Source organism: Stenotrophomonas sp. GD04054 (assembly GCF_029836955.1).
Classification (GTDB): domain Bacteria; phylum Pseudomonadota; class Gammaproteobacteria; order Xanthomonadales; family Xanthomonadaceae; genus Stenotrophomonas; species Stenotrophomonas maltophilia_A.
In genome coordinates this window covers 1-56505 of the sequence record NZ_JAOECR010000026.1, presented here as the reverse complement: position 1 = coordinate 56505, position 56505 = coordinate 1, and the positions used below count along the sequence as shown (strand labels likewise).

The 56505-nt window shown below is 67.4% G+C and carries 54 protein-coding genes (1 of these 54 only partly in view); 16 read left to right on the top strand and 38 right to left on the bottom strand.

Features of this window, described 5'->3' with window-relative positions:
- A protein-coding gene (locus N7573_RS13460) for a M28 family peptidase (RefSeq protein ID WP_279943188.1) crosses the window boundary here: on the top strand, nt 1–835 show its 3' portion. It extends 587 nt beyond the left edge of the window; only the last 835 of its 1422 coding nucleotides appear in the window; the start codon falls outside the window, past its left edge; the stop codon is at nt 833–835.
- A 146-nt stretch (nt 836–981) separates the two neighbouring features.
- Here N7573_RS13460 and N7573_RS13455 read toward each other — a convergent pair whose 3' ends face one another.
- The 8 genes from N7573_RS13455 to dinB form a co-directional block, all read right to left on the bottom strand.
- Nucleotides 982–1755, bottom strand: a complete 774-nt coding sequence (locus N7573_RS13455; protein WP_279943191.1) for a TrmH family RNA methyltransferase — start codon at nt 1753–1755, stop codon at nt 982–984.
- Between the two features lie 52 nt (nt 1756–1807).
- Nucleotides 1808–3328, bottom strand: coding sequence for an alanine/glycine:cation symporter family protein (locus N7573_RS13450; RefSeq protein ID WP_279913211.1), 1521 nt, complete (start codon nt 3326–3328; stop codon nt 1808–1810).
- 178 nt (nt 3329–3506) lie between these two features.
- Nucleotides 3507–4046: a GNAT family protein gene (locus N7573_RS13445; RefSeq protein WP_279913212.1), complete on the bottom strand. Its 540-nt coding sequence runs from the start codon at nt 4044–4046 to the stop codon at nt 3507–3509.
- Nucleotides 4039–7164, bottom strand: coding sequence for an efflux RND transporter permease subunit (locus tag N7573_RS13440; protein ID WP_279913213.1), 3126 nt, complete (start codon nt 7162–7164; stop codon nt 4039–4041). The genes N7573_RS13445 and N7573_RS13440 overlap by 8 nt, the downstream gene beginning before the upstream one ends.
- Nucleotides 7161–8267 (bottom strand): efflux RND transporter periplasmic adaptor subunit, encoded by a 1107-nt coding sequence (locus N7573_RS13435; RefSeq protein WP_071228524.1) that lies wholly within the window; start codon nt 8265–8267, stop codon nt 7161–7163. The genes N7573_RS13440 and N7573_RS13435 overlap by 4 nt, the downstream gene beginning before the upstream one ends.
- A gap of 275 nt (nt 8268–8542) precedes the next feature.
- Entirely contained in the window at nt 8543–10606 is a 2064-nt protein-coding gene (locus N7573_RS13430; protein ID WP_279913214.1) for a TonB-dependent copper receptor, read from the bottom strand.
- A 72-nt stretch (nt 10607–10678) separates the two neighbouring features.
- Nucleotides 10679–11110 carry a DUF2946 domain-containing protein gene (locus N7573_RS13425; RefSeq protein ID WP_032130216.1) on the bottom strand — a complete coding sequence of 144 codons (432 nt, stop codon included), beginning with the start codon at nt 11108–11110 and terminating at the stop codon, nt 10679–10681.
- Between the two features lie 327 nt (nt 11111–11437).
- Nucleotides 11438–12508, bottom strand: a complete 1071-nt coding sequence (dinB, locus tag N7573_RS13420; protein ID WP_279943187.1) for a DNA polymerase IV — start codon at nt 12506–12508, stop codon at nt 11438–11440.
- A gap of 191 nt (nt 12509–12699) precedes the next feature.
- On the opposite strand from dinB, the gene fabA reads away from it, so the two are divergent.
- Together fabA and fabB are read left to right on the top strand one after the other, a co-directional pair.
- Complete coding sequence (gene fabA / locus N7573_RS13415) at nt 12700–13215, top strand: 3-hydroxyacyl-[acyl-carrier-protein] dehydratase FabA (RefSeq protein ID WP_005407930.1); 516 nt, start codon at nt 12700–12702, stop codon at nt 13213–13215.
- Nucleotides 13215–14423, top strand: a complete 1209-nt coding sequence (gene fabB, locus N7573_RS13410) for a beta-ketoacyl-ACP synthase I (protein WP_014645811.1) — start codon at nt 13215–13217, stop codon at nt 14421–14423. Before fabA ends, fabB begins: the two co-directional genes overlap by 1 nt.
- Before the next feature lie 205 nt (nt 14424–14628).
- Here fabB and N7573_RS13405 read toward each other — a convergent pair whose 3' ends face one another.
- From N7573_RS13405 to N7573_RS13395, 3 genes are read right to left on the bottom strand one after another with little or no spacing between them, the layout of a single operon-like run.
- On the bottom strand, nt 14629–15312 hold the full coding sequence (locus tag N7573_RS13405) for an HAD family phosphatase (protein WP_279913796.1): 684 nt from the start codon (nt 15310–15312) through the stop codon (nt 14629–14631).
- Entirely contained in the window at nt 15309–16010 is a 702-nt protein-coding gene (locus N7573_RS13400; protein ID WP_279913795.1) for a pseudouridine synthase, read from the bottom strand. The genes N7573_RS13405 and N7573_RS13400 overlap by 4 nt, the downstream gene beginning before the upstream one ends.
- The gene (locus N7573_RS13395) at nt 16007–17071 is read right to left on the bottom strand and encodes a class I SAM-dependent methyltransferase (protein WP_279913794.1); all 1065 of its coding nucleotides are present in this window, start codon (nt 17069–17071) and stop codon (nt 16007–16009) included. The genes N7573_RS13400 and N7573_RS13395 overlap by 4 nt, the downstream gene beginning before the upstream one ends.
- 156 nt (nt 17072–17227) lie before the next feature.
- Between N7573_RS13395 and N7573_RS13390 the strand changes: the two genes are divergently transcribed.
- Entirely contained in the window at nt 17228–17491 is a 264-nt protein-coding gene (locus N7573_RS13390; RefSeq protein WP_005407925.1) for a hypothetical protein, read from the top strand.
- A 160-nt stretch (nt 17492–17651) separates the two neighbouring features.
- Here the strand turns inward: N7573_RS13390 and N7573_RS13385 are convergent, their stop codons facing one another.
- Complete coding sequence (locus N7573_RS13385; protein WP_032128738.1) at nt 17652–17942, bottom strand: DUF3247 family protein; 291 nt, start codon at nt 17940–17942, stop codon at nt 17652–17654.
- Between the two features lie 43 nt (nt 17943–17985).
- Nucleotides 17986–19974: an ATP-binding protein gene (locus N7573_RS13380; RefSeq protein ID WP_100437791.1), complete on the bottom strand. Its 1989-nt coding sequence runs from the start codon at nt 19972–19974 to the stop codon at nt 17986–17988.
- A 244-nt stretch (nt 19975–20218) separates the two neighbouring features.
- Between N7573_RS13380 and N7573_RS13375 the strand changes: the two genes are divergently transcribed.
- The gene (locus tag N7573_RS13375; RefSeq protein WP_010484117.1) at nt 20219–20782 is read left to right on the top strand and encodes a DUF3016 domain-containing protein; all 564 of its coding nucleotides are present in this window, start codon (nt 20219–20221) and stop codon (nt 20780–20782) included.
- 105 nt (nt 20783–20887) lie between these two features.
- Here the strand turns inward: N7573_RS13375 and alr are convergent, their stop codons facing one another.
- Nucleotides 20888–21958, bottom strand: a complete 1071-nt coding sequence (gene alr, locus N7573_RS13370) for an alanine racemase (protein ID WP_279913635.1) — start codon at nt 21956–21958, stop codon at nt 20888–20890.
- The gene (locus N7573_RS13365) at nt 21937–23241 is read right to left on the bottom strand and encodes a D-amino acid dehydrogenase (RefSeq protein ID WP_032128742.1); all 1305 of its coding nucleotides are present in this window, start codon (nt 23239–23241) and stop codon (nt 21937–21939) included. Before N7573_RS13365 ends, alr begins: the two co-directional genes overlap by 22 nt.
- Before the next feature lie 148 nt (nt 23242–23389).
- On the opposite strand from N7573_RS13365, the gene N7573_RS13360 reads away from it, so the two are divergent.
- Nucleotides 23390–23869 carry a winged helix-turn-helix transcriptional regulator gene (locus tag N7573_RS13360; RefSeq protein WP_005407919.1) on the top strand — a complete coding sequence of 160 codons (480 nt, stop codon included), beginning with the start codon at nt 23390–23392 and terminating at the stop codon, nt 23867–23869.
- 56 nt (nt 23870–23925) lie between these two features.
- Here N7573_RS13360 and N7573_RS13355 read toward each other — a convergent pair whose 3' ends face one another.
- Both N7573_RS13355 and N7573_RS13350 read right to left on the bottom strand, forming a co-directional pair.
- Nucleotides 23926–24111, bottom strand: a complete 186-nt coding sequence (locus tag N7573_RS13355) for a hypothetical protein (protein WP_049424811.1) — start codon at nt 24109–24111, stop codon at nt 23926–23928.
- A 144-nt stretch (nt 24112–24255) separates the two neighbouring features.
- Nucleotides 24256–24633, bottom strand: a complete 378-nt coding sequence (locus N7573_RS13350; protein ID WP_279913634.1) for a classical arabinogalactan protein 4 — start codon at nt 24631–24633, stop codon at nt 24256–24258.
- Between the two features lie 140 nt (nt 24634–24773).
- Here N7573_RS13350 and msrB point away from each other — a divergent pair, with 140 nt between their 5' ends.
- From msrB to N7573_RS13325, 5 genes are all read left to right on the top strand, one after another.
- The gene (gene msrB / locus N7573_RS13345) at nt 24774–25241 is read left to right on the top strand and encodes a peptide-methionine (R)-S-oxide reductase MsrB (RefSeq protein ID WP_005415117.1); all 468 of its coding nucleotides are present in this window, start codon (nt 24774–24776) and stop codon (nt 25239–25241) included.
- A gap of 91 nt (nt 25242–25332) precedes the next feature.
- Nucleotides 25333–26187 carry a flagellar motor stator protein MotA gene (gene motA / locus N7573_RS13340; RefSeq protein WP_032128746.1) on the top strand — a complete coding sequence of 285 codons (855 nt, stop codon included), beginning with the start codon at nt 25333–25335 and terminating at the stop codon, nt 26185–26187.
- A gap of 3 nt (nt 26188–26190) precedes the next feature.
- Nucleotides 26191–27129, top strand: coding sequence for a flagellar motor protein MotB (motB, locus tag N7573_RS13335; protein WP_279943186.1), 939 nt, complete (start codon nt 26191–26193; stop codon nt 27127–27129).
- 128 nt (nt 27130–27257) lie between these two features.
- Nucleotides 27258–27746 (top strand): hypothetical protein, encoded by a 489-nt coding sequence (locus N7573_RS13330; protein WP_279943185.1) that lies wholly within the window; start codon nt 27258–27260, stop codon nt 27744–27746.
- 13 nt (nt 27747–27759) lie between these two features.
- Nucleotides 27760–28035 carry a DUF4031 domain-containing protein gene (locus tag N7573_RS13325; protein ID WP_032128749.1) on the top strand — a complete coding sequence of 92 codons (276 nt, stop codon included), beginning with the start codon at nt 27760–27762 and terminating at the stop codon, nt 28033–28035.
- Between the two features lie 39 nt (nt 28036–28074).
- On the opposite strand, the gene N7573_RS13320 is transcribed toward N7573_RS13325, so the two are convergent.
- Complete coding sequence (locus N7573_RS13320) at nt 28075–28617, bottom strand: hypothetical protein (RefSeq protein WP_049398337.1); 543 nt, start codon at nt 28615–28617, stop codon at nt 28075–28077.
- Nucleotides 28618–28707: 90 nt separating this feature from the next.
- Between N7573_RS13320 and N7573_RS13315 the strand changes: the two genes are divergently transcribed.
- On the top strand, nt 28708–28956 hold the full coding sequence (locus N7573_RS13315; protein ID WP_032128750.1) for a DUF3297 family protein: 249 nt from the start codon (nt 28708–28710) through the stop codon (nt 28954–28956).
- A 90-nt stretch (nt 28957–29046) separates the two neighbouring features.
- On the opposite strand, the gene N7573_RS13310 is transcribed toward N7573_RS13315, so the two are convergent.
- The 3 genes from N7573_RS13310 to N7573_RS13300 all read right to left on the bottom strand — a co-directional run bounded on the left by N7573_RS13310 (nt 29047) and on the right by N7573_RS13300 (nt 32044).
- On the bottom strand, nt 29047–30696 hold the full coding sequence (locus tag N7573_RS13310; protein WP_032128751.1) for a Na+/H+ antiporter: 1650 nt from the start codon (nt 30694–30696) through the stop codon (nt 29047–29049).
- 117 nt (nt 30697–30813) lie between these two features.
- Entirely contained in the window at nt 30814–31602 is a 789-nt protein-coding gene (locus tag N7573_RS13305) for a class III extradiol ring-cleavage dioxygenase (protein WP_049424806.1), read from the bottom strand.
- A gap of 31 nt (nt 31603–31633) precedes the next feature.
- Entirely contained in the window at nt 31634–32044 is a 411-nt protein-coding gene (locus N7573_RS13300; RefSeq protein ID WP_279913839.1) for a DoxX family protein, read from the bottom strand.
- Nucleotides 32045–32140: 96 nt separating this feature from the next.
- Here N7573_RS13300 and N7573_RS13295 point away from each other — a divergent pair, with 96 nt between their 5' ends.
- On the top strand, nt 32141–33022 hold the full coding sequence (locus tag N7573_RS13295) for a LysR family transcriptional regulator (RefSeq protein WP_279913838.1): 882 nt from the start codon (nt 32141–32143) through the stop codon (nt 33020–33022).
- 95 nt (nt 33023–33117) lie between these two features.
- Here N7573_RS13295 and N7573_RS13290 read toward each other — a convergent pair whose 3' ends face one another.
- The gene (locus N7573_RS13290; RefSeq protein WP_279943190.1) at nt 33118–36180 is read right to left on the bottom strand and encodes an EAL domain-containing protein; all 3063 of its coding nucleotides are present in this window, start codon (nt 36178–36180) and stop codon (nt 33118–33120) included.
- Nucleotides 36181–36356: 176 nt separating this feature from the next.
- Here N7573_RS13290 and N7573_RS13285 point away from each other — a divergent pair, with 176 nt between their 5' ends.
- Complete coding sequence (locus N7573_RS13285) at nt 36357–38468, top strand: M13 family metallopeptidase (protein ID WP_279943184.1); 2112 nt, start codon at nt 36357–36359, stop codon at nt 38466–38468.
- 132 nt (nt 38469–38600) lie between these two features.
- On the opposite strand, the gene N7573_RS13280 is transcribed toward N7573_RS13285, so the two are convergent.
- Both N7573_RS13280 and N7573_RS13275 read right to left on the bottom strand, forming a co-directional pair.
- Nucleotides 38601–39773: an MFS transporter gene (locus N7573_RS13280; RefSeq protein WP_279913728.1), complete on the bottom strand. Its 1173-nt coding sequence runs from the start codon at nt 39771–39773 to the stop codon at nt 38601–38603.
- Nucleotides 39770–40984, bottom strand: a complete 1215-nt coding sequence (locus N7573_RS13275; protein ID WP_279913727.1) for an MFS transporter — start codon at nt 40982–40984, stop codon at nt 39770–39772. The genes N7573_RS13280 and N7573_RS13275 overlap by 4 nt, the downstream gene beginning before the upstream one ends.
- A 133-nt stretch (nt 40985–41117) precedes the next feature.
- Between N7573_RS13275 and N7573_RS13270 the strand changes: the two genes are divergently transcribed.
- On the top strand, nt 41118–41705 hold the full coding sequence (locus N7573_RS13270) for a TetR family transcriptional regulator (protein WP_279913726.1): 588 nt from the start codon (nt 41118–41120) through the stop codon (nt 41703–41705).
- Nucleotides 41706–41899: 194 nt separating this feature from the next.
- Here the strand turns inward: N7573_RS13270 and N7573_RS13265 are convergent, their stop codons facing one another.
- Nucleotides 41900–42829 (bottom strand): oxygenase MpaB family protein, encoded by a 930-nt coding sequence (locus tag N7573_RS13265; protein ID WP_279913725.1) that lies wholly within the window; start codon nt 42827–42829, stop codon nt 41900–41902.
- Nucleotides 42830–43138: 309 nt separating this feature from the next.
- Between N7573_RS13265 and N7573_RS13260 the strand changes: the two genes are divergently transcribed.
- Entirely contained in the window at nt 43139–43753 is a 615-nt protein-coding gene (locus N7573_RS13260; protein WP_032128761.1) for a hypothetical protein, read from the top strand.
- Nucleotides 43754–43792: 39 nt separating this feature from the next.
- Here N7573_RS13260 and N7573_RS13255 read toward each other — a convergent pair whose 3' ends face one another.
- From N7573_RS13255 to N7573_RS13195, 13 genes are all read right to left on the bottom strand, one after another.
- Nucleotides 43793–44137 (bottom strand): hypothetical protein, encoded by a 345-nt coding sequence (locus N7573_RS13255; RefSeq protein WP_032128762.1) that lies wholly within the window; start codon nt 44135–44137, stop codon nt 43793–43795.
- Between the two features lie 18 nt (nt 44138–44155).
- Nucleotides 44156–44926, bottom strand: coding sequence for a LytTR family DNA-binding domain-containing protein (locus N7573_RS13250; RefSeq protein WP_032128763.1), 771 nt, complete (start codon nt 44924–44926; stop codon nt 44156–44158).
- The gene (locus N7573_RS13245) at nt 44916–46175 is read right to left on the bottom strand and encodes a histidine kinase (RefSeq protein WP_049398329.1); all 1260 of its coding nucleotides are present in this window, start codon (nt 46173–46175) and stop codon (nt 44916–44918) included. The genes N7573_RS13250 and N7573_RS13245 overlap by 11 nt, the downstream gene beginning before the upstream one ends.
- Before the next feature lie 212 nt (nt 46176–46387).
- Nucleotides 46388–48037, bottom strand: a complete 1650-nt coding sequence (locus tag N7573_RS13240) for a M28 family metallopeptidase (protein WP_279943183.1) — start codon at nt 48035–48037, stop codon at nt 46388–46390.
- 359 nt (nt 48038–48396) lie between these two features.
- Nucleotides 48397–50043 carry a CsgG/HfaB family protein gene (locus N7573_RS13235; RefSeq protein WP_279913622.1) on the bottom strand — a complete coding sequence of 549 codons (1647 nt, stop codon included), beginning with the start codon at nt 50041–50043 and terminating at the stop codon, nt 48397–48399.
- Between the two features lie 16 nt (nt 50044–50059).
- Nucleotides 50060–50737, bottom strand: coding sequence for a hypothetical protein (locus N7573_RS13230; protein WP_049398327.1), 678 nt, complete (start codon nt 50735–50737; stop codon nt 50060–50062).
- 100 nt (nt 50738–50837) lie between these two features.
- Nucleotides 50838–51938, bottom strand: a complete 1101-nt coding sequence (locus tag N7573_RS13225) for a hypothetical protein (RefSeq protein ID WP_049398326.1) — start codon at nt 51936–51938, stop codon at nt 50838–50840.
- Nucleotides 51929–53125, bottom strand: coding sequence for a hypothetical protein (locus tag N7573_RS13220; protein WP_100437774.1), 1197 nt, complete (start codon nt 53123–53125; stop codon nt 51929–51931). The genes N7573_RS13225 and N7573_RS13220 overlap by 10 nt, the downstream gene beginning before the upstream one ends.
- A 107-nt stretch (nt 53126–53232) precedes the next feature.
- A complete protein-coding gene (locus N7573_RS13215; protein ID WP_279913623.1) occupies nt 53233–54495 on the bottom strand; it encodes a sigma-70 family RNA polymerase sigma factor in 1263 nt (420 codons plus the stop codon).
- A 45-nt stretch (nt 54496–54540) separates the two neighbouring features.
- The gene (locus N7573_RS13210; RefSeq protein WP_032128771.1) at nt 54541–54897 is read right to left on the bottom strand and encodes a DUF1428 domain-containing protein; all 357 of its coding nucleotides are present in this window, start codon (nt 54895–54897) and stop codon (nt 54541–54543) included.
- Between the two features lie 23 nt (nt 54898–54920).
- The gene (locus tag N7573_RS13205; protein ID WP_279913624.1) at nt 54921–55331 is read right to left on the bottom strand and encodes a VOC family protein; all 411 of its coding nucleotides are present in this window, start codon (nt 55329–55331) and stop codon (nt 54921–54923) included.
- Between the two features lie 34 nt (nt 55332–55365).
- A complete protein-coding gene (locus N7573_RS13200) occupies nt 55366–55788 on the bottom strand; it encodes a VOC family protein (RefSeq protein WP_012509913.1) in 423 nt (140 codons plus the stop codon).
- A 68-nt stretch (nt 55789–55856) separates the two neighbouring features.
- Entirely contained in the window at nt 55857–56270 is a 414-nt protein-coding gene (locus tag N7573_RS13195) for a YciI family protein (protein WP_279943182.1), read from the bottom strand.
- Nucleotides 56271–56505 lie beyond the last annotated feature (235 nt).

The window sequence follows — 56505 nt, the reverse complement described above, 5'->3', positions numbered from 1 at the left end:
GGCCGGTACCGATTCGCACCGCGTGCCGCACACCGGCATCACCCGTTTCGATGAAGGCCTGACCCCGGTGCCGTCGGCGGCGCTGTCGGTGCCCGACGCCGATCAGCTGGCCCGCCTGCTGGCACGTGGCAGCACCACGGTGAAGGTGGCGCTGGACTGCGGTTGGGATGGCACCGCCACCTCGTACAACGTGATCGGTGAGATCACCGGCCGCAGCCTGCCGAAGGAAGTGGTGGTGATCGGCGGTCACCTGGATTCCTGGGACCTGGGCACCGGCGCGGTGGATGACGGCGCGGGCGTGGGCATCACCATGGCTGCGGGTCATCTGATCGGCCAGCTCAAGCAGGCGCCGAAGCGCACCATCCGCGTGATCGCCTTCGCCAACGAAGAACAGGGCCTGTATGGCGGCAAGGCCTACGCCGAGGCGCATGGCAAGGACGTGGCCCTGCACCAGCTGGCGGCCGAGAGTGACTTCGGTGCCGGCCGCATCTATGCCTTCAATACCGGTTCGCCGAACCCGGAAGGCTCGCGCGAAGCGACGAAGCAGATTGCCGAAGTGATGAAGCCGCTGGGCATCGAGTACCAGGCCGACAAGGGTGGCCCGGGCCCGGACGTCGGCCCGTTGGCCGCCAAGGGTGGCGCGTGGGCATGGCTGGCGCAGGACGGCTCGGACTACTTCCACCTGCACCACACCGCTGACGACACGCTGGACAAGATCGACCCGAAGGCGCTGGCGCAGAACGTGGCCGCGTACACCGTGTTCGCGTACCTGGCAGCGGAAGCCGATGGCAGCTTCGGCAGCGAGGCCAAGGCGACCACGCCGCCGAACGAATGATGCGGTAGCGCCGGGCCATGCCCGGCGAACGCAGCGGGAAGGGCGGTGCGAACCAAGGTTCGCACCCACCACTGCAGATCCTGCACCGGGAACCGGACGCGGTCAGATCCCTCGCCTTGGCAAGGGATCTGACCGCGCGCAGAGGTTCAATCGCGGCGGCTCGCCCACTGTGCCAGCAGCACGGCCGTTGCCGAGGCCACGTTCAGGCTTTCCACCGCGCCGCTGCCGGGAATCGACAGCTGCTGGTCACACTGACTGGCCAGGCCGCGGTCCATGCCCTCGCCTTCGGCGCCCATCACGTACACCAACCGTTCCGGCAGCGACGCACGGAACACGTCGTCGCCACCATCAACGAGGGTCGCAGCCAGCCCGAAGCCGGCCGCACGCAGCTGCGCCATCGCCTGGGCGGTCTCCGGCAACTGCACCAGCGGCACCGACTCCGCACCACCTTCGGCCACGCGCGCAGCGGCACCGGACAGCGCAAGCGTGCTGCCCGCCGGCAGCAGCAGCGCCTTGACGCCAAAGTGCGCGGCCGAGCGCAGGATCGCACCGAAGTTGTGCGGATTGCCGACACCGTCCAGCCACAGCGCCAACGCCGGGCCTTCGCCCAGATCCTCCAGCCACTGCGCCAGCGGTACGACAGGCGCGCGCAGCACGTCGGCCACCAGGCCTTCGTGGTGCGTGGTAGCGGCCAGTTTGTTGAGGTCGCCCTCCTCCACCACGCGGTAGCCCACACGGTTGGCCACGCACCACTTCAACACCGGCTGCATGCGCGGAATCAGCGCGTCCACCAGGTACAGCTTGCGCAGCGCCTGCGGGCGCTTGGCGAACAGGGCCTGCACGGCGTTCCAGCCATACAGGCGCAGTTCGTCATTGCCACGCCCCGGCGGTGGCGGGGTGCCGCCCTCACGCGGTGGCAGCGGGGTGGCCCGCGGCGGTCGCGACGACGGGCGGCGGGCGTTCTTCCAGGGATCATTCACTACGGGACAACTCCAGCTTGCGTTGACGCCAGAAATCGGCGTTCTTGATGCCCAGGGCATCGGGGTCGAAAATCGGATCCAGGCCCAGCTTCTTCTGCCGCTCGTAATCGCGCAGGGCCAGCATGGCCGGCTTCTGGATGATGAGGATGGCGATGATGTTCAGCCAGGCCATCAGGCCCACGCCGATGTCACCCAGCGCCCAGGCCAGGGTTGCATTATGGAACGCGCCGAACACCACCATGCCGATGATGCCCAGGCGCAGCACCAGCACGGTCAGCGGACGCTTCTTGTTGTGGTTCACATAGCTGAGATTGGTCTCGGCCATGTAGTAGTACGCCATGATGGTGGTGAAGGCGAAGAAGAAGATGGCGATGGACACGAACGCCGAGCCCCAGCCCGGCAGCACGGCTTCCACACCCGCCTGGGCGTAGCCCGCGCCTTCCGGAATGCCGGCCAGGCCCTGGAAGATCGGCGGGGCACCGGCACCTGCCGCCGAGTACACGTTGTAGGTGCCGCTGGCCAGGATCAGGAACGCGGTGGCGGTGCACACCATCATGGTGTCGAAGTAGATGGCGAAGGCCTGCACGTAGCCCTGCTTGGCCGGGTGCGAGACTTCCGAGGCGGCTGCCGCGTGCGGGCCCGAGCCCTGGCCGGCTTCGTTCGCGTAGATGCCGCGCTTGATGCCCCACTCCACCGCCAGGCCCATCATCGCGCCGAACGCGGCGTGGGTACCGAAGGCGCTGCTGAAGATGATGTTGAACATCTCCGGCACACGGTCGTAGTTGATGATCATGATGACAATGGCCATCAGGATGAAGCCGGCTGCCATGAACGGCACCACCACTTCGGCGAAGTTGGCGATGCGCTTGACGCCGCCGAAGATCACCACGCCCAGCAGCAGCGCCACCACGATGCCGATGCCCAGCTTCAGCGCCTGCACCGACTCCATGCCCATCGTCTGGCCATCCAGCGGACCACACAGCGCGGTGCCACGGCAGGCGTTGATGATGCTGTCGGCGATGGCATTGGCCTGCACGCCGGGCATCAGGAAGCCGGCGGCAATGATCGTGGCGATGGCGAAGGCCAGCGCGTACCACTTCAGGCCCATGGCCTTTTCGATGTAGTACGCCGGGCCACCACGGTAACGGCCTTCGGCGTCCTTGGTCTTGTAGATCTGTGCCAGCGTACATTCCACGTACGAGGTGGATGCGCCGAGGAAGCCCATCACCCACATCCAGAAGATCGCACCGGGGCCGCCGAAGGCGATGGCGGTAGCCACGCCGGCGATGTTGCCGATACCCATGCGCCCGGCCATCGACATGGCCAGGGCCTGGAAGGACGACACACCGGCATCGGATTTCTCACCCTTGACGGTGAGGCGGCACATCTCGAGGAAGCCGCGGATCTGCATGAAGCGCGTGCGCAGGCTGAAGAACAGGCCGGCGCCCAGGCACACGAAGATCAGTGCCTTGCTCCAGATGATGCTGTTGATGAAATGTACGGTAGCTTCCACGCGCGCTCTCTCCAGTCGGCGGGTTGTAAGGACGTCCCGTCGGCTGGAGGGGACCGGTCGATTCTCCCTGATCGAAGGCCGCTGCGGTAGCGCTGTGTTGTAGAGCCGAGCCCATGCTCGGCGTGGTGATGACGGCGGCCGAGCACGGCCTCGGCTCTACCGCGGCCGGCCCGCGTGTTCAGGGCAGCTGCGTGCGCACCCGGGCAAAGCGGCGCAGGTCGTGCAGCACGCCGCGCTTGTAGACCGCGCAGCGGTCCACGCCTTCTTCCTGGAAACCGTTCTTTTCCAGCACCCGGGCCGAGCCGAGGTTGAAGTCGACCACCCCGGCCTGCAGCCTGAACAGGCCAAGTTCGTCCATCACCCAGGGGGCGAACAGGCCGACCACCCGGGTCATCACTCCTTGGCCCCAGTAGGCCTGGCCCAACCAGTAGCCCAGCTCGGCCATGTGCCCGCGCTCGGCACTGCCCTGCTGGGCCCCGACGCTGCCGCAGGCCTGGCCGTCGATCTCGATGGCCAGGTTCAGGGTACCGGGGGCCAGCACGCGGCCGGCGAGGAAGGCCTCGCCATCCTCGCGCGTGTACGGGTAAGGGAAACGATCACGCAGGCCCCGCGATACCTCGGCGTCGTTGGCATGGCGCAGCAGCGATTCCAGATCATCCGGGCGCCAGGGGCGCAGTTGGAAGCCGTCGCCTCGCAGCACGGTGGTCGGATCAGGCATGACCACCCACCGAGGGCGACTCCGCCTCCTGCTTCTCCAACTCACGCTTCACCGCTTCCGGCGAGCGGGTGTAGGGCGCCAGCCGCGCGTAGAACGCCGGCACCACGAACAGCGACAGGAACGTCGAGAGGGTCACACCGAAGATGATCACGATGCCGATGGTGCCACGGCTGGCCGAACCGGGGCCACCGGCCACCACCAACGGAATCGCACCGACCACGGTGGCGATCGAGGTCATCAGGATCGGGCGCAGGCGCACCATCGCCGATTCGATGATCGCCTCGCGCACGGTTCTTCCGTCGTCACGCAGCTGGTTCGCGAATTCGACGATGAGGATGCCGTTCTTCGCGGCCAGGCCGACCAGCATGACGATGCCGATCTGGCTGAACAGGTTCACCGTGCCACCGCTCACCCACAGACCGACCAGCGCGCCGAGCACGCCCAGCGGCACGGTCAGCATGATGGTGAGCGGGTGGATGAAGCTCTCGAACTGCGCGGCCAGCACCAGGTAGACCACCAGCAGGGCCATGGCGAAGGTCAGCAGCACCGCGCCACCGGCACTCTGGTATTCGCGCGATTCGCCCTTCCAGTTCACCTGTGCGTACTGCGGCAGCTCCTCGCGCGTGACCTGCTGCGCCCAGGCAATGGCTTCACCCAGCGGATAGCCCGGCGCCAGGCCCGCGTTGATGGTGATCGAGCGCAGGCGGTTGAAGCGGTTCAGGGTGCCGGCCTCGGCCACCTCACTCAGCGTGACCAGGTTGGACAGCGGCACCAGTTCGCCGGACGTCGCGCGCACGCGGATGGCGGCCAGGTCGGCCGGGCTGGCACGGCCATCGCGACCGGCCTGCACCAGCACGTCGTACTCTTCGCCGTTGTCGACGAAGGTGGTGACGCGGCGCGAGCCCATCATGGTTTCCAGTGCCGAACCGATCGCGGTGACCGGCACGCCGAGGTCGGCCGCACGCTGGCGGTCGATGTTGACCCGCATCTGCGGCCGCGTTTCCTTGTAATCCGAGTCCGGGCCGACCAGGCCGGGGTTGTCGGCCATGCGCAGCAGGATACGGTCGCGCCACTGCGCGATCTCGGCATATTCCGGGCCGCCCAGCACGATCTGGAACGGCTGCCCGCCGCTGCGCACCAGGCCACCGCCCACCTGCGTACGCACGCGCACGCCGCGGATGGTGTCCAGTTCCTTCTGCAGTTCGTTGGCCACTTCCGGCGTGCCTTCGCTGCGCTGGCGCCACGGCTGCAGGAAGATGCTGACGCGGCCGGTGTGCATTTCCTCGCTGGCACCCCAACCACCGGGCACGCGTGGATTGGCGCGCACGATCGGTTTGTCCGGGCCAACATGCGGTGCCAGCATCGATTCCACCTGCTGCACCTGCTGCACGGTGTAGTCGTAGCCGGCACCTTCCGGGCCATCGATCATGATCTGGAACGAACCGCGGTCTTCGGCCGGCGCCAGTTCCGACGGCAGCAGCTTGAGCAGGCCCCAGCTGGCGGCCAGTGCGACCACCATCACCATCAGGTAGATCCAGGTGCGGTCCACGTGGTGGTCGAGCACCCGCCCATAGGCCCCGGCCAGGCGTTCCAGGTTGCGGTTGATGAAGCCATGCAGGCCACGCGGCGCCTGCCCGGTATGCGGCTTGAGCAATTTGGAGGCCATCATCGGCGTCAGCGTCAGCGCCACAAAGGCGGACAACGCCACCGCCGCCGCCAGCGCCACCGCCAGTTCGCGGAACAGGCGCCCGGTATTGCCTTCCAGGAACCCGACCGGCAGGAACACCGCCACCAGCACCGCGGTGGTGGCGATCACCGCAAAGGCGACCTGCGTGGTACCGCGTTTGGAGGCGACCAGCGGCGGTTCGCCCAGGTCGATGCGGCGCTGCACGTTCTCCACCACCACGATCGCATCGTCCACCACCAGGCCGATGCACAGCACCAGGGCAAGCAGGGTCAGCAGGTTGATCGAGAAGTCGAACGCATACAGCGCGATGAATGCCGCGACCAGGCAGACCGGCACCGTCACCGCCGGAATCAGCGCAGCGCGGAAGCTGCCGAGGAACAGCCAGATCACTGCCAGCACCAGGATCATCGCCTCCACCAGCGTGGCGTAGACGCGGTCCACCGCGGCTTCGATGAAGGTGGTGTTGTCGAAGGCAACGAAGATCTGCGTGCCCTTGGGCAGGGTCAGCGCGACCCGCTCGGCTTCAGCGCGCGCAGTACGCGCCACGTCCAGCGAGTTGGCGGTGGAGGTCTTGACGATGCCCAGGCCGATGCCCGGCTCGCCGTTGCTGCGGTAGTACGCGCGGCGCTCGGCCGAGGCCAGCTCGATCTTCGCCACATCGCCCATGCGCACCACGTAACCATCGCGACCCTTGCCCAGCGGGATGGTCGCGAAGTCTTCCGGCTTGATGTAGTTGCGCTCCACGCGCAGGGTGAAATCGCGGTCGGTCGACTCGATGCGGCCGGCCGGCAGTTCCACGTTCTCGTTGCGCAGCGCGGTTTCCACGTCGCCGGTGGTCAGTCCGCGCGCCGCCAGCTGGTCGCGGTCCAGCCAGATCCGCATCGCATAGCGCTGGCGGCCGCCGATGCGGACCTGGGCCACGCCATCGAGACTGGAGAAACGATCGACCACGTAGCGGTCGGCGTAGTCGCTCAGCTCCAGCGTGTCCATGGTCGAGGAGACCATGTTGAACCAGATGATCGGGTCGGCATCGCTCTCGACCTTGGCGATCTCCGGCGGACGCGCCTCTTCCGGCATGCGGTCGGCGACGCGGCTGACCGCATCGCGCACATCGTTGGCCGCCGCTTCGATATCGCGGTTGGAGGTGAATTCGATGCTGACCTGCGAGCGGCCGTTGGTGCTGCGCGCGTTGATCGTATCGATGCCTTCGATGCCGGCCAGCGCATCTTCCAGCACCTGGGTAATGCGGCTTTCGATGACCGCGGCCGAAGCGCCGGTGTAATCCACCGATACCGAAACGATCGGCGGATCGATGGCGGGCAGTTCGCGCAGGGTCAGGCGGGTGAAGGACATCACGCCCAGCACCAGCAGCAACAGGCTCATCACCACGGCGAACACCGGCCGCTGGATGGAGATGTCGGACAGCTTCATCCGCCGTGGCCCTCGGCCGCGACCGGCGCCGGTGCATCAGCCGGCTTGGCACCCGTGGCCGGTGCGGCGTCCTTGGCCGCGACCTTCAGGCCCGGGCGCAGCTTGCCGGTGCCATCGACCACGATGCGCTGGCCCGCTTCCAGCCCCTGCCTGATCTCGACCACGCCGGCACGGCGCGCACCGGTGACCACATCCACGCGCTCGACGCTGTCGTCGGCGGTGATGCGGTACACGAAGGTATCGCGACCGACCTGCACCACGGCGATTTCCGGAATCACCAGCGCCGGGCGCTCGGGGTGGAACAGGCGCACGTCCAGCAGCATGCCCGGGCGCAGGGCATGGTCGCCGTTGGCGAAGTCGGCACGTACGGTCACCGCACGGGTAGCCGGATCGATGCGTGCGTCGACGGTGCTGACCACGCCCTCGAAGGTACGGCCCGGCCACGCCACGCTGGTGGCACTAACCTTGTCACCGACGCCGAGCGCGGCCAGTTCCACTTCCGGCACCTGGAAATCGATGTGCATGTGTTCGATGTCGTCGAGCGTGGCGATCACCGTGGTCGGCGTCAGCAACGTGCCCGGGCTGACCTGGCGGATGCCGAGCACACCGGCGAACGGTGCACGCACGCGGCGGTCACCGATGTCCGACTGCATCTGCGCCACACGCGCCTCGGCGGCATCGCGGATCGACTTCTGCGTATCCAGCGTGGCGCTGGACACCAGCCGCTGCGTGGCCAGCTCGCGCTGGCGCCTGTACAGCTGGTCGGCCTCATGGAAGGTGGCCTGCGCCTGCACCAGCGCGGCCTCCTGGGCCTGCCCGCGCAGGGTCACGATCGGCGCACCAGCGGCAACATGCTGGCCGCTTTCGAAGTGCACCTTCTCGACGATCTCGCTGACCTTGGCCGTGACGCTGATCGATTCGCGCGCCTTGGCCGTACCCAGTGCCTGCAGCGTGTCATTCCACTGCGTGGACTGCACGACCTGCGCGGTGACCGGCACCGCTTCTCCCTGCCGACGGGCGGCGGCCTCCTGTTTGCCCGCGCACCCGGCCAGCACGGCCAGGCTGAGGCCAAGGGCCAGGGTCGAAGCGATGCGAGCCAACATGAACGGTCCTGAGTGATCCACGGCCGCCGAGTGTAGGCAAGCGCCCACAGAAGCGATATGTGCCAAGCGTTTACTGGCGTGGAACCGGCGTCGCGATAGCGCCGTGAACCCGTTCCGTGCAAGGCTGACCGCAGCGGTGTCGGCATGTGTCGAGGTGTATCCAGCCGTGCACCGCAGGCGTTGCCATCGTAGAGTCGAAGCTGCCCGGCAGAGGGCGTCGGGCGGGGGCGGATCCTGGCGGGGATCCGGCCCCGGTTTTTTTTACACCCGGCGGATCAGTACCGGTAGTTCACCTTCATCCACAGGCTGCGGCCCGGCTCGTTGATGCGCACCGGGTCAGCCGGAAAACCGAAGTCGGCGCTGCCGGCCAGATTCAGGTGCTCGCTGTAGGCACGGTCGAACAGGTTGTCGACGCCCGCGCTGAGCTGCAGCTGCGAACTGAAGCGGTAAGCAGCGTTGAGCGCGAAGGTGGCGAAGCCGGCACTCGGCCCCAGGTCCTGCGCGACCACATTGCCTTGGCCATTTGCGACACGATGCTGGTGGGTCACCGCGCGCAGCAGCGCACCGGCACTCCAGCGCTGGCCTTCCCAGTTCGCGCTCAGGCGTGCTTCCAGTGGTGGCATCTGCGGCAACGGGCGATGCTGGTCGCGGTTCTCGCCCCAGGCATAGGCCAGCGTGCCGCCCAGCTTCCACTGCTCGGCCACGCTCACTTCCAGGCCCGCCTCGGCACCAGCGATACGTGCATCAACGTTGCGGGCCTGGCTCATGCCCATCATGCCGCTGCCGTGGTAGGTGAACAGAATGTAGTCCTGGATCTGCCCGGCGTACGCCGAGACCCAGGCCTGCACACGGGGCCCCTTGTATTGCATGCCCACATCAAGCTGGGTGGTGCGCTCGGGCTGCACGCCGGTGAACGCGTTCACCGCACCGGCCGGGCCGTGGTTGGGCGAGAACAGCTCCCAGTAGTCGGGCATGCGTTCACTGTGGCCGAGGCCGGCGTACCAGGTCAGGCCATCGGCCAGGTCCTGCTCGTAGCGCAGGAAGCCGCTGCCAAGCCATTCCTTGCGCTGCAGGCCAGCGGTCGGATTCGGCCGGTTGCCCATCATCCCGCGCACCGACTGCCGCTCATCGCGGACGCTGGCGCGGTCGATGCGCAGGCCGCTGATCCAGCGCTGGTCGGTGTCGGCGCCGAGGGTCAACTCGGTGAACACGCCATAGCGGCGGAAGTTGGCATCGGTTTCCCAGGCGGCCTGGCGGTAGGTGTCGCGGCCCATGCCCATGCGGCCACGATGGCGGCTGTCTTCGCCATCCATACCCGCCACCAGCTGCACATCCTGCCAGCGCCACTCGGAACTGACCCGGCCGCCCTGGGTACGGCGATCCACGTTCGACGCCATCGGCATCGGCATCATGCTGTTCGGGTTCGGCGTGCGCAGCGTGTAGTTGTCCATCACATGGTCGGCGTTGTTGTAGTACACGTTGGCCTGCAACGTGTCCCATGCCCCCGGCAGGTTGCGCTTCTCGAAACGCGCCGCGTAGCTCGTGCGTTCGAACGCGGCACCGTCCATGCCACGGCCCGCGTAACGCGCGATCGCATCACCGGCACCGGCGGAAATTTCCAGCAGCGTGTCGGCATCCGGCGTCCAGCCGATGGCTACGTCACCGTTCCACTTGCGCCACTTCGACGGCACCACGTCACCGTGGCCGTCCTTGTAGTCATCGGCTTCGGAACGGTTGCCGCTGGCGCGTACGTAGCCTGTCGGGTTACCCAGGGTCAGGTCCAGCACCTGGTCGTTGCGGTTGCGCGAACCGACCAGCGCACTGGCATCGGCACGCAGGCCCGGCTCCTCGAAGCGCGGCGTATCGCGCTCGAAACGCACGGTGCCGGCCGACGCGCCCGCCCCCCAGCGCACGCTCTGCGGGCCCTTGATGATGGTCAGCCGGTCGAAGCTTTCCGGCGCGATGTAGGACAGCGGATTGTCCATGCGCGACGGGCAGGCACCGATCAGGTTGCCATCGTTGCTGAGGATGTTCAGGCGCGAACCGAACATGCCGCGCAGCACCGGGTCGCCGTTGGTGCCGCCGTTGCGGATGGCGGAGAAGCCGGGGACGGTCTTCAGGTAATCGGCACCGTCGCTGGCCGGCACCGGCTGCCGCGGCAGGCGCGGGTCGGTCACCCAGTGCAGCGGGGACGACGGTGCGGCGGCGGTGACCACCATCGTGTCGAGGGTACGTGCCTCTTCGGCAGGCGCAGCATGGGCCAGTGACGCGGCCACGGCCAGGCCAAGGGCAACCGGCAGGCGCGCGCAGGCGCCCGCGGGGCGGGAAGTCATTTTCATCGGAACAGCTCCAAAGTACGCACGCGCGCACGGCGCCCGGTCAGGCGTCGTGCGGCAGATTCGATAGGGATATCAGCGGACGAAGGAGAGGCGCGGCGGCCCGCGCGCGGCATGCGCCGGCCAACGCAGCGCCGGCAGCACCTGTTGCGACCACGGGAACACCAGGCGCGGCCGCCACAGCAGCGGCAACAGCAGCACCAGCACCGCCAGCCACGGCAGCAGGCGCATTGCCAGCACGCAGTATTCGCAGGCTTCGCCGTGCATGGCGTGGGGGTCGGGCGGGCGGCTGGGCGCGGCCGGCGCGGCGCCGTGCTGATCGTGCCCGGCCATGGCCATGTCGTGCATGTCATGGCCCATGGCGGCGTGGTCCATGCCTGCCATCGCGGCATGCTCCATCGGCTGCGCCTGCAGCGCGCGGCTGACCAGTGGCGCAAGCACCATCAACAGCGTCGCCAGAACGGCGAGCTGGAGCAGGAGGCGCTGCGGGCGGGACAGGCGGGTCACCCCGCTAGTGTAGAGCCGGGTCCAGGGTTGCCCGTGCGACGAACCGTCGCAGGAGGGGTTTTTCGGCAGGGCTGCGCCCTGCACCCGCAGAGGCCACGTCCACGGCAAGAGCCGAAGCAACATCAAAAGCTGGCTTCCTGTGGGTAGGCGGGGTTGGTCCGGTTGCGGGGGACGCTGCAAGTACGTCCATGTAAGCTCGGTCGCGCCATCCATGGCGCTCACGCCCCCGCAACCGGACCCACCCCGCCTTCGACAGTTCTCTGCGATCTGCCTGGATGGCACAGCCTGCTTTTGGTGGGTGCCGACCGTTGGTCGGCACGGCAATGATCAGTGCTCGAACAATTCGCCCTGCACCATCGGTTCCTTTTCGCGGAAGCCGCTCAGCCCGACGCCGACCAGGCGGTAACGCGTCTCCGCCGGCAGGTCGACGCGGGCGCGCAGGGCCAGGGCGATGTCGCGCAGTTCTTCCATCGATTCCGGCGGGCGCTCCGGGGTGAAGCTGCGGGTGAGGATGCGGAACTGCGCGGTCTTCAGTTTCAGCACCACGGTGTGGCCGACGCGTTCGGTCTTGCGCGTGGCATTCCAGGTCTTCTCTGCCAACTGCACGATTGCCTCCCCCAGGTCTTCCAGCGGCAGATCCTCGGCGAAGGTGTCTTCGGAGGAGATCGACTGCACCTGCTGGTCCGGCTCCACCGGCCGCTCGTCGATGCCGCGTGCGCGGTTGTACAGGCTGCGGCCGAAGCTGCCAAACGCCTCTTCCAGATCGATCAGTGCCCACTGCCGCAGGTCACCGCAGGTGACGATGCCGCGAGCGGCCAGCTTGCCTTCCATCACCTTGCCGACGCCGGGCACGCGGTTCACCGGCAGCGGCAGCAGGAACGCGTCCACCCGCTGCGGCGGAATCACGAACTGGCCATCGGGCTTGCGCCAGTCCGAAGCGATCTTGGCCAGGAACTTGTTCGGCGCGATCCCGGCTGAAGCGGTCAGGTTTGTCTCCTCGCGGATCTGCGCACGGATGGTACGGGCGATATCGGTGGCCAGTTCGATGCCGCTCTTCGGCTCGGTCACGTCCAGATAGGCCTCGTCCAGCGACAGCGGCTCGACCAGGTCGGTATGGCGCAGGAAGATCGCGCGTACCTGTTGTGACACCGCCTTGTAACGCGCGAAGTCCGGCGGCACGAAGATCGCGTCCGGGCACAGGCGCTCGGCACGCACGGCAGGCATCGCCGAACGCACGCCGAACACGCGTGCCTCGTACGAGGCCGCGCACACCACCGAGCGCGCGCCGCGCCATGCCACAACCACCGGTTTGCCGCGCAGTGACGGATCGTCGCGCTGCTCCACCGACGCGTAGAACGCGTCCATGTCGACGTGGATGATCTTGCGCAGTCGGGTCATGTCAGGCGAAAAGGGCGGGGGCGTGCCGAACGGGCCACACGCCGAAGTATGGTCGTTGCACATCAACAGGATGCGCGTATTCCATTGAAAACACTACGGTTGCGTACGGTTGAAATGTTTGATCGGCGCAGTTTCCACGGGCATCCTCGAGCGCTTGTTTCCCTGTTTCCCCGCTTCCAGGATTGTGCTTCATGACCCGTCTCCACGCGTTCAACCGCGAACAGCTGCTGGCCAGCGCACGCGGTGAACTGTTCGGCACCGCCGCCGGCCGTTTGCCCAACGATCCGATGCTGATGTTCGACCGCATCACCGACATCCGCGAGGACGGCGGACCGCATGGCAAGGGCATGGTACGCGCCGAACTGGATATCCGCCCGGACCTGTGGTTCTTCGGCTGCCACTTCATCGGCGACCCGGTGATGCCCGGCTGCCTCGGCCTGGATGCCATGTGGCAGCTGACCGGCTTCTTCCTGACCTGGCTGGGCGCCCCCGGCAAGGGCCGCGCACTAGGCTGCGGCGAGGTGAAGTTCACCGGCCAGGTACTGCCGGAGGCCAAGCTGGTGCGCTACGAGATCGACATCAGCCGTGTCATCAACCGCAAGCTGGTGATGGCCCAGTCGGACGCCCGCATGTACGTGGATGACCGCGAAATCTACAGCGCGCGCGACCTGCGCGTCGGCCTGTTCACTGAAACCGGGAGCTTCTGATGCGTCGCGTCGTCATCACCGGCATGGGCATCACGTCCTGCCTCGGCAATGATCTGGATACCGTTTCGGCTGCGCTGCGCGAAGGGCGCTCGGGCATCACCGCCCTGGCCGACCACGCCGAAGCGGGCCTGCGCAGCCAGGTAGGCGGTCGCGTCGACCTCGACCTGGAGGCGCTGATCGACCGCAAGCAGAAGCGCTTCATGAGCGATGCGGCGGCCTTCGCCTACCTGTCCATGCGCGATGCGATCGCCGATGCCGGGCTCAGCCCCGAGCAGGTCAGCAACCTGCGCACCGGCCTGATCGCCGGTTCCGGCGGCGGCTCCAGCGAATGGCAGATCGGCGCGGTCGACCTGCTGCGCGAACGTGGTGTGCGCAAGGTCGGCCCGTACATGGTGCCGCGCACGATGTGCTCGACGGTCTCGGCCTGCCTGGCCACCGCCTACCAGATCAAGGGCGTCAGCTACTCGCTGTCGGCTGCCTGCGCGACCTCGGCGCACTGCATCGGCGCCGCCGCAGACATGATCCGCCACGGTGCGCAGGACATCATGTTCGCCGGTGGTGGCGAAGACCTGCACTGGTCGATGAGCGTGATGTTCGATGCGATGGGTGCACTGTCGACCAGCTTCAACGAAACCCCGGCCAGCGCCTCGCGTCCGTACGACAAGGACCGCGATGGCTTCGTCATCGCCGGTGGCGGCGGCATGCTGGTGCTGGAGGACTACGACCACGCGGTTGCGCGCGGTGCGCACATCCATGCCGAGCTGATCGGCTATGGCGTGACCTCCGACGGCGCCGACATGGTCGCGCCGTCCGGTGAAGGCGCGGTGCGCTGCATGAAGATGGCGCTGCAGGGCGTGGATCGTCCGCTGGACTACCTCAACACCCACGGCACCTCCACGCCGCTGGGCGACGTCACCGAGCTCAACGCGATCCGCGAAGTGTTCGGCGATGCGGTGCCGCCGCTGTCCTCGACCAAGGCGCTGTCCGGCCATTCGCTGGGTGCGGCCAGCGTGCATGAGGCGATCTACTGCCTGCTGATGATGCGCGATGGCTTCGTTGCCGGTTCGGCCAACATCGGCGAACTGGACCCGAAGGTGGAAAGCTTCCCGATCCTGCGCGAGAGCCGCGAGCAGAAGCTGGATACCGTGATGTCCAACAGCTTTGGCTTCGGTGGCACCAACGCGGCGCTGGTGTTCGGGCGGGTGTGATGGGAAGGCGTGCCGACCAACGGTCGGCACCCGTAGAGTCGAGCTTGCTTGACTGCATTGAAAAGCGTGCCAACCAAGGTCGGCACCTACCGGGGCGTTTGGGCGTGCCAACCAAGGTCGGCACCTACCGGGGCATTGGGTGTGCCAACCAAGGTTGGCACCTACCGGGGCATTGGGTGTGCCGACCCACGGTCGGCGCCCACCGTTACCTCGGCAGCAGCGGCAGCAGCAGCGCGTGCGCGTCCACCAGCGAGCCGACGATGCGGTGGCCCAGTGCGCGCAGCTCTTCATCCGGATGCACCAGGTCCGGCACCTGGATCACGGTCATGCCGGCTGCCAGCGCTGCACGCGTGCCGGCCGGTGAGTCTTCCAGCGCCAGGCAGCGCTCGGGCACCTGGCCCAGCCGCTGCGCGGCCAGCAGGTAGATATCCGGCGCCGGCTTCGGCCGCGCCACATCACCACTGGTGATCACGGCATCGAAATACGGCAGCAGGCCGGCAGCGGCCAGCTTGCGGTTGGCCTGCGGCTGCCGCGTGGTGGTTGCCACCGCGCGCGGTACCGCGTGCGCTGTCAGCAGCTCCAGCAGCTCCAGAATGCCCGGACGCAGCGGCAGGCCGGTCTGTGTGCGTGCTTCATACAGTTCATGGCAGCGTGCGGCCACCGCCTCGATCACGCTGTCCTCGATACCCTGCGCACGCAGCAACGCGTGCGTGTCACGGTCACCGAGGCCGACCATGCGCAGGAACACCGTCTCGTCCAGGCCCAGCCCGAATTCGTCGGCCGCCTCGCTCCAGCAGGCCAGCGAGACCCGCTCGCTGTCGATCATCAGGCCGTCCATGTCAAAGATGACGGCGTCGGGGAGGAACGGCAGCGCAGCGATGGTGGTCATGGAGCGAACAGCGTATCCAGATCGGTGGAGGTGAGCTGCCGCCATTGCCCCTCGTCCAGTCCCCGCAGGTCCAGCCCGCCGACACGGCTGCGGTGCAGGGCCTGCACGTGGTTGCCTGTGGCGGCGAACATGCGGCGTACCTGATGGTAGCGGCCTTCATGCAGCACCAGGCGTGCGCGACGCGCATCCAGCACTTCCAGTTCAGCCGGCAGCAGGGGGGTCTTCTCGGACTCCAGCATCAGCGTACCGCTGGCGAACAACGCCACTTCGTCGCCGCGCAGGTCGTCGCTCAGTTCCACTTCGTAGACCTTGGGCAGCTTCGACTTCGGCGAGATGATCCGGTGCAGCAGGCCACCATCGTCGGTCAGCAGCAGCAGGCCGCTGGTCTCGCGGTCGAGGCGGCCCACGGTGGACAGCACCGGATCGCGGTCGCGGAAGCGCGGCGGCAGCAGGTCGTAGATCAGGCGGCCGGTGTCCTTGGTCGAACAGGTGTAGCCGGCCGGCTTGTGCAGCGCGATCGACAGCCCCACCGGCGGGTCCAGCGGCTCGCCATCGACCCGGATCGCCTCGTGCGGCACCTGGTCGTCGGCATACAGCACCTCGCCATCGGCGTCGGTGACGCGGCCTTCGCGGAACATCCACTGCACCTGCTTGCGGCTGCCATAGCCCAGGTTGGCGATAAGCTTGACCAGCTTCACTTGCCCTTCCCCTTCACCGCTTCCACCAGCTTGAAGCCATCACGCTCGGCGATCACGCGCACCGCGCCAAAGCTCTCGTTGAGCGTGTACTCGTACGGCAGGTGGCGGTTGGCCACCACGTACAGGCGTCCGCCCGGGCGCAGCGCCTGCGCGGCCACGGCGATGAAGCGCTGGCCGATGTCCGGGCGATCGGCGCGCGAGGGCGTGTGGAACGGCGGGTTGCTGATGATGACGTCGTAGCCCGGCTCGATGCCGGCGGTGACGTCCTGCCACAGGAAGCGCAGCGGCAGCGCGCGCGGCGGCGGCGCCAGGTTCAGTTCGGCCAGGGCCAGCGCACGCTGCTCGGCTTCGTACAGATCCAGCGCGGTGATCTTCGGGCAGCGTTCCAGCAGCTCGCGCGACAGGTAGCCATAGCCCGCGCCGAGGTCGGCGGCACGCCCGGCCAGGTCGGCCGGCAGGTGCTCGGCCAACAGCGCCGACGCCGGGTCGATGCGATCCCAGGCGAACACGCCCGGGCGGCTGAGGAAACGGCCGCCGACGATTGGCCGCACCGCATCCAGTGCCGACCAGCGCTTGGCCAGGTCGGCGTCATTCTGACCCTGCATCGGGGCGGTCCAGTACACGCGGCAGTGGTTCTTGGTCAGGCTGCCGCCGAGGCCGGTCAGTTGCTTGAGGTCGCCCTCGCCCGAACGTGCACCTTCGTTGTTGGACTGGCAGGCGACGATGCGACCGCCGTCGGCGACCAGCGCCAGCGCGCGCGCGAACAGGGCACGGGCCTCCTCGCGCTGGCGCGGCGGCAGCACCAGCACCAGCGGGTAGCGGCCCTTGCCGGCCACATCATCCAGCTGGCCGCTGACGGTCCAGCCGGCGGCCTGCTGCAGCGGCTGCGCGAACGGGGCAAAGCTCTGCTCGCAATGCACTTCGCGGTTGCCGGCCACTTCGCGCAGCGGCCAGCCGTCGCGGGCACGCAGGAAGGCCACCGGGCCCTCCGGCCAGCGCAGGGCGCCTTGGGAGAACGGCAGGAACAGGGTCTGCAGGGGGGCGTCGTCGCTGGAGGCCATCGGCGCGGGTACTTCAAGCGTGAGGGCCGTCCATTGTACCGGCTTGGCCGGGCCGGCCCCGGCCGCCGCTTTGCGAAACCCGAACGGGGCCTTGATCTGCCAGCAACATTGAAACGTTCAGGGTAGAGGCTCCCCCGGAAACCCAGGAGAACCTGCATGCGAGCCTTGTTCGTCGGTGGCGTGGTCGACAACAGTGAAATGGACCTGGAAGGCAGCCATCCGCCCGTGCATTACCCCGAGGACACCGGCGGTGGCCACTCGCGCTACCGGCTGCACCAGGTCGGCCATGGTGCCGACGGAAGCGTGGCCTATGCGGTGTACGGCGCACCGGACCTGGCCGACGACGAGGTGGCGAGGGTGGCGGAAGAACGCGCCTATGCGCGCCGGTTCGAGGCGACGCCTACGTTGTTCGAGCATTGATCCCAACAGCCACGCATGGCGTGGCTCTACTGCAACCTCTGGAAAATCCACGCTGTGCGTGGACGGCATGAGGCCTGGCCGATGACGAGGTCACGCACATCCATGCGTGGCCCTTTCCAGTAGATCCACGCCATGCGTGGATGGGCGCGGCAGGTTGCCGTCAAACCCTCGGCGGCAACCTGCGGATGCTGGCAATCTCATCCAGCCACACATGGTGCTGCTGCACCGGCGTGTCGTAGTCGTCCAGGCGCAACTGGCCGTTGCTGCCTTCGTCGCCGGCCTCGTTGCGGTATTGCTGCACCGTCGGTTTCACGGCGACGGTGCCGAGCAGCCGGCGACCATCCTGCAGGGTCAGTTCCACCTGCGTTTCGCCTTCCAGCTGCGGCAGCAGGGCTTCCAGGCGCGCGATCTGCGCCGGATCGGTGTGGATGCGGGGAGCTGTACGGGACATCGGCGACCTCCTGCGTGCAGGGTCGCCGATCGGCCGTGAATGCTCAGTGCAGCGCGCTGTCCGCGCGTGGCACCTGCACTTTGCGTACCGCAGCCACCAGCTGCGCCACCGAGTACGGCTTGGCCACGTGTTCCTGGAAGCCCGACGCCAGCGCTCGGCGCCGGTCATCGGCACGTGCCAGCGCGGTCACGGCAACCGCCGGCAGGGTCATCGCATCCACGCCCATGTCCTCGCGCAGCGTGCGCACCAGGCCATAGCCATCCATGCCCGGCATGCCGATGTCGGTCAGCATCACGTGGTACTGCAGGTGCCCGGTATCGGCCAGCAGCGCCAGCGCTTCACCGGCCGAGCTGGCTGCCGACACGCTTGCGCCCTGCTCTTCCAGCATGCGCCGCAGGTACTCCAGCACTTCCGGCTGGTCTTCCACCGCCAGCACGTGCATGCCACGCAGCGGATACGGCTCGACGATCACCGGCTCCAGGATCGGTCCGCTGATCACTTCGCGCAGCGGCCGCCGTTCGGCATCGGGAATGTGCTGCGGCAGGCGCACGGTGAAGGTGGCGCCGTGGCCATGGCCCTCGCTGGCAGCGGTGACGGTACCGCCATGCAGTTCAACCAGCTGCTGCACGATAGCCAGGCCCAGGCCGAGGCCGCCATGGCGTCGGGTGGTGGTGCCATCGGCCTGGCGGAAGCGGCTGAACAGGTGATTGAGGAATTCGGGCGCGATGCCGTCGCCGGTGTCGCGCACGGTGATCACCCAGTGGTTGCCGTCGGCCTGCAGCTGCAGATCGATGCGGCCTTCAGCCGGGGTGAACTTGATCGCATTCGACAGCAGGTTCCACAACACCTGCTGCAGGCGGGTGGCATCGCCCAGCACCAGGCTGGGCTGCTCCGGCAGCTGCAGGCTCACGTCCAGCGCCTTGCCTTCGGCGACCAGCTCCTGCGCGCCGATGGCTTCGCCCAGCAGGTCGCGCAGGTCCAGTATCTCCACCTCCAGCTGCACCTTGCCCAGCAGCATGCTGCTGAGGTCGAGCATGTCCGAGATCAGCCGCTTCTGCGCACCGGCGCTGTTGGCGATCACGTTCAGGCCCTTGTACAGCGGGCTGGTGTTGTCCACGCGCTGCAGCAGCAGCTCGCTCCAACCGAGGATGGTGGTCAGTGGCGTACGCAGTTCATGCGACAGCGTGGCCAGGAACTCGTCCTTCAGCCGCGCCATGTTCTCCGCAGCACTGCGCGCGGCACGCTCGGACTGCAGCAGCTCCTCGCGGGCCAGTTCGATCTCGCGGCGTTCGGTCACGTCCGGGCTGCTGCCGGCCAGGCCGATGAAGCGGCCCATCCGCGAGAAGCGCGGACGCGCGTTCATCTCCAGCCAACGCCAGTCGCCATCGGCGCGTCGGGCCCGCACCAGCGCATGCATCGACCGCTGTGCCTTCAGCGCTTCCTGCAGTTCGTACTCGAACACCGACGCATCGTCCGGGTGCACCAGGCCACGCCAGACGTCTTCCGGCACGCGCGTCTCGTCGCCGCCGAAGAACTCACTGAAAGCGCTGTTGACGAAACGGGCATGGCCGCGCTCGTCGAGCACCCACACCGGCATCGGCAGACCGTCGGCCAGCGCACTGAAGCGGGCTTCGCTTTCGCCCAGCTCCACTTCCATCTGCTTGCGCGCGGTGATGTCGAAGAACAGGATGCCGACCTTGTCCTCGCCAGGACGGCCCACGCGCACCGCATCGACCGAGAACGAGCGGCCCAGTGCACGCGCTTCCATCTCGAACTGTGCCGGCCGGCCACTGCGGGCAACCTCCCCGTAGATACGGAACCAGTCCTCCTCGTGGCCCGGTTCCAGCGCCGTCATGCGCTGGCCACGCGCATCCTTCAGGCCGGTGTGGCGCTCGAACGCATCGTTGACCTCGATGAAACGGTAGTCCACGGCGCGATCACCCTCGAACAGCACCTGGATCACGCAGAAACCGGCGTTGATGCGCTCAAGCACGCCATGATGCAGGTCGGGTTCGGGCGCTGGCACCATCATCGGTGGGCGCTCCACAAGGGGCGGCAGTGTGGACAAGGGCGTCTGTGCAGGCCGGATTGGAGGCACAGCATCTTCCAAAGCGCGTATTCACAGCGTCAAGCGCCGTCAGTCATGGTTGACGACGATGAATTGGCGGCAACCACTCTTGCGCATGACGCAATCTGCCATTGCGGCGCCCCGGCCGCAGGATCACACTCGATCTGTGATCAACATCGTCCCCATCGCGGGGACGCAGGAAACCGTCATGAAACGCTCACTCGCGATTGCCCTGCTGGCAGGCGCCCTGGTGGCGGGCGGCGCCAACGCTGCACCGCGCACCGTGACCGATGCGGACGCGCCACGTGCGTTGCAGGCCGATGGCCCGGTCAGCGTGAAATGGGAGGACCCGGCCAAATTCACCGAGATCCGCCAGAGCACCAACCGCTTCGAGGCCGAGCGTGGCGACTGGGTACAGCAGCTGGCACGCTACCTGCAGACCACCGCGGCCAAACCGCTGCAGCCTGGGCAGACGCTCGATGTGACCCTGGTCGACATCAAGCGCGCCGGTGACTACGAGCCGTGGCACGGCCCGCGTGGCCGCGACATCCGGATCATGCGTGACATCTACCCGCCGCGGATCAGCCTGCAGTACACGTTGAAGGACGCCAGCGGCCGTATCGTCAGCGAGGGCGATGCGCGCCTCAGCGATACCGGCTACCTGCACAACCTGGGGCTGAAGAGCGACAGTGATCCGCTGCGCTACGAGAAGCGCCTGATCGATGACTGGGTGAAGCGGCAGCTGGCCAGCCAGGCCACCGCCGCGCGATGATCCCGGGCGACGCGACCCACCGGTAGGTGTCGACCTTGGTCGACACGCATTCACAGCGCCGACCAAGGTCGGCCGCTACCAGAGCCGTGCACGGCCAGTGCTCGGTCAGTCCTGATAGACCTTCGCCACGCGCTTGACCGCGCACGGCAGCTGATAGGCACTCACGCCGCAGCGCGGCGCCAGTTCCGAAAGCGTCGGCGCAGAACCCCACAGTTCCACCACGCTGCCGATGCCGGCCTGCGCGTGCGCGGTCAGGTCCACGGTCAGCATGTCCATCGACACGCGCCCGATCAGGGCACCGGGCTGACCATCGATCAGCACCGGGGTGCCATTCGGGGCGAACTGCGGATAACCGTCGGCATAGCCGAGCGCGACCACGCCCACGCGGGTGCGTGCCTTGGCCACGAAGCGCGCGCCATAGCCCACCGGCTCACCGGCCTCGATCCAGCGTTCGGCGATCACCTTCGACTGCATCGTCATCACCGGGCGCAGGCGCTCGGTCAGTACGGTGTTGTCAGGCAGCGGATTGGCGCCGTACAGCATCAGGCCCGGGCGCACCCAGTCGCTGCGTACATCCGGCCAGCCCAGCAGCGCCGGCGAGTTGCACACACTGGTCTCGCCATCGAGGCCGTCGATGGCCCGCGCGAACGTCGCCGCCTGCTCGTGGGTGCGTTCGCTATCCAGCTCGTCGGCACGCGCCAGGTGGGTCATCAGCAAGATCCGTTCGACCTGCGGCAGCGCCGACAGGCGTGCATGCGCGGCGCGGAAGCTGTCCACGTCCAGGCCGAGGCGATGCATGCCGCTGTCCAGCTTCAGCCACACCGTCAACGGACGCGGACTGTCGAAGGCAGCGACGGCTTCCAGTTGCCACGGCGAACCGACGGCGAACCAGAAATCATGCTCGGCCACCAGCGCCATGTCGCTGGGCTCGAAGATGCCTTCCAGCAGCAGGATCGGCGCACGGATGCCGGCCTGGCGCAGTTCCAGCGCCTCTTCGATGGTGGCCACGCCGAAACCATCGGCCTCGCCTTCCAGTGCCTGCGCACAGCGCACTGCGCCGTGGCCATAGGCATCGGCCTTGATGATCGCCAGGGCCTTGCCACCGCCCAGTTCACGGGCGAGCCGGTAGTTGCTGCGCAGGGCGCCCAGATCGATCAGCGCGCGGGCAGGACGCATGTGCGGTTCTCTTGTTGCGGCGCGTGACCGTACTGGCCGTAGCGGAAAATATCCAGGCCTTCGGTGCTGATCTGCGGCTGGCGCGCGCTCATCAGGTCGGCCAGGTAGCGGCCCGAGCCGCAGGCCATGGTCCAGCCCAGCGTGCCGTGCCCAGTGTTGAGGTACAGGTTGCGGAACGGCGTGGCGCCGATCACCGGCGTACCGTCCGGCGTGGCCGGGCGCAGGCCGGTCCAGAACTGCGCGCGCGACAGGTCACCGCCCTTCGGGTAGAGATCGCTGACCACCAGCTCCAGGGTTTCGCGACGGCGCTGCGACAGCGACAGGTCGAAGCCGGCCACTTCGGCCATGCCACCGACGCGGATGCGGTCGTCAAAACGGGTGACCGCCACCTTGTAGCTCTCATCGAGGATGGTCGAGGTCGGCGCCATCGCCGGGTCAGTGATCGGCAAGGTCAGCGAGTAACCCTTCAGCGGATACACCGGCAGGCGCATGCCCAGCGATGCGACCAGCGCCGGCGAATAGCTGCCGAGTGCGACCACGAAGCGGTCGGCGGTTTCCAGCTTGCCATCGATGCGTACGCCGGTGATGCGATCGCCATCGAACTCCAGGCCGGTGATGTCCTGGTCGAAACGGAACTCGACACCGGCATCCACGCACATCTGCGCCAGGCGGCGGGTGAACAGCTGGCAGTCGCCGGTCTGGTCACGCGGCAGGCGCAGCGCGCCGACCAGGCCATCGACATGGGCCAGGGCCGGTTCGGCCTGGATGATGCCGGCGCGGTCCAGTACCTCGTACGGCACGCCGTACTGGGCCAGGATCTCGATGTCCTGCGCCGAGGCATCAAGCTGCTGCTGGGTGCGGAACAGCTGGGTGGTGCCCAGGTCGCGGCCTTCGAACTCGATGCCGATCTGCGCGCGCAGCTCGTTCAGGCAGTCGCGGCTGTACTCGGACATGCGCACCATGCGCGCCTTGTTGATCGCGTAGCGCTCGTGGGTGCAGTTGCGCAGCATCTGCCACAGCCAGCGGTACTGGGCCAGGTCCATGCCCGGCTTGATCGCCAGCGGCGCATGCTTCTCGAACAGCCAACCGATGGCCTTCTTCGGCACGCCCGGGGCGGCCCATGGCGAGGTGTAGCCGAACGACAGCTGGCCGGCATTGGCGAAGCTGGTTTCCAGCGCCGGGCCGGGTTGGCGGTCGATGACCGTGACTTCAAACCCGGCCTGTCGCAGGTACCAGGCACTGGTGGTGCCGATCACGCCGCTGCCGAGAACTAGGACTCGCATGGGACTTCTCCAACCCGATCATTCCCTGCACTGGAGCGTGCCGGGACCATAATTGGGGAAGTATAGACAGCCATTCCCAGTTGATTTGCCTGATTTGCAATCAACCGGCAGGATGTTCTCCTGCAATTCTCCCCCAAGGTTGACGGCCATGGCCACCCGTACCCGCGAACTGGACAAGATCGACCGCAAGATCCTGCGCATCCTGCAGGCCGAGGGCCGTATCTCCTTCACCGAACTGGGCGAGCGGGTCGGCCTGTCGACCACCCCATGCACCGAGCGCGTGCGCCGGCTCGAGCGCGAAGGGGTGATCACCGGCTACCACGCCCACCTCGATCCGGCGGCGGTGAAAGCCAGCCTGCTGGTGTTCGTGGAGATCAGCCTGGCCTACAAGTCCGGCGACATCTTCGAGGAGTTCCGGCGCGCGGCCCTGAAGCTGCCCAACGTGCTGGAGTGCCATCTGGTCTCGGGCGACTTCGATTACCTGCTGAAGGCGCGGATCAGCGAAATGGCCTCCTACCGCAAGCTGCTCGGCAGCACCTTGCTGACACTGCCGCATGTACGAGAGTCGAAGAGCTACATCGTGATGGAAGAAGTGAAGGAAACGCTGAGCCTGCCGATTCCGGATTGAGTCCGGAACGGTAGTGGGGCCAGATCCCGTGCAGCGGGCTCTGACCCCCGGGTCCGTCAGCGCTGCTGCGGATGCTTCTGCGAGCGCTGTTCCTGCTGCTTGCCACCCTTGTGCGGCTGCTGCGGGTCCATCTGTTGCTGTTGCTGCTGTTGCTGTTGCTGCGGGTTGCGGCCCTGCGGTTCCTTGCCGGGATGACGGTTCTGCTGGTTTTTCATGATCGCGATCCAGTGGACGAAGGACATGCGGCGGCGCAATGCCGGCGCACGGTCACGTTGGTCCCGGAACGGTTAATCGCAGGCGAAAAAGCAGTGATCTGCCGCGGGTTGTTTTCGTGCGTTCAGGCCGGACAGCGTGCGGTAGCCGCCAACCTCGTTTGGCACCCGAGATCAGCGCTTGATCTGCTGGCCATCGCCGGCCGGCACGCTGTCGTAATAGCGGCCGGTACGCGAATCGAACACGCGGTTCGGACCGGCCGGGCGTACCCCGGGGACGATGCGGCCATTGCGGTCGTACACCTTGTCGGCCGGCTTCAGCGCCGGGGTGGGCGCGATCTGGGCGGGACCGGTGGACCTGATCGGCTGCGCCGGCTGCGGCGACGGCAGGACCTGCGGCTGCGGGCGAGCGGCCTGCGGCGGCGGCATCACCGGCTGCGGTGCCACGGTGGTGGCACTGCGGGTGGCGGTCGGGCTCGACGACGTCGGTACCTGGGCCTGCGCGACCAGGGGCAACAGGGCCATCAACAGCAGGGAAAGGGTCGGTTTCATGTCACGCTCCGGCGTGGATCACATGTACCTTGCGCCTGCACCTGTGTGCCGGCCATGAACGGCCATAACACTTGCAAGCGCGCGCCGGCACCCCCACGTTTTCCGCCATCCCCAGGCCATCAACCCCACGGAGCGCCGCCATGACTGCCTTCGACCTGACGCCCCCCACCGCCACCCAGACCGAGGCGCTGATCGCCGGCCTCAGCAGTGAAGAGCGCCGCGTGCTGCTGCAGCACGGTACCGAGGCGCCGTTCTGCGGCGTGTTCCTCGACAACAAGCGCGAGGGCGTCTACTGCTGCCGGCTGTGCGCGCTGCCGCTGTTCCGCTCCAGCACCAAGTTCGATTCCGGCACCGGTTGGCCGAGCTTCTTCGCCCCGTTCGACCCGGCACACGTGCGCGAAATCCGCGATACCAGCCACGGCATGGTCCGCACCGAGATCACCTGTGCGCGCTGTGGCAGCCATCTGGGCCACGTATTCCCGGACGGCCCGCCGCCCACCTACGAGCGCCACTGCCTGAACTCCGTCTCACTTTCGTTCACCGGCAATGGCGAGCCCTGGCCCGACCCGTTGCAGCGTGGCGGCGCCGAAAGCGGCGTGGCGGGCTGAAACACCCCGCTGACCGATTTCACAGAATTCCCTCTTCAGAAATCCGGGCGACGGGCCGACAAGGAGATATCCCCTCTCCTTGCGTCGCCCCATGCTCATCATCGTTGGATTCCTGGTCGTCATCGTCAGCGTGATCGGGGGCTATCTCGGTGCCCACGGCCGCCTGGGTGCCCTCTGGCAGCCCTACGAGCTGGTCATCATCGGTGGCGCCGCGCTCGGCGCCTTCCTGGTCGGCACCCCGGCCAAGACGGTCAAGCAGACCCTGCAGGCCATGGTCGGCGTGTTCAAGGGCCCGCGCTACAAGCAGCAGGACTACATCGATGTCCTCAGCCTGCTCTATGAACTGCTCAACAAGGCCCGCCGCGAAGGCTTCATGGCGCTGGAAGACCACGTCGAGCGCCCGGCCGAAAGCGCGCTGTTCGGCAACTACCCCAAGGTGCAGGCCGACCACCACCTGATCGACTTCATCACCGACTGCCTGCGCCTGATGATCGGCAGCAACATCGAGCCACACGAGCTGGAGCCGCTGCTGGAACTGGAGCTGGAAAAGCACCACGCCGAGGCCATGGCGCCGTCGCAGGTGCTGACCAAGGTCGCCGACGGACTGCCCGGTTTCGGCATCGTCGCGGCGGTGCTCGGCATCGTCATCACCATGGGTTCGATCGGCGGGGATATCGTCGAGGTCGGCGGCCATGTGGCCGGCGCGCTGGTCGGCACCTTCCTGGGCATCCTGCTGGGCTACGGTTTCGTCGGCCCGATGGCGGCCGCGATGGAAGCGCGCGCCGAGCAGGACAGCCGCATCTACGAATCGGTGAAGACCGCGCTGCTGGCCTGCCTGCGTGGCTACAACCCGAAGATCGCGCTGGAATTCGCCCGCAAGACGCTGCCGTCGAACGTGCGCCCGGCCTTCTCCGATTTCGAGCAGCACCTGAAGACGGTCAAGTAAGCCATGGCCGAGACCAAGCCCACCGTCATCGTCCGTCGGGTCAAGAAGGCCGGCCACGCCGCCCATCATGGCGGTTCGTGGAAGGTGGCCTATGCCGACTTCGTGACCGCGATGATGGCCTTCTTCCTGGTGCTGTGGCTGATGGCCACCACCAACAAGAACGACCGTGCGGCCATTTCCGAGTACTTCCGCAACCCCAGCCCGCTGAGCGGGCAGAACACCACGCCGGCGCCCGGCATGGCCGGTCCGGGTGGCGCCAGCACCTCGATGATCAAGCTGGGTGGTGCCACCGACATCTCGCGGGGCAGCAGCAACGATCCCTTCCAGAACCAGAAGGAAGCCGTGCCGCAGCCGGTGGACCAGCAGCAGCGCGACAAGCAGCAGCTGGAAGCGCTGATGAAGGAACTGCAGGAAGCGATCAGCAAGAGCCAGGCACTGGAGCCGTTCAAGGACCAGCTGCTGCTGGACCTGACCCCGGAAGGCCTGCGCATCCAGATCGTGGACAAGCAGAACCGGCCGATGTTCGACCTCGGCAGCGCCACGCTGAAGCCGTACACGCAGCAGATCCTGCACGAGCTGGCCAATTACCTGAACCACGTGCCGAACCGGATCAGCCTGACCGGCCACACCGACATCACCGCCTATTCGGTCGCGCGCGGCTACGGCAACTGGGAACTGAGCGCCGATCGTGCCAACGCCGCACGCCGCGCACTGGTGGACGGCGGCCTGGAGGACAGCAAGATCACCCGCGTGGTCGGCCTGTCGTCGTCGGTGCTGTTCGACAAGGCCGACCCGCAGAATCCGATCAACCGCCGCATCAGCATCGTGGTGATGACCCAGGCCGCCGAAGCAGCCGCCCTGGCCGGTGCCGGCCCGCAGGTGGGGCTGTCGGCCCCCGCCGCCGATCCGGATGTGCAGGCCGCGCAGGGGCCGGCAAAGTAAATGGTAGGTGCGGACCTTGGTCCGCACATCCGGGAAAAGCGTGCGGACCAAGGTCCGCACCCACCAGGGGCATGACCCGGCGCACCCGCTACAATGGCGGTCTTTCCGTTTCCAGGTGACTCCACCCCATGTCCCAGAACTCCAAGGCCAAGCGCGACAAGCGCAAGAAGCAGCAGGCCAAGCGCCCGTTCCTCCGCCTGAACGCCCAGCAGCAGGTGCAGAACCATGCCGTGCTGACCAACGAAGACGGCCAGGTGGTCGCGGCCATCGGCCTGCAGGGCCGTGAGTGGCTGCTGGCCATCGGCGGCCAGACCATGGGCAACGCCGAGAACCCGGTGCCGATGCTGGCCATGCTCAAGCACCTGGCCAACGTGCAGGAGAAGGAAGGCCGCGAGGTCAACCTGGAGTACTCCGAACTGCTGCAGAAGCTGCTGGACACCCTGGCCGCCGAATCCGAGCAGACCGCCGACGAGTACCTGGACAAGCTGGTCGCCGAGTTCGAAGGCGTCGACGCTGCTGAGGGCGAGGAAGGCGAAGCCGCCGAGGGCGACGTGGCCGAAGAAGCCGCTGCCGAGGCCGCTCCGGCCGCTGACAGCGACAGCAAGCCGCAGGCCTGAACCGGCCGCGGCGGTGACGGTCTACGTCGATGACGCGGTGCATCCCTGGCGCGGACAGCGCTGGGCGCACCTGATGGCCGACACCCTGGCCGAGCTGCACGCGATGGCGGCGCAGCTCGGCATTCCCCCGCGGGCCTTCCAGAACAAGGCCAGCGGCGCCCACTACGACGTCACCGCCGAGCTGCGTACGCAGGCGATCGCGCTCGGCGCGCAGGCGATCTCAAGGCACACCGACCGCGAGCAGGTCAAAGCGGTGATCGCCAACGCCAGGGCGCAGTACCGGCCGTAGATGGGAGCGCCGGGCATGGCCCGGCGCTACCGATCAATCTCAGAACGGGTCGCTGCCCAGCCGGATTTCCACGTTCAGCAGCGAGCACAGCGCCAGCATCGCGTCGTCGTCGCGGGTCAGCGCCATCACGCCGGTGAAGCCGTCGCTGCCGGCATCCACGCTCCACAGCGTGTAATTGTGCTCGCGCAGGCGGTCGAAGGCGGTGGACATCAGCTGCACGCCGTCCAGGTCTTCGGCGAAGTCCTCGTCGTCCAGGTCACCGCCCCAGTCCAGCTGCAGGTTGAAGCGCGCCGACAGCTCGTTCACCGCCGACTGCAGCGATTCCAGGTCATCTCGTTCCACCTCGAAACCGGACTGCCAGGCAATGGCCGTGAACAGCGCCGGCAGCCAGTCGCTGTCCGCTTCCAGCGGCTGCCCGTCCTCGGACAGGTGCTCGCGCCAGCGGTTGAACTGCTGCAGGGCCAGTTCCTCGTCACCCGGGTTGATCAGCACCAGCAGGTTCCAGACCCGCGCCTCGAAGCCGTCTTCGTCGAAGTCGTGGATGTCTTCCTCGAAGTCGAAATAGTCGCTGTTGTCGGGCATGGCGGAACTTCCTCTGGGGCAGGCCGGCATTCTACGGTTTATCCTGTGCCGCTGAAGCCGGCCTTGGTGGCCGTCACTGTGAATGAAGCGATGAGCGATACCCCTCCCGACCACCTGGCGATCAACCCGGCCAGCCCCTTCCATGATGCGCAGGCGCTGGAGCGCGGCGTTGGCGTGCGTTTCAACGACGTCGAGCGCGACAACGTCGAGGAATACTCGGTCAGCGAAGGCTGGATCCGCGTGCAGGCCGGCAAGGCCCGCGACCGCCGCGGCAACCCGATGACCATCAAGGTCAAGGGCAAGGTCGAGGCGTATTTCCTGGACCAGAAGCCGGAATAAGCCGCGCCGTGGGATCGGTAGAGTCGAGCTTGCTCGACTGCTTTGCGAAAGAGCAGTCGAGCAAGCTCGACTCTACGTTTCGGGGCAGGGTCACTCGCGCTTGCGCGATTCCAGCAGGTCCAGGTTGCGGATCAGGCGCCGCGAGATCTCATCGGAGATCACCCCGCGCCGGGTCAGCCGGAACAGCTCCTCGCGCTCGGCATTGAGGCCGGCGCTGCGCAGCTGGCGGTAGCCCAGTTCCATGCGCCGCACCTTCTCCGGGTCCACGTCGGGCCCGTCGCTGTCCTTCTCCAGGTGGCGCTGGTACAGCAGGCTGACCCGCGAGGCGGCATCGTTGTACAGCTGCACGTTCTCGGTGTTCTGGTTCATCACCATCTGCTGGCGCATGCGCTCGACCCCAGCCAGCGCCGCCTTCGACGACAGCCGGCGCGCCAGATCCTCTTCCTTGCGCTCACCCGAATCGGACGGCAGCTGCAGGCCTTTCAACAGCCGCGGCAGTGCGATGCTGGCGCCCAGCAGCGAGAACAGGATCACCGACGCGGCCAGGAAGATCACCAGGTCACGCGCCGGGAATGCACTGCCGTCGGGAAGGAAAAGCGGCAGGGTCAACACGCCGGCCAGGGTAATCGCACCGCGCACGCCGGCCACCGAGGTCGCCACCACGATGCGCCAGTTCGGCGCCTCGCCCCGCTCCAGGCCGCGACGACGCGCGCGCAGCAGGTTCCAGCGCAGCGACAGCCACACCCACAGCAGGCGCAGCACGACCAGTGCCAGATTGATCACCACCACATACACCAGCAGCCACCACGCACTCTGGTGGCCGGTCTCGTTCATGGTGGTGGTGGCGCGTTCGACGATGCCCGGCAGCTGCTCGCCCAGCAGCACGAACATGATGCCGTTGAAGCTGAACTGCAGCATGTTCCAGACCCCGGCACGCTGCACGCGCATGCTGCCGGAGACACGGCCGGTCAGCTCGACATAGCTCATCGCGATACCGGCAGCGACCGCGGCGAGGATGCCCGAGGCATGGATCTCTTCGGCCAGCAGGTAGGCTGCGAACGGAATGAGCAGGTTGACCAGCATCGCCGCGCCCGGCTCTTCGCCGAAGCGGCGCCACAGCCAGCGCTGGAAGGTGGACACACCCAGCGTCACTGCCACGCCCACAGCGAGGCCGGCCACCGCCACCCACACGAAGGTCAGCGAGGCCGTGGCCAGCGAGAAGGTGCCGGTCATCACTGCCGCCACCGCGAAGCGGAAGCAGACCAGGCCCGAGGCATCGTTCAGCAGCGACTCGCCCTCAAGGATGTGCATCAGGCGCTTGGGAATCGGCGCCTTGGAGGCGATCGCCCCGACCGCCACCGGGTCGGTCGGCGACACGATGGCCGCCAGCGCGAAGCACACCGCCAGCGGCATCACTGGAATCAGCCAGTGGATGAGGAAGCCGGCGCCGATGACGGTGAACACCACCAGGCCGAACGCCAGCTCGAGGATCGCGCCCTTGTCGCGGAACAGGCCCTGTTTGGGAATACGCCAGCCATCCAGGAACAGCAGCGGCGGCAGGAACAGCAGGAAGAACACCTCCGGCTCCAGCGCGTGGCCGCGGTTGAACACGCCGGCGATGACCGCACCCAGGCCGATCTGCACCAGCGGCAGCGGCAACGAGAACGGCAGGACACGAACCAGGTAGCCGCTGGCGACAACGGCCACCAGCATCGCCAGGACGACTTCAATGGTATGCATGCTTCTTCCAGGAAGCGGCGCGCGGGGAGGCTCGCAAGCCAGCGCCGGAAACCCGGAAAAAACTACCACATGCGGCCATGACCGCGACGGCCGGGGCCGCCGCGCGTCAGCCCCGGCTCATGCCCCGTCGAAGCGGTACAGATCCATGGCGAGGAAGCCAGCATCGATACCGGCGTCGATGCGGCGTGCACCGAAGCCGCCCTCGCCGGCCGCGCCCATCGCGAAGAACAGCGGCAGCAGGTGTTCGTCGGTCGGGTGCGCACGTTCGGCGAACGGCGCCTGCCGGCGGTAATCGAGCAGGGCCTGGCGGTCGTCGGCGGCCAGGCGCTGCTCCACCCACTCGATGAAGGGCCGCACGTACGGCGCTTCCTTGCCGTCCTGGTAGTCGCCCCAGTCGTGCAGGTTGTGGGTGATGCTGCCCGAGCCGACCAGCAGCACGCCCTGCTCGCGCAGCGGCGCCAGCGCGCGGCCGAGCGCGAACTGGTGCTCGGGGCCGAGCATCGGCTGGATCGACACCGGCACCACCGGGATGTCGGCCTGCGGGCGCAGCAGCCGCAGCGGCACCCAGGCACCGTGGTCGAGGCCACGCTGCGGGTCGAGTGCCACCGGCAGGCCAGCGGCGGCGATGCGGCCGGCCACCTCTTCGGCCAGCGCCGGATCGCCCGGCGCCGGGTACTGCAGTTCAAACAGCGCGCGCGGGAAGCCACCGAAGTCGTGGATCGTCGGTGGCTGCGGATGCGCGCCGACCAGCGGCTGCCGGCCCAGCCAGTGCGCCGAGGCCATCACGATGGCGCGTGGCGTCGGCAGGTCGCGCGCCAGCTCGGCCAGGCGCACGCCAACCTGGCCCGGATGCAGGGCGGTCATCGGCGAACCATGCGAGATGTACAGCGAAGGCAGGCGGGACATGGAATTCTCCAGTTGCAGGGTCAGGCGGCGATCAGCGCAAACGCAGGGTCCACTTGCCATCGCCGACCAGGAACAGCACTACCAGCGCCAGTGCCCAGAACGCCGGGTATTCCCAGCCGCCGCCGGCATTGGCAAAACCGAAGCCGTTGGCGCCGTGCACGGTGACGATGGTGCCCAGCAGCAGCGGCACACCAACCAGGCCCACCCAGCGTGCGTAGACGCCCAGCAGGAGCGCGACGGTGATCACCAGCTCGACGCCGATGGTGAGGTAGCCGAGCACGCCGGGCAGGCCCAGCGACTCGAAGAACGCCGCCGTGCCGGCCGGGGTGAATACCAGCAGCTTGATCAGCGCATGGACCAGGAACAGCACGCCCAGGGCCAGGCGCAGCAGGGTGACGCCGTACGGGGCCAGCGGCGAAACAGGAGCGGTCGTGGTGTGCATGGGGAAACACCTTGAAGGGAGTGGGCACAGGTTATTGCGCCTTCGTGGACCAATAAATACGATGGATTGACCGTATTTATTTCAAAAGGCGCAACAATGGACACCCTCGAGGCGATGCGCGTGTTCGTGGCGGTGGTCGAGCGCAACGGCTTCAGTGCCGCCGCCCAGGCCCTGGATATGTCCACTGCCGGCGTCACCCGCCAGGTCGCCGCGCTGGAAAAGCGCCTGTCCACCCGCCTGCTCCACCGCACCACGCGCCGGGTCAGCCCGACCAGTGCCGGTGCCGCCTACTACGCCCAGTGCGTGCGCCTGCTGGCCGAGTTCGACGCGCTGGAGGCCAGCATCGGCGCGCAGGCGCTGGAGCCCTCCGGCACGCTGCGCATCAACGCACCGGTCAGCTGGGGCATCGCCCGCCTCGGCCCGCTGCTGGCCAGCTACCGCGAACGCTTCCCGCAGGTGGAACTGGACCTGGCCCTGTCCGACCGGCTGGTGGACATGGTCGAGGAAGGCTACGACGTCGCCATCCGCATCACCCGCGAGCCGGGGCCGACGTTGATCGCGCGACGTCTGGGCGAATCACGGGTGAGCCTGTGCGCCGCGCCGTCCTACCTGGCCGCACGCGGCACCCCACAGACGCCGCAGGACCTGCAGGCACACGCGTGCCTGAGCTACAGCTACTGGGCCGCCGGCAACAACTGGCCGCTGCAGGGGCCCGGCGGCGAAGTGAAGGTGGCGGTGAGCAGCCTGCTGCACGCCAACAACGGCGACGTGCTGCGCGAAGCAGCAATCGCCGGCATGGGCGTGATCCTGCAGCCCGATTTCCTGCTGGAAGACGCACTGGCCGATGGCCGCCTGGTGCGCGTTCTGCCCGAGTGGGAGGCCTCGCCGATCGGCATCTTCGCGGTCTATACCAGCCGCAGCCACCTGGCACCGAAGGTACGCAGTTTCATCGACCATCTGGTGGATGCCGGGGTGTAGCCGAGTCTGGCGCTTGCCGGTAGTGCCGGCCGCTGGCCGGCAATCAGACACATCCCGGTCCTGGGCGAATGCCGGCCAGCGGCCGGCACTACCACTTAGGCGGCAACCTCATCCAGCGCCTCGATGATCCGTTCCAGCGGCGCCGGCCGCCCAAGCAGGTAACCCTGCACCTGGTCGCAGCCGTGCGCAGCCAGCCAGTCCAGCTGTCCGGGCGTCTCCACGCCTTCGGCGATGATGGTCAGCCCCATGCTGTGGCCCAGCGACAGCAGCGCGCGGCATATCGAGGCATTGCGCGGATTGGTTTCCACGTCGGCGACGAAGCTGCGGTCGATCTTCAGGATGTCCAATGGCAGGTGCTGCAGGTAGGACATGCTGGAATAACCGGTACCGAAATCATCCAGCGACACACTGATGCCCTGCTCGTGCAGGCGCTGCATGGTCTGCATCGCCTGCGCCGGCTTGCGCATCAGGCTGCTCTCGGTCAGCTCCACGTGCAGCGCGCCGCGGGCCAGGCCGAACTCCTGCTGCGCGCGGGTGAACTCGGCCACCAGATCGCTGTTGAAGAACTGCACCGCCGATACATTGACCGCGATCGGCAGCTCGCCCCAACCGGCCTCGACCAGCCGGCGCTGCGCCTTCGCCGCCGCACGGATCACCCAGCGGCCCAGCGCCAGAATCAGCCCGGTGTCCTCGCACAGCTGGATGAACTCGTTGGGCGGGATGAAGCTGCCATCGGCCTGCGGCCAGCGCAGTAGAGCCTCCAGCGCGGCCGGGCTGCCATCGCTGGCGTGCCGGATCGGCTGGAAATACAGCTGGAACTCGTTGTCGATGGCGGCGTGGATGCGTCCGGCCAGGCGCAGGCGGTCGGCCAGCCGCGTGGTCACCGCCGCGTCGAACCAGACCACCACATTGCCTTCGGCGCGCGCGGCATGCGCGGCCTGTGCGGCCATGCCGATCACCTGCTCGGCGCTGTGGCCGTCGCCGGCAATGTGCACGGCCACGCCGATGCGCGGCTCGAACTGGTGCAGCGAATCCTTGCCGCGCATCGGCGCCGACACGATCTGCAGCAGGTCGTCCAGCACGCGCTGGGTATCGTGCTCGGCACCGATGGCGAACACGAAGTCCTCCGCCGGCTGGAATGCCAGCGTGCCGCAGCGCGCGCCCAGGCCACCAAGCCGGGTCGCCATCGACTGCAGCACCGCATCGCCGATCTCGCGGCCCAGCGTATCGGCCACCAGCTGCAGGCCGCGCAGCTGCACGAACGCGATGGTGTAGCCCTCCTGCTGCTCGTCCAGCTGCTCGGTCAACGCACGCACGTTGAGCAGGCCAGTGGCCGGGTTGTGCCGCGCCTGGTAGGCCAGGTCGCGCTCGTAAGCCAGCCGTTCGCTCACATCCTCGGCCAGCACCAGGCAGGCGGGCTGGCCATCGAAATCGAGCCTGGACAGGTGTGCGCGCACTTCGAACACACTGCCGTCCTTGCGCCGGTGCAGGCGCACGGTGGCATCCTGCAGCTCGCCGACACGGGCCTTGGCGATCGCACCCTTCACCTCGTCCCAGCCTTCGCGCGGGCGGATGTCGAGGATGCTCATCGCCAGGAATTCCTCGCGGCTGTAGCCGTACTGGCGCACGGCGGCATCGTTGACCTCGATGAAGCGCAGCGTATCCGGATCGAACACCCAGAACGGCGCTGGATTGCGGTCGAACAACAGGCGGAAGCGGCGTTCCACTTCGCTCATCTGCTCGCGGGCCTGGTAGCGTTCGCTCAGGTCGGTCAGCGCACCGATCATGCGGCGCTCGCTGTCGGCCACCTCCACCCGCTGCCCGCGTGCGCCCGCCCAGCGCACTGCGCCTCCGGGCAGTACCAGGCGGAACACCTGGTCGAGCACCGCGCCACCGGCGAAGGCCTGGTCGAAGGCCTGCTGCAGGCGCGCTGCATCATCACGATGCACGCGCGCGAAGAAATCGGCCACCGGCAGCGCATCGGTCTGCACGCCGAAGATCTCACGCGCCAGCGGTGACCAGCGCAACAGTGCGGCATCCTCGTCCACGTACCAGGTGCAGACGCGCCCGACCTGGTGGGCCAGGCGCAGCTCGGCATGCCCGGTCTTCAGTTCCTCCGCCATCGACTGCTGGCGGCGGGTGCTGCGGCGCACCGCGTACAGCAGGACCAGCAGCACCCCGACGTAGACCAGCACGATCGCTACTGACGCCTGAAGGTAGGGCCACCATGGCGCCAGCACGTCCTCATCGGCCAACCCGACCTGCACCGCCAGCGGGCTGCGCTCCAGCGTGCTGATGGTGATGATGCGCTGCACACCATCGACCGCGCCCGGCAGGCTGCCCAGCTCGACCACGGCCTGCTTGCCGAGCAGGTCGCGATGCGGGAGATCGTAGCGTCGGCCGACCGTGCCGTGCGGGTCCGGTACGCGGGCCAGCATGTAGCCTTCCGCATCGCTGATCGACACCAGCCCGTTCGGGCCAACATCGAGGCCGCCGATGATGCGCTGCAGTTCGCCGCAGCGCAGCCGCGCCAGCAACCAGCGGTCACCGGCCATCGGCAGCGCCAGCGGCACCACCCAGCCACCGTCGCTGGCGCGCAGCGGCGGGCCGATGTACAGCGAACTGCCCAGGCCGCGGCGCTGCGGATCGGTCCACAGCGGCAGGTTCAGGTCACCTTTGCCGGCCGTCAGGGCGCGGCCATAGCTGTCCAGCACCACGATGCTGTGCAGCTCGGCATGCCGGCGCAGCACGCCGCCGATGGAGGCATCAAGCAGCGCCGGCGCCTGCGCGGGCACGCTGCGGAACACTTCAACGGCATCGGCGGCGATGCCGGACATCGCCCGCTCCAGGTTGCGCAGCTCCAGCGCCAGCAGGCGCTCGCTGCCCACCGCCAGTGCACGGCTCTGGCGCTGTGCGGCCTCCAGCCGGCGGTGATGGTCGTTGGCCAGCATGGTGGTCAACCCGGCCACCAGCAGAATGCCCAGCAACACCCCGCCCCAGGTAATGGCGCGCAGCGGCCGGGCCAACGCCCGTTTCAGCGCGGGCATCGGTTGGTCTTCCTTGTGCAGTCGGCTGGCTTCATGCGCGAACGAATCCTCCACATCCCCGACCTCAACGGCCGGCGGACGCCATTCTTGACGCCTGACCCGCCCCCGCATGGCCACCTCCCCGTATCCGCGCAGGGCTCCTGAGGCCAGCATGCACCACACCGGTGACGGCGTGAAGATCGCTTCCGCGCGTTCAGCCAGATCCCGCACAGGGCGGGCGGCACTACGGGAGGCCCAGCCGGGGCGGAGCGGATTAGACTTGGGGTTTTCCGCTGCAAGAGAAGTCCATGTCCAAGCTGCGCCGTCCCACCCTGGCACTGGCCATCGTTGCCAGCCTGTCCCTGGCCGCCTGCGACCGCCCGGCCGATCCGGCTGCCGGCACCGCCGCGCCGGCCGATGCCGCACCTGCGGCCGCCAAGCCGATGCTGGGCAGCTTCGGCTTCGATGCCAGCGGCATGGACCGCAGCATCAACGCCGGCGATGATTTCTTCGGCTTCGCCAACGGCACCTGGGTGAAGAACACCGAGATCCCGGCCGACCGCTCGCGCTTCGGCAGCTTCAACGTCATCGCCGAGAAGACCCTGGCCGACACCCGCGCCATTCTCGAAGGCGCCGCCGGCAACACCCAGGCCAGCGGTGATGACAAGCTGATCGGCGACTACTACGCCGCCTACATGGACGAAGCCGGCATCGAGCAGCACGGCATCGCGCCGGTGCAGCCGCAGCTGAAGGCCATCGATGCGATCGCCGACAAGGCCGGCCTGGCGCGTGCCCTCGGCGGCGAGATGCGCGCCGACGTCGACCTGCTCAATGCGACCAACTTCTACACCGACCGCCTGTTCGGCCTGTGGGTGTCGGTGGACCTGCTGCAGCCGGACCGCAACGCGCCGTACCTGGTGCAGGGCGGCCTGGGCATGCCCGACCGTGACTTCTACCTGGGCGGCGGCCGCATGGCCGAGCTGCGCAGGCAGTACCAGGCCTACATCGCACAGATGCTGCAGCTGGCCGGTGTCGCCGATCCGGCGGGCAAGGCGCAGCGCATCCTCGCGCTGGAGACGAAGATCGCGCAGGCGCACGCCACCCAGGAAGAAACCAATGATGTGACCAAGGGTGCCAATCCCTGGACCCAGGCCGACTTCAATGCCAAGGCGCCGGGCATGGACTGGAACGCCTTCCTCGACGCGGCTGCGCTGGGCAAGCAGCAGGACTTCATCGTCTGGCAGCCCAAGGCCGTGGCCGGCCTGTCCAAGCTGGTCGCCACCGAGCCGCTGGATGTCTGGAAGGATTACCTGGCCTTCCACGCGCTGGACCGCGCCGCTGCCTACCTGCCGAAGAAATTCGCCGATGCCCGCTTCGCCTTCCACGGCACCACGCTGAGCGGCACGCCGCAGCAGAGCGACCGCTGGAAGCGTGCAGTGGACGACGCCAACCATGCCATCGGCGAAGCGATCGGCAAGCGTTACGTCGAGAAGCACTTCGACGCCAAGACCAAGGAACGCGCGGACGAGATGGCGAAGAACATCATCGCCGCCTTCGCCAAGCGCATCGACGCGCTCGCGTGGATGTCGCCGCAGACCAAGGCCAGCGCCAAGGCCAAGGTGGCCGGCCTGACCGTGGGCATGGGTTACCCCGAAAAGTGGCGTGATTACACCGGCCTGGAGATCCGCCGTGATGACGCGCTGGGCAATGCGCAGCGCGCCGAACTGTTCGAGTACCAGCGCAACATCGCCAAGCTGGGCAAGGCGGTCGACCACAGCGAGTGGGCGATGCTGCCGCAGACCATCAACGCGATGAACGTGCCGCTGGAGAACCGCCTGGTGTTCCCGGCCGCGATCCTGCAGCCGCCGTTCTTCGACGGTGCTGCCGACGACGCGGTGAACTACGGCGCCATCGGCGCAGTGATCGGCCACGAGATCAGCCACGGCTTCGACAACGCCGGTGCGCTGTTCGACGAGACCGGCAAGCTGCACAACTGGTGGACCGCTGAAGACCTGAAGCAGTTCAACGCCGCTGGTGATGCGCTGGCCGCACAGTTCAGCAGCTACGAGCCGTTCCCGGGCGTGCATGTGAACGGCAAGCTGACCCTGGGCGAGAACATCGCCGACGTGGCTGGCCTGGGTACCGCCTACGATGCCTACCAGCTGTCGCTGCAGGGCAAGCCGGGCCAGACCCTGGAAGGCTTCACCCCCGACCAGCGCTTCTTCCTCGGCTTCGCCCAGGCGTGGCGCAGCAAGAGCCGCGAGCAGGCGCTGCGCAACTCGCTGCTGACCGATGTGCATGCACCGGGCCAGTTCCGCGCACTCACCGTGCGCAACATCGACGCCTGGTACCCGGCGTTCGAAGTGAAGGAAGGCCAGAAGCTGTACCTGGCCCCGGACAAGCGGGTCAAGGTGTGGTGATGTAACCGGAACGGGCGCCGAAAGGCGCCCGTTTCATTTCCCGGTAGCTGCCAACCCGGGTTGGCAAATGCCCCGCTCTGGTAGCTGCCAACCTTGGTTGGCACGGGGCAGGAATCCACGCATGGCGTGGATCTACCTGCGGGTGGTGGCAACCATCAGCAGAGCGCTCGCAGCCAACACCGCAGCAGCCCAAAGCGTGGCGTATGGGCCGACACCATCCAGCAGCCGTCCCCCGCCCCACGCGCCGAGCGCGATGCCGATATTGAACACGCCCACATACAGGGCGGTGGCGATCTCCACGGCCTGCGGCACCGCTTTCATCATCCAGCTCATCAGGCCCACCGATACACCGCCATAGGCCAGGCCCCATAGCAGCAGCACCGCAATGCCACCGCTCGGCGTGCCACCCAGCCACAGCAACAGCAGCGGCGTCAGCAGCAGGCCCGATGCGATCGCCAGCAACGTACCGCGCGGATGGCGTGCTGCCAGCGGCCCGGCGATGAAGTTGCCGGCGATGCCGGCCAAGCCGTAGGCAAACAGCAGTGCCCCGATCCACGACGCCTCCACGCCCGAGACGGACGTCAGCAGCGGCCGCACGTAGGTGAAGGCGATGAAGTGCCCGGACACCAGCAGCACGGTCAGCCACAGGCCATGCCGCAGGTCACGCTGGCCAAGCTGCTGCACGAACTGCCGCAGCCGCACCGATGTACTTACAGGTAACGCAGGAACCACCCGCAGATGCAGCAGCATCACCGCCGCACTGAACAACGCCATCGCTGCAAAGGCGCTGCGCCAACCCAATGCATCCCCGATCAGCGCGCCCAACGGAACACCCAGCACCGACGCTGCGGCCACGCCGCCGAAGATGATCGAGGTAGCCAGGCCGATGCGGTCAGCCGGCACCAGGCGCGCGGCCAGACCGCCGGCGATGGCCCAGATGCCGCCCATGCAGAACCCCACCAGCACCCGTGCGGCCAACAGCCAGCCGATGCCCGGTGCCAGCGCCGACGCGAGGTTGGCGACCAGCAGAAGCGCAAGCAGCGCGCACAGCATGCGACGGCGATCGATGCCACCGGCTGCGATCACCACCAGCGGTGCGAACACTGCCGCCAGCAGGGCCGGCAGCGAGATCATCAGGCCGGCGGTGCCGGTGGACGCGCCGAGATCTTCGGCGATCGGGGTCAGCAGGCCGACCGGCAGCATTTCGGTGGTGACCACCGAGAACGTGGCGAGGCCGACGGCGGAAACCGCCCACCACGGATGACGAGGCACAGGCGCGGCGTGCGCAGGCGATGAAGCGCTCACGGGACGATTCCTTCAGGGGATGTGGTCGAGGCAGACGGGCGCAGTGCACGGTGCGCGAGCACGGCGAACAGCAGCACGCCACCGCCTGCCACCAGCGCAACAACAAAGCCGCTGCGCACGCCCCCCGCATCGACACTCCGCCCAGACAGCGCCGCGCCCAGCGCCACGCCGATGTTCAATCCGGCCAGCAACCAGGTCATGCCTTCGGTCAGGCGCGATTCGGGCACGTACTGTTCGACCAGCGACATCGCCACGATCATCGTCGGCGCGAAAAACACCCCGGCCAGCAACACGGCAACGGCCAGGGCAGGCAGGCTGCCGACCCACAGCAGCGGTAGCGTGGCCAATGCAGTGGCCGCTGCTCCGGTCAGCAACAGGCGCGGCAACGGGATCTGCAGCTTCAGCGCACCAAACAGCAGGCCCGCCGCGCAGCTGCCCAGCGCATAGGCCGACAGCACCCAACTGGCAGCCAGTGGCTGCCCGCGCTGTTCGGCGAAGGCCACGCTGGTGATGTCGACGGTACCGACAATCACACCCATCGCCAGCATCAGCAACGCCAGCATGCGGATCTCCGCTTGCCGCAGCAGCGAGCGCGAGGGTGTTGCGCCTTCGCAGTGCTGCAGCGGTGGTTCGGTACCGCGTTGCAGAACCAGTGCGGTCACCCCGAGCACCAGCAGCAGGGCGGCGGCCAGCACGCCGGCCTGCGGCCATACCGCCACCGACAACCCGACGGACAACGGTGGCCCGGCGATGAAGGTCACCTCGTCGAACACGGTCTCCAGCGAATACGCAGTCTGCAGCTGCGGGCATCCGCGATGGATCGCGGTCCAACGCGCGCGCACCATCGCCGACACGCTGGGCATGCAACCGGCCAGCATCGCTGCAATGAACAGCGTCCAGTCCGGCGCGGCCAGCAGCGTGCACGCAAGCAGCAACAGCAACCCGGCCGCACTGGCCGCGGTGGCCCACGGCAGCACCCTGCCCTGCCCGCGCCGGTCGACCCAGCGCGATACCTGCGGCGACAGCAACGCGTAGGTCAGCACGAAGGTGGCCGACACCGCACCGGCCAGTGCATAGCTGCCGCGCAGCTGGGACAGCAGGGTGATGATGCCGATACCGGTCATCGGTAGAGGAAGGCGTGCCAGCAGCCCGGCCAGGGCGAGGCCGGCGGTGCCGGGGGCCGCGAACAGGTCGCGATAGGGGGTGGCCATCAGGTTCTCCAGGGCAGCGACTTGCCTGGCGCACCGGGCGCCACGACAATACATACAGAGCGTATGAATAAGAGGCTACATTCATACGCTCTGTATGTAAATAATCATGCACTGTGTATGTAAGGAGCTCCGGATGGTTCGTCGCACCCGCGCCGAGATGGAAGAAACCCGCGCCACCCTGCTGGCCACCGCCCGCCGGGTGTTCAGCGCGCATGGCTATGCCGCCACCTCGATGGACGACCTGACCGCCCAGGCCGGGCTGACCCGCGGCGCGCTGTACCACCACTTCGGCGACAAGAAGGGTCTGCTGGCGGCTGTCGTCACCCAGCTCGATGCCGAGACCGACCTGCGTCTGCAGGCGATCAGCGATGGCGCGGAAGATGCCTGGGACGGCTTCGTGCAGCGTTGCCGCGCCTATCTGGAGATGGCACTGGAGCCGGAAATCCAGCGCATCGTGCTGCGCGATGCGCGCGCAGTACTGGGTGGCGCCTCACCGGAATCGCAGCGCCACTGCGTGCACTCGATGCAGCACCTGATCGAACATCTGGTGGCGCAGGGCGTGGTGGCGCCGGTGGACGCGCAGGCGCTGGCGTCGCTGATCTACGGCAGCCTGGCCGAGGCCGCGTTCTGGATCGCCGAGGGCGAGGATGGCGACGCGCGCCTGCAGCAGGCGACGGCGGCGCTGGAGATGCTGTTGCGTGGGTTGAAGTCGGCCGGGTAACGCCCATCCACGCATGGCGTGGATCTACTGCGGAATCCGCTCTGGTAGAGGCCAACCTTGGTTGGCGCTTCTGCGGCACCGCGCGAAATGCGTGCCAACCAAGGTCGGCACCTACCAGAATCATGGCTTCAGTAGATCCACGCCATGCGTGGATGAAGCTCTATCGCGCAACGCGTGCCAACCAAGGTTGGCACCTACCAGGCAACCGCGGGCCACTCGCGCAACACCGCCACCGGCACGCCCATGCGCGTGCAGGCGCGGCTGGCCAGGCCATCGGGCAGCGCGCGGCGGAACAGCGGCGCCATGCCCTGCATCAGCTTCGCCGACGCTGCAGCTTGTGCGCGCTGGCGCGCATTGCGTTCCAGCATGCCTTCGGCCCAGTCCGGCAGCAGCGCCGCACCGGCGCCGAGGAACACTTCGCGCGACAGGCCCGGCACCGGTACCGGCAGGCGCACGCCGGACAGCACCTCCAGCACCTCGCGCGAGCGTTCGTCGACGCGCAGCTCCGGCTGCCGCGCGCAGAAATAGGCGGCCACTTCCGCTTCACTGCGCGGCACATCCACCGCGCCCAGTGCCTCGGCCACGCAGCGATACTCGTCGTAGTAGCGATCGGCGATGTGCGCCGGCACCTCGCGTCCGTAACGGCGGAAGCCCTGCAGGAAGCCGAAGGCCTCGGTCACATGCACCCAGGTCAGCAGCTGCGGATCATCGGCGGCATAGGCCTCGCCCTGCGCGGTCTGGCCGCGGATCTGCGCATGGATGCGGCGTACCTTCGCCACCAGCGTCTCGACTTCGCCGACAGGCGCATAGCTGGTGCCGGCAACGAACGCGGTGGTGCGGCGCAGGCGGCCCACCAGGTCCTGGCGGAAGTTGGAATGGTCATAGACCCCGGCCAGCGCGCGCGGGTGCAGGGTCTGCAGCATCAGCGCGCACAGGCCTCCGGCCAGCATCGACGGAAATTCCGCATGCAGCCGCCAGGTGACGCTGTCCGGGCCGAACCAGCCCGGGTCACCCAGCGGGTGGTCGTAGTCGATGCCGCTCTGGCCACGCGGGAAGGCCTCCAGGACCCAGCGCCGGATCGGCGCGGTGACGGGGCGGGAGAGTCGCTGCAGCAGAGCCGGCATCACAGGTCCAGGAAAGGCGGAAGAGCGGCCGCAGGTTGCGCGGTCGGCCCCGATTCTGGGCGATCACGACGCCGACGGCGAGTCTCCGCGCTCAGCCACGGTTTCATGTGCAGCCGCAGCACGTTTCACCCTGCGACATCCTGTCGCAGGCTGCGACCATGATGTTGCAATGCAACAACATTCACCCATTCAGACAAAACCCTTACGCCGCTAGGCATTGCGCCCATTGCACGGCTCGCTGGAAGTGCTAGAACTGAACCCGCCACACCGTCCAACGCTGATCGACGCACGTTCCACAAGGAGCCAGCCATGATTGCTTTGTTCAAGGGTTTGGGACTACTGCTTCGCGACAACGAGCTCTACAGCAGCCCGTTCGAAAAACAGGTCGCGCACTGGCGCAGCCTCAGCGAGCAGCAGATCCGCGATGAAGTGGCTGTGCTGGCCCAGGCCAAGTGCCAATGGCTGATCGCCTCGATCGTCGGCTGGCAGGCGGCCTCGCTGCTGATCCTCGGGCTGATCACCAACTACCTGTGGCGCGACGATTACCACATCACCTTCACCCGCGTGGTCGTGGTGTTCGGCTCATGGATCTCGATCCTGTTCGTGATCTGGTTCATGGCCAACATGTTCGACCGCACCGCCGGTTTCGAGCGTTGGATGAAGGCCTTCAACAGCCGCGCCCGCATCAGCTCCAAGGCCGACAGCGTCGAGAACGTGGCCGAGGCACTGGACCTGGCCGAGCACTACCCGGAAGTGCTGGACTACAAGCAGGCCGTCACTGCCAAGCGCGAGCTGCGCCATGAGGACATCCGCATCATGACCGAGATCGGGCGCATGAAGCAGCACTCAGAACTGGTCGGCCGCCTGAACCATGTGGGTGAGAACGAGCACCACCACGACCTGACACTGCAACCTGCCTACTGACCCTTCAGGGAAGCGGGGGGACCCACAATGCCACCGTGATCACTCACGGTGGCATTGTTCTATCGGGTCCTGGCTGACGCATTGGTGGAAGCCCCTGGGCAGGTCACGCATCGCCTCGGTCTTTCCCACCGCCACCGCGAACCGACGCAACGGCGGCGTGGCACACGCGGCCCCGCTGCTGCATGCAGGGTCCAGCACCACGTAGTGGCAGTGGCCACTGCTGCTGGCGATGCACTGGAACCGCGCCTCGCCATCGACCACGGTGCGTTTGCTGTACAGCGTGTCCACGCCGTTGGCATTGGTACGGGTGATCGAGGTTTCGCTGGACTTCTCGCAGCCGGCCAATGACAGCGCAGCAACGCAGGCAAACAGGAACAGGCGCATGGTGCCTCCGGGGTGCGGCTACATGCCGCGGAACAGGCTCATGAAGGGTTGGCTGACCACCAGCGTCTCCGTACGCCCACGCAGGCGCAGCACCCCGCGCCCGGTATCGTCGCGGCTGACCGCTGCCACCGCCTTCATGTTGACGATGGTCGAGCGATGGATCTGGCGGAAGTGCTGCGGATCGAGCACTTCCAGCAGCTCGCGCAACGGTGTGCGCAGCAGGCTCTCACCGGCCGCGGTCATCACGGTGGTGTACTTGTTGTCAGCACGGAAGTAGGCCACGTCTTCCAGCATGATCAGCTGCGTCTCGCGGCCGTTGCTGGCGGTGATCCAGGCCAAGGGCGGGCGCTCTGCCGCCCTCTGCGACGGCCCCAGGCGCTGAAGCAGGCGTTCGAGTACGGCATCGTCCTGGCGCGTTGATGGCAGCCGCGACAGGATGCGTTCGCGCGTGGCCAGCAGGCGCTCATCGCTGACCGGCTTCAGCAGGTAGTCCATCGCACCCTGCTCGAACGCGTCGATGGCGTACTGGTCGTAGGCGGTAACGAACACCACCTGGGTGCGCGGGCTCAGTTCGGACAGCGAACGGGCCACTTCAATGCCACTGATGCCGGGCATGCGGATATCGAGGAAGGCGATGTCCGGCTGTTTCTCGGCCAGCTGTTCCAGCGCACTGGCGCCATCCTCGCACTCGGCCACCAGCTTCAGGTCCGGCCACAACCGGCCCAGCTGCTCGACCAGCGACTGCCGCAGCAGTTCCTCGTCTTCGGCAATGAGCGCCTCAAGCGGCATGGCTGCGCTCCTTGCTCGACTGCGGCAGGGTCATGGTCGCGGCCACGCCGCTGGGGAAGTTGGCGACGATCGCCACGCCGGCCTGTTCGCCGCAGGTCAGGCGCAGGCGCTCGCGCAGGTTCTTCAGGCCGATGCCGGTACCGCTGGTGCCCTGGCCGAAGCCGAGGCCATCGTCGGCCACCGTCACCGTTACATGGTCATCGAAGCCACGCGCCAGGATCCAGATCGTGCCACCGCCGGGCTTCGGTTCCAGGCCATGCTTGATCGCGTTCTCCACCAGCGTCTGCAGCGCCATCGCCGGCAGCTGCACGCCGTGCAGTTCGTTCGGTACCTGCACCTCCACCCCCAGCCGTGCGCCCATGCGGATACGCAGGATCTCCAGGTAGGCACGGGTGCGCTCCAGCTCCACGCCCAGCGTGGACAGCGATTCGTCCACCTGTGGCAACGAGCTGCGCAGGTACTGGATCAGGTGGCCCAGCATCTGGTCGGCACGTGCCGGGTCGGTGCGGGTCAGCACCTGCGCGTTGGCCAGCGTGTTGTAGAGGAAGTGCGGTTCCACCTGCGCATGCAGCAGGTTCAACCGGGCCACCGACAGCTCCTTTTCCACCTGGGTCTGCTCAGCCGCGGCCTGCTCGTCGCGACGCTGGTCGGCAACACGGCGGCTGATCGCGCGGGTGACCGCTTCGGCGTTCTCGAAGTTGCTGCCCTCATCCAGTGCCAGCAGGTCGGCCCACCAGCCGGCATCCGGCTCAAACAACAGGGTGACGGTACTGGTGCCCTGCCCCGGCGTGACCGTCGCCAGCACGCTGTTGCGCTTGATCGCCAGCCGTGCCGGCAGGTTCCAGCGCGATGGCTGGCGGCCGTTCCAGGCATCCACGCGGCGCACGTAGGCCCGCACCTGCAGGCTGCCGGCCGAACTTTCCACGTCTTCAACGCGCGGCAGTTCAGCGATGGCCGCTTCCACCACCGAGAATGCCTGGCCGGCATCCATCGGCAGTTCCACCTGGCGGCGCTGGCGGCCGGAGAGCGTGGTCGAATCCAGCCGGCCGGCGACCAGCCAGACGCGGCGTACATGGGTAATCGCGCTGCCCAGCGCGGAAATCATCAGGAACATCACCAGCAGCCCGAACACCCAGCCAGGGCCGTCGTTCATGCCGCTGAAAATGCCGCTCCAGACCATGCCGGCGACGAACAGCGCCGCAGCCCAGGCCAGCAGGTGACGAAGCAGGAGAGAGAGGCTGGCGAACACGGCGGCGCCTTGGAGGAAGGGGGTGAGCCGAGCATAGGGCGGCCCGCCGGGCAAACAAGCGGGTTGCGACGAAGGGCCGGAAAGCGGGGATGGAAGCCATTCTGGTAGAGCCGGCCGCTGGCCGGCTCCCCATGACCTCCACAAGCATCACAAGGTTGCCGGCCAGCGGCCGGCACTACCCGGGAGGCGCCGGGCGAACCCGGCGCATTCCTTTACTTGCGCTGGTCGGCGCTGGCGTCACGCACGGCGCGGAACGATTCGTCCTTGCTCCAGTTTGGCCAGCTGCGCGAGTTGGCCAGCTGGTTGCCCAGCGTGTACAGCACCTCCAGGTCGCGGGCGGCACCGGCGAACACCCAGTCCGGCTGCCACTCGTCGCCCTGCTGGTGGTAGCGCTTGGCGGTGTAGTCCTCGGAGGCCTTCTTGCCTGCGGCCACGCCACCGTCCACCCAGTCCTGGCCGGCCGACCAGGACAGCGCCGGCACGCCACGCTTGGCGAACGGGAAGTGATCGGAGCGGAAGAACAGGCCCGCTTCCGGCTTCGGGTCCGGCGTGTAGCGGATATCCCAGCCCTTGGCCACGTCCTTCAGCTGGTCCAGCAGCTCGAAGCGCGCGGCACCGTAGATGCCGAAATCACGCGACGGCCCGAACGGCGCCATGCCATCCATGTTGATCACCGCCACGGTCTTTTCCAGCGGATACAGCGGATGGGTGGCGTAGTACTCCGAACCCAGCAGGCCCTTTTCCTCGGCGGTGACCGCCAGGAACAGCAGCGAACGCTGCGGGCGCTTGGCCTTGGCGAAGCCACGGGCCAGTTCGATCAGCGATGCGGTGCCACTGGCGTTGTCCAGAGCGCCATTGAAGATCCGGTCGCCACGTGCGTCGGGCTCGCCCACGCCGATGTGGTCCCAGTGCGCGCTGTAGACGATGGTCTCGTCCGGGTGGCTGCTGCCCTCCAGGCGTGCGGCCACGTTGTGCGAGGTGATCACTTCGGTCTTCACCGCGTACTTCGCGTCCAGGCTGGCGCCGGTCAGCGGCACCGGGGTGAAGTCGCGCTGCTGCGCCTTCTTCTTCAGCGCCTCGAAGTCCTGGCCGGCCGAGCGGAACAGCTCCACGGCCAGGTCGCGCTGGATCCAGCCTTCCAGCAGCGGGTGGCTGTCGGCCGGGTTGTCGCGCACCACATCGAACATGGTGTTGGTGTTGGAACCGGCCACGGTGGCCCAGCCGTACGACGCCGGTGCGGTCTCGTGCACGATCAGCACGCCCAGCGCGCCCTGGCGGGCGCCTTCTTCGTACTTGTAGGTCCAACGGCCGTAGTAGGTCATGCCCTTGCCGTCGAAATCACCCTGGCCGGTCTCGAAGTCCGGGTCATTGATCAGCACGACGGCGATCTTGCCCTTCAGGTCCACGCCCTTGAAGTCATCCCAGTTGCGCTCCGGGGCCTTCACGCCGTAGCCGAGGAACACCAGCGGGGCCTTGCTGATGTCGACGTTGCTGGCGCCGTTCATGGCGGCGCGCACGGCGATCTGCTTGCCCTGTTCCAGCGCAACGGTCTTGCCGCCCTGGTGCAGCGCCAGCTGCGGTGCGCCGACGATGTCGCCCTTGCGCAGCGGCACGGCCTGGGTCCACAGGCGCTTGCCGTCCTTGAGGTCGCCGCCCGGCTGCAGGCCGGCGTCGGCGAACTGCTTGCTGAGATAAGCGACGGTCTTTTCTTCGCCGGCGGTGGCCGGCGAGCGGCCTTCGTAGGCGTCGGAGGCCAGTTCCTTGACGTCGGCGGAGATCCGCGCGCCATCGAATTTCGGGGTGGCCGCCATCAGTGCGCTCGACACTGACAGGGCCAGCACGCCCAGTACTACTCGTTTCATTGCTCTCTCCAGCAGGGAAATCCTTCTGGAGTGTAAGGGGTTCGGCAGGGCTGCGCCCTGCACCTGCCGAAGCCAGGGCAACAGCAACAGCAACAGCCGAAGCAACAGCGGGAGCTGGCTTCCTGAGGGTAGGCGGGGTAGGTCCGGTTGCGGGGGACGCTGCAAGTACGTCCATGTAAGCTCGGTCGCCGCATCCATGCGGCTCACGCCCCCGCAACCGGACCCACCCCGCCTTCGACAGGTTCCCGCTGCTGTTGGTAGGTGTCGACCTTGGTCGACACGGACGGAAACAAGAAGGGGTCAGAGCCCTTTCCCTGCGGGAAAGGTCTCTGACCCCATCTGTGTGCTGCCTTGGCGTGTTACCAGTTCGGGTCTTCGGCCGGGGCGGCAGTGGGCTTGGGCTTCGGCTTGGCCGCCGGGCGCGCGGCGGCGGCCGGTGCAGCCGAGGCCGTTGCGCCGGCAGCGGCAGCAGCCGGCTTGCTGCCCAGCTTCTGGCGCAGTTCAATCTGGCCCGGACGGAAGCCGCCGCGCATGGCGTCGACACCGTCTTCGATGGTGCCGTACGAGGTCTGTGCAGCCACGCGGTCGATGCGGATGGTGCAGCACGGGTGTTCGCTGCGGCCCAGCGAGCGACCGGTCTGCGGGTCCTTCAGTTCTTCGCCCAGGCGCACGGCCTGCCAGCGCTGGCCGACCTGGACGGTGTCACCGCCCTGGCTCAGCACCACCTGGTCACCGTCCACCGAAACCACCGACACCGGGAACAGCGTGGTGACGATGGTGGTACCGATCTGGCCGGACAGCGATTCCATCATCGCCGCGGCCATGCTGCGGCCGTTGACCACGCGCGGCAGGGTGCTGGGGCCGGTCGAGGCCAGCTGGTGGTCGAAGCTGTCGGACATCACCACCTGGCCGGTGGTGGCGTTGATCAGGCGCAGGGTAATGCGGCCGCCACCGGAGTACGAGGTCACCTGGCGGTCGGACATGCGCAGGTTGCGCACGCTGCGCGGGTACTCGAAGCGTTCGATGGTCGGGATCAGGATCAGGTCGGTCGCCAGCTGCTGGCCGACGCGTGCGGTGTCCTGCAGGCGCACGTTGCCGCTGTTGATGTGGTCGATCTCGGCCTGCAGTTCGTCGCCGAACTCGCGGTCCAGCACGATGAAGCGCTGGGTCTGGGTCAGCGTGTCGGACAGGCGTGCGCGGATCGCGTCGGCCACTTCGTCCGCGTCCACGCGGCCGTCGCCCACGGCATAGCTGCCGGCCTTGGTGCGCGGCAGTGCAACCACGATCTTCGGCTTGCCCTGCTCGTCCGGCGCGCGGTACTGGGCGATCTGTGCGCGCACGCGCACCTTCCAGTAGCTGCGCATGCTGCGATGGGTCACGTCGGAATCGAACGAACTGGCGCCACGCTTGGCATCGACGCTGACCTTCTCGTCGTAGCTTTCCCTGACGCTGGCCGAGGCCGAACCGCTCTTGGCCGAGGCTTCGCCGGAGGCACTGGCCGACGCCGAGCCCTTGAAGCTCCAGCCTTCGTCGCTGGCGCGCACGCGGGCGATGGTTTCCTCGTCCAGCTGCCGCACTTCATCCTGCGACAGGATTTCATAGCCCAGCACCGCGCCCTGCGAGCCGGCGATCATCTGCTGGGTGAACGCGTCGGCGCGGATATCGCCGACGTGTTCGTCATCCACATCCACATGCAGGCCTGCACGCAGGCTCTGCATCTGGCTGGCCACGCGTACTCCGTTGACCTGCGCCACCGCCGACTGCAATGCCGCCAGCACCGCCAGTTCCGGGGTGCTGCCGATGCCGTCGGCTTCGCGCGCGACCTGGGTGGTGCCGCCGAAATCCGGCGTGCCACGCAGGGGCGCTGCTTCCACTGGCGCATTGCTGGCCAGTGCACTGGTTGCCTTGTCCTTGGCGGGCGCGGCGGCCGGGGTGTCCTGCTTGCCACAGGCTGCAAGCAGCGTGGCAGCCAGGCCCAGGCCGATCAAACGGTAGGTCATACGCATGGAGATTCGCCTCGGATCAGAGCGTGTCGAGCATCGAATCGGCGTTGGACGGCACCTTCACCTTGCTCTTCTTGGCGAAGGTCACGGCCGACTTGGTCGAACCGTACAGGCCCTGGATGAAGCCCGGCGATTCCTTGGCCACCCATGCACCGGCGGCCAGCTTGCGGCCGACGGTGGCCAGCTGGGTCGCGCCCAGGTTCTTCATGCCGGCGGTGAAGTTGCTGGCTTCGCCGCCCAGCTTCTGTGCTTCGGCCGCCGAGGACAGCAGCGAGACCAGGCCTTCGGCGTAGTGCTGCTTGGATTCAGCGTTCAGTTCCGGCTGTGCGGCCTGGCGCTCGTTGATCGCCGCCTGCGCAGCTTCACTGACCGACACCGACTTCTTCATCGCATCGACGCTGACCGAACCCGACGACAGCGCCTGGCGCTCTGCTTCCAGCAGCTGCACCTGCTCGGCCAGGCCGAAGGCGCGGGCAAACGAGGTCTGGGCCTGCAGCGAGTGCGACTGCGAGCTGACGAAACGACGCACCAGCGCTTCCTGCGCGGCTTCGTCCGGAGCGGCGGCGCTGGAGGCGCTGCTGCTGGAGGTGCCGGTAGCGGCGCCAGCCAGGTCCTTCAGCTTGCCCAGGCCAGCGTGGGCCGGCATCGACAGGGTGGCGGCAGCGATGGCCACGACAAGAGCGGTATTGCGGATCATGTGAGTGTCCTTTTGGGAGAGACGGCCGCGAAGCGGCACGTGGGAAATCGGTAACCCCAGGGCGATGCCGAGCGAGCTCGGCACCCACCGGGGTGGCGGATCAACGAACCGCCTTGACGTTCAGTTCGTTGATCATCTGCTGGGCAGCCTTTTCAGCCGCCAGCTGCAGCGCGTTGGTACGGGCGACGGTTTCGTTCGGGCCGGTACCGGAGAACTGCACCGGGCCCACCGACGACACGGTGCGCGGGAAGCGACCGGTCACATCCAGCACCTTGCCGGTGACCGTGACGAACACGCGGGTGTTGCCGCTGGCCGGGTCACGGTCGCGCATGCCCACGTCGAGGGTGCCGACGGCGATGTACGGGATGTTGGCCGCACGGATGCCGTTGGCGGTATCACGCAGGGTGGCCGGGGCCAGGTCGTTGCCGGTGCTGAAGTCCTTGCGGATACGCTCGATGCTGAGCAGACCGCGCGACTCGCCTTCCACGTATTCGGCTTCAACCACTTCGTAGCCGGCGGCGCTGAAGGCGCCGGTCATCGCGGTGTTCACTTCGGCGGCGTTGGCCACCTTCCAGCTGATGTTGTCGCTGCGCTGGGTGGTGCTGCCACCGCTGGTGACCGACATCGAACCATTCTGGTTGATGCTGCCGTTGGTGCTGACCGAGTTGCCGCGGAAGCTGTCGCCTTCACGGGTGTTCTCGCTGTAGCTGCTGCTGGCGTCGACGCGGCGGTATTCCTTGTCCTGGAACGACTGCACGGTGTCCTGCGAGCGCGCCATGAACAGGAAGGTCAGCAGCGAGCGCTGCGCGGCGGTGGCACCGGCCACGGCCGAGCCGGCATCCAGCTTGGTCTGCAGCAGTGTGGTGTTGATCTCGGCGCGGACGGTGACGGTGTAGGTCTTGGCCTTCTTGTCTTCGGTGTCCGACAGCTGCACGGCGCTGAGCACGTAGCGGTCGATCTCGCCGATGAACTCGGAGCGACGTGCTTCGAACAGGCGCAGCTTGGCCGCACCGGTTTCGGCGATGTACGCCTCCAGTGCATTGACCTTGGCCTTGTTCAGGGCCTGGGCGCGGGTGTCGGCACTCAGGCGCAGGCCGTAGCTGGCCGAACCGGTACCGCGTGAACTGGCGGTCTGTGCAGCGACCGGGGAGGCCACCACCAGGGCGATGAGGATGAGCAGGATGGTACGCATCAACGACATGACTTGATCAACTCCTGGAGGGCTTGGGTCTGCTGCTGCAACGGGCGGCCGCCCGGCTTCTGTTCGTCCAGCCAGCCGCGCGAATCGGCGCGCTTGGCGGCGGCGCCGGCGAAGGCATCGAAGCCGGCCAGCAGGGTTTCGTAGCTGGCCGACCACTGGTCGACCTGCCACTGCGTGACCGGCACCACCTTGGTGGCACCCTTGCGCAGCGGCTGTTCGAAATAGACCTTGCCGGAGAACGGCTCGGTCACCTTGGCGGTGAAGAACGCGCCGAACAGCATCGTCTTCATCGCCGGCGTTTCTTCGATCACGCCGTTCTTCAGCGCATCCACCTGCAGGTTGATGACGTAGTCCGGCTCGGGAATCTTCAGCTGGTAGACCTTGCCGTCGGCAAAGCGCGCCGCCATCGCACCACCGATCGCCTGGCCCGAGGCCGGCGGCAGCAGGCCGACGCCGGTATTGGACGACAGCGTCTTGGACAGCTCATGGGCCAGTGTGGCGCGCAGCGGGGCTTCCCACTTCGGGTCGGGCAGCTTGGCGCGGACCACGTCGGACAGGGTTACGCCACCGACCTGCAGGCGACGCACGGCGGCATCGGGCAGCCTGGCCTGGGCGAGGCTGGCAGCCAGCACCTGCGACAGGCTGGTATCGGCGCTGCCATACAGGAGATCGGCGACGATCGCGTCGATATCGTCGTTGTCCGGCCGGTAATCCTGCACGTCGATGCGCTGCAGGGTAAGCGGATAGGACGCGATCACCTGGCGCTCGCGGAAATCGAAGAACAGCGCCTGCAGCGCCACTTCCACCAGCACCTTGTACTGGTCACCGATCGGCTCGACCGAGACCAGTTCGCGGTCCAGTGCCGCGGCCAGCACTGTCGCACTGGTGGTGCCGTCGAGCATCGCCACCGGCTGGTCGATCAGCTGCAGGTGGGCCGGGGCGCGGCGCTTGAGCGACTGTGCCAGGGCCTGGTTCAACGGGATCAGGCCGCGCTGTTCCAGCACCGCATGCGCATGCGGTGTGGTCGCCTGCACGGCAGCGGCATCAGCGGTATAGGCAAAACCGGCCCAATAGGCCTGCTGTGATTTGTCTGCCGCCTGTACGGCCATCGGCCATACGGCCAGGCACAGGGCACAGGCAAGCAGGCGCGCAAAAGCGCGCGATGCGCTCTTCGTCCTTGAATACATCCAACCGCTCCTCGGTCAATACGCATGGAAAGTGGACGCTGACGCGTCCGCTGGGCGCGAAACATAACGGCTCGCGGGCCCGCCGACAAGTGCTGCCTTCGTCGAGGTCACTCCGTGGGAGGCAGGCCGGCCCGTTGCCGCAGCAGGCCCCGCTCTGCCTGGTTCTGGCTGAGTCTGGCGGCTTCCGCAAAAGCGTGACGTGCGTCCAGGTCGCGCCCCAGCGCCTGTAGTAACTCCCCGCGCACCACCTGCAGCGGCGCGTACTCACGCAGTCGCGCGTCCACCAGCAACGGCTGCAGCTGCGCCCACGCCGCGAAGGCACCGTCACTGCGCAGCACCGCCACGACCCGGTTCAATGCAACAACCGGCGAGGGCTGCACCTGCAGCAGCTGCATATAGAGCGCTGCGATGCGCGGCCAGTCGGTATCCTCGGGGCGGCGCGCCGCTGCATGGCACGCTGCGATACGCGCCTGCAGTACATAGGGATCAGCAGCGCCACCGGCGGCCAGCGCGCGCGCCAGCACCTGCTGCCCGCGTTCAATCTGCAGCCAGTCCCAGCGCGCGCGGTTCTGCTGGTCCAGCAGTACCGGCACGCCCTGCGCATCGGTCCGTGCCGCGGCACGCGAGGCCTGCAGCTCCATCAGCGCCAGCAGGCCCAGCACCGGCGGCACCGGCAGCCGGTGCGCCAGGATGCGCGCGAGCCGCAGCGCCTCCTCGCACAGTGCCGGGCGCATCCAGTCGTCACCGGCACTGGCCGCATAGCCTTCGTTGAACACCAGGTAGATCGCTTCCAGCACCGAACCAAGCCGCTCGGGCATCGCGTCAGCACGCGGGACCTCGTAGGGCACCTGCTTCTGCGCCAAGGTGCGCTTGGCGCGCACGATGCGCTGGGCGATGGTCGGCTCGGGCTGCAGGAAGGCGCGCGCGATCTCGACAGTGGTCAGGCCACCCAGCAGGCGCAGGGTCAATGCCACCCGTGCATCGGCCGGCAGCACCGGATGGCAGGCCACGAACATCAGCCGCAGCAGGTCGTCACCCAGATCATCTTCCAGCGCTTGACTGTCATCGGGCGCCGGCAGCGGCGCCGGATGCAGTTCCTCGCCCCACTGCGCATGCTGCTGCGCCACCCGCTGGTGCTGGCGCAGCACATCAATGGCACGGTTGCGCGCAGTGGTCATCAGCCAGGCTCCGGGGTTGTCCGGGATGCCCTGCTCCGGCCAGCGCTCCAGCGCGGCCAGCCAGGTGTCCTGGGCCAGCTCCTCGGCGCGGCCGACATCGCCCCCGAGCAGCCGCGCCAGGCGCGCGATCAACACCGGCGACTCCATCCGCCAGAGGGTTTCCAGACGCTGCGTCAGTGCGGGCTCGAGCATGCGCCGATCACAGCACGCACGCCCGGCCCGCACAAGCGCCGCAGCTCACGCTTCAACTATCGGCTTGAAGCCGCCCCAGAACATGCGTTTGGTGTCGAACGGCATGTCCTTCGGGCCCAGCGACGCCAGCCGTGGGTCCGCCATCACTTTCGCGTTGATACGGTCGCGTGCCGCGCGCGAACGGAACACCACGAAGGCGACGATCACCGTTTCGCCCGGTTTTGCCTTGACCGCACGCGGGAAGGACGTGCTCTTTCCCGGTTCCACATCGTCAGCCACGCATTCCATGTACTGCAGCGCGCCATGGTCCTTCCACACCGCACCGGCCTTGCGGGCAAGGCGGCGGTAGGCCGCCACCTTGTCCTGGGGGCACGGCAGCACGTAAGCATCCACGTAAGCCATGAGGATTCTCCCTGCGGCGGCCGTCAGCCCGGCTCGCCGTCCATGTGTGCGATTTCCCAGAGATGGCCATCCAGATCCTGGAAGCCGCGCTGGTACATGAAGCCCAGGTCGCGCGCCGGCTGCGGTTCGCTGGCGCCGGCCGCCAGTGCCTTGTCCACCAACTCGTCAACTGCCTTGCGACTGGGTGCCGAGAGTGCGTTGATCACTTCCGTGTGGGTGTGCGCATCGGCAATCGGCTTGTTGGTGAACTGCTGGAAAAAAGGTTGGGTCAGCAGCATCACGTAGATGCTCTCGCTGATGACCATGCCTGCCGCGTCATCGTTGGTGTAAGTTGGATTGAAGCTGTAGCCCAGCGCGGTGAAGAAGGCCTTGGATTTCTCCAGGTCCTTCACCGGAAGATTGACGAAGATCATCTGCGGTTGCGGTGCATTCATCGGTGAAGCTCCTTGTGGATGAAAGAAAGAGGACTCAGGGCTGCTTCATGCAGTTGACCATCCACGGCTTGCCGTAGCGGTCGATCAACATGCCCCAGCGGTGCGCCCAGAACGTTTCGGCGATCGGCATCTGCACCTGGCCACCGTCGGCCAGCGCGGCGAACACGCGTTCGGCTTCTTCGATGCTGTCGACGTCGACATTGATGGTGGTCGAGCCACCCTCGCCACCGCCGGGACCGTCGGCCGCCATCACGATGGCGCTACCGATTTCCAGCTGGCTGTGCGCGACGTGGTCCAGGGTTTCCGGCGGCATCTCGTTGCAGCCCGGCGAGCCATCGGAGGGCGGCATGTCGCGGTATTTCATTTCCGAGGTGACCTGGCCACCGAGTGCCTTGGCGTAGAACGCCATCGCCTCATGGGCCTGGCCGCTGAAGCCGAGGAAGGGAATCAATTTCATGGCAATGCTCCGTCGTGGGTTTCAGGGGGGTGGCGCCGGGCCATGCCCGGCGGGGGAAATGAATCGGGTCAACCTTCCAGCTGTGCACGCAGACGCTGTTCCTGCTGCTGTAATTCGGGGGTGAAGGCTTCACCGAAGTCTTCGGCGGAAATCAGCGGGCGCAGCTCCAGCGTGCCGCCACTGTTGAACGGCGCGCGGCTGGCCCATTCAACGGCCTCGTCCAGCGAGCGCACGTCCCACAGCCAGAAACCGGCGATCTGTTCGCTGGCGGGGCCAAACGGACCGGCCTCGACCTTCGGCGCGCCGCCGCCGAAATGAATGCGACGTCCGCGCTGGGTGGCATGCAGGCCTTCACCGGCCAGCATGATGCCGGCGGCCACGAGTTGTTCGTTGAAGGCGCCCATTTCGGACAGTTCCTGTTCGCTGGGCATGCGGCCGGCTTCGGAGTCGGCGTTGGCCTTCACGATCACCATCACTTTCATTGCGGTCTCCCGTGGGGACGCCTGGTGCGTGCACTTCACTGGATACAACGAACCAGGGGGCTGGGAATCGACACGTCTTTTGAAAATTATTTCTTCCGTGGAAAGCGCGCCTTCGGCGGGGGTCGGCGAACGGCGGAGCCCCTCCGTGGTGGGGGTGGGTTGGTCGCTGAAAAGCTCGGGTTCATGGGTTTGGCCGGGTGGGTAGGCGGGTCGGGGGACGCCGTAAACCCGTCCC

Coding starts and splice junctions, on each gene's coding strand:
- N7573_RS13435 (WP_071228524.1), bottom strand. CDS start 8,267: ATGTTGGCTCGCATCGCTTCGACCCTGGCCCTTGGCCTCAGCCTGGCC.
- N7573_RS13260 (WP_032128761.1), top strand. CDS start 43,139: ATGATTGCTTTGTTCAAGGGTTTGGGACTACTGCTTCGCGACAACGAG.
- N7573_RS13215 (WP_279913623.1), bottom strand. CDS start 54,495: ATGCTCGAGCCCGCACTGACGCAGCGTCTGGAAACCCTCTGGCGGATG.
- N7573_RS13240 (WP_279943183.1), bottom strand. CDS start 48,037: ATGAAACGAGTAGTACTGGGCGTGCTGGCCCTGTCAGTGTCGAGCGCA.
- N7573_RS13300 (WP_279913839.1), bottom strand. CDS start 32,044: ATGCACACCACGACCGCTCCTGTTTCGCCGCTGGCCCCGTACGGCGTC.
- motB (WP_279943186.1), top strand. CDS start 26,191: ATGGCCGAGACCAAGCCCACCGTCATCGTCCGTCGGGTCAAGAAGGCC.
- N7573_RS13305 (WP_049424806.1), bottom strand. CDS start 31,602: ATGTCCCGCCTGCCTTCGCTGTACATCTCGCATGGTTCGCCGATGACC.
- N7573_RS13230 (WP_049398327.1), bottom strand. CDS start 50,737: ATGATCCGCAATACCGCTCTTGTCGTGGCCATCGCTGCCGCCACCCTG.
- alr (WP_279913635.1), bottom strand. CDS start 21,958: ATGCGTCCTGCCCGCGCGCTGATCGATCTGGGCGCCCTGCGCAGCAAC.
- N7573_RS13355 (WP_049424811.1), bottom strand. CDS start 24,111: ATGTCCTTCGTCCACTGGATCGCGATCATGAAAAACCAGCAGAACCGT.
- N7573_RS13310 (WP_032128751.1), bottom strand. CDS start 30,696: ATGCATACCATTGAAGTCGTCCTGGCGATGCTGGTGGCCGTTGTCGCC.
- N7573_RS13405 (WP_279913796.1), bottom strand. CDS start 15,312: ATGACCACCATCGCTGCGCTGCCGTTCCTCCCCGACGCCGTCATCTTT.
- N7573_RS13235 (WP_279913622.1), bottom strand. CDS start 50,043: ATGCGTATGACCTACCGTTTGATCGGCCTGGGCCTGGCTGCCACGCTG.
- N7573_RS13255 (WP_032128762.1), bottom strand. CDS start 44,137: ATGCGCCTGTTCCTGTTTGCCTGCGTTGCTGCGCTGTCATTGGCCGGC.
- N7573_RS13380 (WP_100437791.1), bottom strand. CDS start 19,974: ATGATGGTGCCAGCGCCCGAACCCGACCTGCATCATGGCGTGCTTGAG.
- msrB (WP_005415117.1), top strand. CDS start 24,774: ATGACTGCCTTCGACCTGACGCCCCCCACCGCCACCCAGACCGAGGCG.
- N7573_RS13440 (WP_279913213.1), bottom strand. CDS start 7,164: ATGAAGCTGTCCGACATCTCCATCCAGCGGCCGGTGTTCGCCGTGGTG.
- N7573_RS13330 (WP_279943185.1), top strand. CDS start 27,258: ATGTCCCAGAACTCCAAGGCCAAGCGCGACAAGCGCAAGAAGCAGCAG.
- N7573_RS13395 (WP_279913794.1), bottom strand. CDS start 17,071: ATGGCCTCCAGCGACGACGCCCCCCTGCAGACCCTGTTCCTGCCGTTC.
- N7573_RS13320 (WP_049398337.1), bottom strand. CDS start 28,617: ATGCCCGACAACAGCGACTATTTCGACTTCGAGGAAGACATCCACGAC.
- N7573_RS13385 (WP_032128738.1), bottom strand. CDS start 17,942: ATGTCCCGTACAGCTCCCCGCATCCACACCGATCCGGCGCAGATCGCG.
- N7573_RS13445 (WP_279913212.1), bottom strand. CDS start 4,046: ATGCCTGATCCGACCACCGTGCTGCGAGGCGACGGCTTCCAACTGCGC.
- N7573_RS13390 (WP_005407925.1), top strand. CDS start 17,228: ATGCGAGCCTTGTTCGTCGGTGGCGTGGTCGACAACAGTGAAATGGAC.
- N7573_RS13295 (WP_279913838.1), top strand. CDS start 32,141: ATGGACACCCTCGAGGCGATGCGCGTGTTCGTGGCGGTGGTCGAGCGC.
- N7573_RS13205 (WP_279913624.1), bottom strand. CDS start 55,331: ATGAATGCACCGCAACCGCAGATGATCTTCGTCAATCTTCCGGTGAAG.
- N7573_RS13375 (WP_010484117.1), top strand. CDS start 20,219: ATGAAACGCTCACTCGCGATTGCCCTGCTGGCAGGCGCCCTGGTGGCG.
- N7573_RS13365 (WP_032128742.1), bottom strand. CDS start 23,241: ATGCGAGTCCTAGTTCTCGGCAGCGGCGTGATCGGCACCACCAGTGCC.
- N7573_RS13220 (WP_100437774.1), bottom strand. CDS start 53,125: ATGTATTCAAGGACGAAGAGCGCATCGCGCGCTTTTGCGCGCCTGCTT.
- N7573_RS13225 (WP_049398326.1), bottom strand. CDS start 51,938: ATGTCGTTGATGCGTACCATCCTGCTCATCCTCATCGCCCTGGTGGTG.
- N7573_RS13275 (WP_279913727.1), bottom strand. CDS start 40,984: ATGGCCACCCCCTATCGCGACCTGTTCGCGGCCCCCGGCACCGCCGGC.
- N7573_RS13250 (WP_032128763.1), bottom strand. CDS start 44,926: ATGCCGCTTGAGGCGCTCATTGCCGAAGACGAGGAACTGCTGCGGCAG.
- N7573_RS13315 (WP_032128750.1), top strand. CDS start 28,708: ATGAGCGATACCCCTCCCGACCACCTGGCGATCAACCCGGCCAGCCCC.
- N7573_RS13430 (WP_279913214.1), bottom strand. CDS start 10,606: ATGAAAATGACTTCCCGCCCCGCGGGCGCCTGCGCGCGCCTGCCGGTT.
- N7573_RS13200 (WP_012509913.1), bottom strand. CDS start 55,788: ATGAAATTGATTCCCTTCCTCGGCTTCAGCGGCCAGGCCCATGAGGCG.
- dinB (WP_279943187.1), bottom strand. CDS start 12,508: ATGACCCGACTGCGCAAGATCATCCACGTCGACATGGACGCGTTCTAC.
- N7573_RS13210 (WP_032128771.1), bottom strand. CDS start 54,897: ATGGCTTACGTGGATGCTTACGTGCTGCCGTGCCCCCAGGACAAGGTG.
- N7573_RS13350 (WP_279913634.1), bottom strand. CDS start 24,633: ATGAAACCGACCCTTTCCCTGCTGTTGATGGCCCTGTTGCCCCTGGTC.
- motA (WP_032128746.1), top strand. CDS start 25,333: ATGCTCATCATCGTTGGATTCCTGGTCGTCATCGTCAGCGTGATCGGG.
- N7573_RS13360 (WP_005407919.1), top strand. CDS start 23,390: ATGGCCACCCGTACCCGCGAACTGGACAAGATCGACCGCAAGATCCTG.
- fabA (WP_005407930.1), top strand. CDS start 12,700: ATGACCCGTCTCCACGCGTTCAACCGCGAACAGCTGCTGGCCAGCGCA.
- N7573_RS13270 (WP_279913726.1), top strand. CDS start 41,118: ATGGTTCGTCGCACCCGCGCCGAGATGGAAGAAACCCGCGCCACCCTG.
- N7573_RS13195 (WP_279943182.1), bottom strand. CDS start 56,270: ATGAAAGTGATGGTGATCGTGAAGGCCAACGCCGACTCCGAAGCCGGC.
- N7573_RS13265 (WP_279913725.1), bottom strand. CDS start 42,829: ATGCCGGCTCTGCTGCAGCGACTCTCCCGCCCCGTCACCGCGCCGATC.
- fabB (WP_014645811.1), top strand. CDS start 13,215: ATGCGTCGCGTCGTCATCACCGGCATGGGCATCACGTCCTGCCTCGGC.
- N7573_RS13290 (WP_279943190.1), bottom strand. CDS start 36,180: ATGCGGGGGCGGGTCAGGCGTCAAGAATGGCGTCCGCCGGCCGTTGAG.
- N7573_RS13285 (WP_279943184.1), top strand. CDS start 36,357: ATGTCCAAGCTGCGCCGTCCCACCCTGGCACTGGCCATCGTTGCCAGC.